We start from the raw sequence: 57,509 nt of genomic DNA on the forward strand, positions 1-57,509 counted from the left end.
CACAAGGGCACTGCTCCCTTGTGGTGGTTTTGGGCTAGACCTAGAGCGTGTGGCCGTAGGCGTTGGCGGCCTTGATGGCAGCGGCGAACTTCTTGTCGGTGAAGGGCTCCGGGTTGCCCTGCTTCCACTCGTTGGTGGCGTGTGCGTACTTGCACAGAGCAGGGATATCGGCCTCGGAAAGCCCGACCTGCTCAAGCGTCACGGGCAGGCCCATCTGCTTGTTAAAGGCGGCGTAGCGCTCAAGGTTCTCGGTGTCGCCCGTGTAGGCGAACAACACCAGCACGCCCAGGCTTACGACTTCGCCGTGCAGGTAGGTGCCCTCACGCGGAATGCTGCAGGTGGCGTTGTAGAACGCGTGCGCCACGCTCGAGTTGTAGTAGTAATCGTTCTGGTTGGTCAGGTTCGAGACATAGCCCGTGTTGACCACGATGTCGAGCGCGATCTGCTTGACGGCCTCGCTCGACAGATTCTGACGAACGTCCTCAAGACCCTGAACACCGTAGGTAAACAGCGGCTCGGAACAGGTGTGGGCAAGAGCCAGGCCAAGGCCGGCGGTGTGCTCCAGGTCGCCGGCGCTCGTGGCGTACTCGACTTCGGGCTGCTTGGACAGGGCGTCGCCCACGCCGGCCCAGAAGTACTCCGCCGGAGCCTCGGCGATGATCTTGGGATTGATGAAGATGTGCGCCGGTCGGTTGGGGTACGAATAGCCCTCGAGCGATCCATCGTCGTTGTAGACGACGGCAATGGCGGTCGCGGCGGAACAGTTAGAGCAAATCGTCGGCACCGTAAAGACAATCTTCTTGAGCTCGATTGCCGCTGTCTTGACGGTGTCGAGTGCCTTGCCGCCGCCACAGGCGATAAGCACGTCTGCCTGCTGGCAAGCGGGGGAGTTCACGACCTTGGCGATATTGGCGCGCGTACTGTTGGTGCCGTAGACGCGCGTCTCCAGAATCTCGACGTCGGTACCTTCAAGCGCCGCCTCGATGCCCGGCAGCGCCGCAGCTAGGGCTCGCTTGCCGCCAATGATGGCGACCTTGGTCGCTCCGTACTCTGCCAGTGCGGCGGGCAGCTCGGTAAAGCAATCCTCGCCGACGGTATAATCACTCATTCCAATCGTGCGCATGGCAACCTTCTTTCTTTCGATAAAGTGCTTTCAGGTATTTTGCTCCTAGAGAAGGTCCACAGCCGCGAGAAATTTCGAACGTATAAAACCAGTGTTGAGGGTTTTTCGCCGGCGCGGAACGTGCTAGCATACTCCGCATAAGCGTTGATGGGGACGAGTAGTCGGCCGTCCGCATGTTACAGAGAGCGGGGAGCGCTGAGAACCCGTGCATGCGACCGATGAAAATCACCCCGGAGCTGCGGTCCCAACGGACGCGTCGCACAGGCTCGTCTTAGTAGATATCGCCGAGATGGTCGTCGATACAGGCCAGCCGAGTAACGGATGCGAGCGCGCGAATACGCGGGCGAGGGCATCTAAGCTGGGTGGTTAAACGAAGAGCTTTTGCGGGCGTACAGTCCGTTTTGTGGCGCTTCGTCCCAGCTTGTAGGGACGGGCGCTTTTTTGGTGCCCAACGGGCGTGCGCGCCCACGACATGAAAGGGGTACCGTGGCAAACGAGTACAAGCAGACGATGAATCTGCCCAAGACCGGTTTTCCCATGCGTGCCGGTCTTTCCAAGTCCGAGCCCAAGCGACTCAAGGACTGGCAGGACAACAAGGTCTACGAGCAGGTTCTGAAGAAGAACGAGGGTCACAAGAAGTTCGTGCTGCACGACGGCCCTCCGTACGCCAACGGCCCGATCCACATCGGCCACGCCATGAACAAGATCTCCAAGGACATGATCAACCGTTACTGGATGATGCAGGGCTATGAGGTTCCCTATGTCCCCGGTTGGGACTGCCATGGCCAGCCGATCGAGCATAAGGTCGAGGAGAAGCTCGGCACCGAGAAGTTCAACCAGACCTCCACGGCTAAGATCCGCGAGCTTTGCAACAAGTTCGCTGTCGAGAACATCGAGCTGCAGAAGGCCGGCTTCCGTCGCCTGGGCGTGCTCGGCGATTGGGACAACCCCTATCTGACGCTCTATCACCAGCATGACGCCGCCGACATCGAGGTTTTCAAGGCCATGTTCGACAAGGGCATGATCTATCGCGGTCACAAGCCCGTCCACTGGTGCAAGCACTGCCATACCGCACTTGCTGAGGCCGAGATTGAGTACTCCGACGAGACGAGCCCGTCCATCTTCGTGCGCTTTGAGATGACCTCCAAGCCCGCCGGCCTCGAGAACTTCGACGGCCCGGTTGACTTTATCATCTGGACGACCACGCCGTGGACCATCCCCTCCGACCAGGCAGTTTCTCTCAAGCCCGGTGCCGCCTACGTCGCCGTTGAGCACGACGGCCGCGCCGAGGTCATGCTCGAGGACCTGGCTCCCAAGTGCTGCGAGGAGTTTGGCTGGGAGTACACCCCGGTTGTGGTCGACGGCAAGCCCTATGTGGTTCCCGCCGAGACCTTCCATCACATTCACTATAAGCAGCCGATCTTTGACGGTGTTGAGGGCGTGGCACTGTTGGCCGATTACGTCGGTGTCGATGACGGTACCGGTATCGTCCACAACTCGCCCGGTCACGGCGTCGACGACTACTTCGCCTGCCTCAAGGAGGGCATCACCGACATTTGCATGCCGGTCGATGACGACGGCAAGTTCTACACCGGCGAGGAGTTTGGCACCGGCGGCCCCTTCAGCGGCATGGATACCGACGAGGCCAACCCGCACATCATCGAGTTCCTGCGCGAGCGCGGCACCCTGGTCCTCGAGAAGAAGATCACGCACAGCTATCCGCACTGCTGGCGCTGCAAGCACCCGGTGCTCTTCCGTGCTACCGACCAGTGGTTCGTCTCGATGGACAAGACCGGTCTGCGCGAGCAGGCTGGCAAAGAGGTCCGCGAGAACGTCAAGTGGTATCCGGCTCACGCCGCCAACCGCATCGGCGCCATGGTCGAGCAGCGTCCCGACTGGTGCATCAGCCGTCAGCGCAACTGGGGCGTGCCTATCCCCAGCTACACTTGCGCCGACTGCGGCGAGAAGGTCATGAACGACGCCACGCTCGACGCCGTCATCAAGCTCTTCCACGAGAAGGGCTCCGACGCCTGGTTCACCGACGCTCCCGAGAGTTACCTGGGCGAGGCTTGCGTTTGCCCCAAGTGTGGCGGCCATCACCTCAAGGCTGATAAGGACATTCTCGACGTGTGGTGGGACTCCGGCGTGTCCTGGAAGGCCGTCTGCGAGTATCGACCCGAGCTTGAGTACCCGGCTGACGTGTATCTCGAGGGCTCCGACCAGCATCGCGGTTGGTTCCAGAGCTCGCTGCTCACCTCGGTGGGTGCCAACGGCCATGCTCCGTACAAGGCGGTCGTCTCGCAGGGCTTCACGCTCGATGGCCAGGGCCGCAAGATGTCCAAGTCGCTCGGCAACGTCATCGACCCCAACAAGGTCTGCGACGAGATGGGCGCTGACATCATCCGTCTGTGGGTTGCCTCCGTCGACACCAGCTCCGACGTCTCCATCGACCATGAGATTCTCGCTCGTACGTCCGATGCCTACCGTCGTTTCCGCAACACGCTGCGCTTCCTGCTCTCTGAGCTCGAGGGTCAGTTTGAGCCCGAGACCGACGGTGTCGCCTTTGCCGACTTGCTGCCGCTCGACAAGCTCATGGTTGCCCGCCTGACTCAGGTCCAGGCCGAGGTCGACGATGCTTACGCCAGCTACGAGTTCCCGCGCGCCTACCGTGCGCTCTACGACTTCGTGGTTACTGAGCTCTCCAACGTGTACCTCGACGCCCTGAAGGACCGTCTGTACTGCGACAAGCCCGGCTCGCTCGAGCGCCGCAGCGCCCAGACCGTGCTGGCCGAGCTCTTCTCGATGCTCATGCGCGACCTGCAGCCGATCCTGTCCTACACGGTCGACGAGGCCATGGCCTATGCGCCCGCCGGCTGCGTCGATCACCAGAAGTACGCCGCGCTACTCGATTGGTACAAGTCGCCCATCACGGTCGACGAGGCCAATGAGTTCGAGGGCGTGCTCGAGGCTTCGCTCGAGCTCCGTAGCGCCGTGACCAAGGCCCTTGAGGATGCCCGTTCTGCCGGCACCTTCACTAAGAGCCAGCAGGTCCGCGTCAAGGCGGTCGTTCCTGCCGAGATGTACGCGCTGCTGACCGGCGACAAGGCCGTCGACCTGGCTGAGTTCTACATCGTTTCCGATGTTGAGCTGACCCCGGGCGAGGAACTCTCCGTTGCCATCGAGGCAGCCGAGGGCGAGTGCTGCGACCGTTGCTGGAACTACCGCACCACCGTCGGCGAGTACAACGGCCACGCACATATTTGCAAGCGCTGCGCCGATGTTTTGTAGGTTACGGCGTTCGTAGAACGCCGTAACCTACCGACGCTGCAAACGCCCCTAAGCGGCAATCTGACGTTCAATCGTCGGTCGCGTACCAAAGTACGCTTCCCTCCTCTTTCACGTCACCTTGCTCGCTTAGGGACGTTTTCGCTGTTGGTGACGATAACGCGGCGTTTCCATTGCTGGAGCTAGAGGCTTTCTTTCGACTTGCGTTTTTAGTCGAAAGCTATTAAGCGACATTCCGTTATTCGGAATGTCGCTTTCGTTTTTAGCTGGTTATTTCGCTTGCGTTGGTGGATATGTCGTGCGTTCTGCGTATGGCAATATAAGATAGTTCTTTGTATTAAACGTAATTCGATGTTCTTGAGGGTAGGGGATTGATTTGGGTCGTGCTGGGGGTATGACGCCGCCTTTGCGTTGGCGGTTGGGTGTTGCTGGTGGTGTGGCACTGGTTGTGCTGCTCGTTGACCAGCTGACCAAGCTTGCGGTTCGTGCCGTGGGCGACGCTTTACATGTGACCGTCATCCCCGGTGTCATCGACTTTATTTTTGTCCGCAATATCGGTGCTGCCTTTAGCATGGGCGAGGGGCATGGCATCGCGTTTGCCGTGCTGGCGTTGGCGGTTATTATCGCTATCGCCGTGTACCTCGTTCGTGCATCCCAGCTCGCCCATCTTGAGGTTGTGGGCATGGCTATGGTCGCGGGCGGCGCTATCGGCAACGCGATCGATCGCCTTGTCTTTGGCTTCGTGACCGATTTTATTGCCACCACCTTCATCGACTTCCCCGTCTTTAACGTGGCCGATATCGGCATCACCTTAGGTGTCGTGCTTGCCCTCATCGGCTACATGTTCTTGAGCCCTGCGGCCCGCGAAGTCGATGCGACTGCCGAGCTCAATGCTCGTGATGAGGCCCGCGCCAAGCGCAAAGCCAAGCAGCGTGGGGAGCGTGCCCGCAAGATTCGTGAAAGGAATGAGCGTTAATGGCCGACATCCATATTCTTGTTGCCAACGATTGCTCTGGCCAGCGTCTTGACGCCTTTCTGGGTGCCAACGACGGCTGCCCCACGCGCTCTGCCTGCGCGCATCTGATCGAGGGCGGCGCCGTAATCGTGAACGGCGAGACCTGCCTATCAAAAAAATATGCTGTGCGCTCCGGTGACCGCATCTCGGTCGACCTGCCCGAGCCGCATGATCCCACTGATGTGATTCCCGAGGCCATCCCCCTCGATATCCGTTACGAGGACGACTACCTCATCGTGCTCTCCAAGCAGCGCGGCCTGGTGTGCCATCCCGCCCATGGCCACGAGAGCGGCACGCTTGCGAACGCTCTGGTCTACCACTGCGGCATTGACCATCTGGGTACCGTGCAGGGTGAGGACCGCCCCGGCATCGTGCATCGTTTAGATCGCGATACCTCGGGCCTCATGCTTGCGGCAAAAGACGACGACACGCAGCGCGCACTCCAAAATCTCATTCGCACGCGCACGCTCGATCGTCGCTATATCACGCTCGTTCACGGACATATCGCTATGGATGAGGGCACCATTAACACCGGCATTGCCCGTTCTACGCGTGACCGTGTCAAGATGGCGGTTTCGGACGATCCTTTCGCGCGCCAGGCCATTACGACCTTTAAGGTCCTCGAGCGCTTCGATTCCACGCGTTTTGACGACGGCTATACGCTCGTCGAGTGCCACCTGTTTACGGGCCGCACACATCAGATTCGCGTGCATATGCGCCATATCAACCACGCCTGCGTGGGCGATCCGCTCTACGGCAAGTGCGATGCACGCGCCGATCAGGGTCTGACCAGGCAATTCCTTCATTCCTGGCGTGTTGCATTCGACCATCCCGTGACGGGGGAGCGCATTGAGTGCCGCGACGAGCTGCCGTGGGATCTCGCCGCGGTTCTTGACGACCTGGCCCCGCGCTCGCTTGGCCGCACCGCTGCCGGCGACGAAATCGTTCCGCAGCTCGGTCTGCTCGAAGCCTAGCCAGTATTAGGTGGTTTCTTGAACTCGGTAAGCCTGCGGTAAGATATACGGTTGTTTACGTAACGCGTTCTCGGGAGCCTGCATGCTCGCCTTTTTACAAACCAACACACCCATCGTGATCTTCAACCAGATTGTTGTCACGCTGCTCACGGTCTGCTTTCTGTACCAGGTGGTCTTCTTTGTCATTGGCGCTCTTCGTGGCGAGGTCGCGCCTCCCAAGGCCAAAAAACTTCACCGCTATGCCTTCTTCATTGCTGCGCATAACGAGGAAGCCGTAATTGCCAATCTCGTACGCTCCATCAAGGACCAGGACTATCCGTCCGAGCTTATCGAGGTCTTTGTCGTTGCCGACGCCTGCACCGACAACACCGCGCAGCTCGCACGCGAGGCCGGTGCCATTGTTTACGAGCGCAATGACCTGGCCCGAAAGGGCAAGAGCTGGGTCATGGACTTTGGTTTCGATCGCATTCTCAACGAGTATCCCGACACGTTTGAGGGCTACTTTATCTTCGATGCCGATAACGTCATCTCCCGCGATTATGTCTCCAAGATGAACGATGCCTTTGACCAGGGCTTCCATGTGGTCACGAGCTATCGTAACTCCAAGAATTTTGGCAGCTCGTGGATCTCGGCAGCTAATGCTACTTGGTACCTGCGCGAGGCGCGCTTTCTCAATAACGCGCGCAACATCTGCAAGACTTCTTGCGCTGTCTCTGGTTCGGGCTACCTCATCTCCGCCAGCGTTATCGAGGGCATGCACGGTTGGCAGTTCCATACGCTGACCGAGGATATTCAGTTCACCACGTTCTGCGCCATTCACGGCATTCGCATCGGTTATGCGCCTGCGGAGTTCTTTGACGAGCAACCCGTGACGTTCAAGGCATCCTGGAAGCAGCGTATGCGCTGGACCAAGGGCTTTTACCAGGTGTTCTTTACCTACGGCAAACATCTGGTCAAGTCGACGTTCCGCTATCATCGATTTGCCGCCTACGACATGTTCATGACGATCGCCCCGGGTATGCTGCTATCGCTGATCTCGATGCTCGCTAATGCGACGTTCTTGATTGTGGGTGGCCTTTCGCATGGTTTCTTGGCTACCGAAGTCGAGATGCAGGCGTGCGCCGCTTCGCTCATTATGACCTTCGCCATGATGTATCAGACCTTCTTTATCCTGGCGCTGCTCACGACTATCTTTGAGTACAAGCACATTCACTGCGCGCAAAAGTGGCGTCTGGTGACTAACCTGTTTACCTTCCCGATCTTTATGTTCAGCTATATCCCCATCACGGTGGCCGCGTTGTTCCTGAAGGTCGACTGGGTGCCGACGCAGCACGCCGTCAACGTTACCCTTGACGAGGTCATGCAAGGCGCCAAATAACCACCACCAAAACCACCGCAAAGGTGTGGTGGTTTTTGCTTTTGCGATGCAGCTCGAGGAGGCGTCCGATGGTCTATATCCCGTTTTGGATTTGCATCTTTGCCGGCATGGCAATTGATGCCCGAGAGCGACGGTTTCCCAATGGGCTTGCCGGCGCATGTGCCGTGGCGGCGTTGGCGGGTGTTTTGCTCGACCTCGGTTTGAACACAGCGCTTGACCACGCGGGTCTTGCCGTCATTGTGTATCTTGCTCTCGTGCTGACTGAGTCCCTCTGGCGTCGTCTTCGCCAAATCCCGGGCATCGGCATGGGGGATGCCAAGGCGCTCTTCGCGCTTTGCACGCTCGACCCTATGGGTGGCATCGTTGCATTTGCCGTCGCACTCCTGGCCCTGGCCCTCTCCTGTCTCTTCACAAAATCGCGCTCCCTGCCATTGCTCCCGTTTTTAGTGCCGATTTTTGCCATAATCGAGGTCGTGGGCTGCACTTTGTAACCGATTGCGCATCCTTCTTAAGGAGCATGCCATGGCAACTATTCAAGAAACGGCCGTCATTAAGGCGCGCATGGACCGTATTCCCTCGGCGTTGTCGCCCGAACTTGTCGAGCGCATTGCCACCGATCGTGCTTCGGGCTATGTTAACCCGTATCGTTGCAACGACGATCAGGTCATTCGTCGTATTGATCGCGCTGCCGACAAAGGCACGCTTATGCGTCCGGCATTTATGCGCGATACCGAAAAGATTCTTCATCTTCCTGCGTACACGCGTTATGCAGGCAAAACGCAGGTCTTTAGCTTCCGTAGCAATGATGATCTGTCGCGCCGCGGTTTGCACGTGCAGCTTGTCTCGCGCATTGCGCGCGATATCGGTCGCGCCCTGGGGCTCAACTGCGATCTGATCGAGGCGATTGGCCTGGGCCACGACTTGGGACACACGCCCTTTGGCCATGCCGGTGAGCGATTCCTCAATGATATTTACCTCGAGCGCACGGGTCGTTACTTTTTCCATAACGTGCAGTCGGTCCGTGTGCTCGATGCGCTGTACGGCCGTAACGTGTCGCTTCAGACGCTCGATGGCGTGCTATGCCACAACGGCGAATATGAGCAGCGTGTGTTTGAGCTTTCGGACATGGGCTCCTTTGACCAGTTCGATCAGACGGTTGAGGACTGTATCGCCACGGGCTATAGCGCGATTGAGCACCTGCGTCCCATGACGCTCGAGGGCTGCGTGGTTCGCATCTCGGATATCCTTGCCTACGTTGGGCGCGATCGACAAGACGCCATTGCGGCAGGCCTTCTGTCGCCCGACGCTTTTGACGACGGTCGGGGCGGGGCCTATAACAGCTGGATCCTCACGCACGCTTCCATCGACATCGTTGAGCATAGCTACGGTAAACCGCGTATCGAGATGAGTGAGGACCTGTTTGAGGAGATCCGCCGGGCCAAGCGCGAGAACTACGAGAAGATCTACAGCAAGGGCGGTATCGAGGGCGATTCCGAGGCGGAGCTGCGTGAGGCATTCGAAAAGCTTTACGACCGTTGCCTGCAGGATATAAACGAAGGCGACGAGTCTTCGTATATCTTTAAGCACCACATTTCGCGCATTGAGCAGCAGCTTTCCTACTACGATCGCACCTATGCCTGGCAGGACGACAAGGATCAAGCCGTGGTGGATTATATCGCGAGTATGACGGACGGTTATTTCTGCGAGCTGACGAGTAAGCTGTTCCCTGGTTTAAAGTTTCCGCACCGTACCTATATTAACGAACGGTAGTTCGTATCCTTTCGGTATACTGGTTAGTTGAAAACGTTTTTGATTGATGCACGGGATGGCTATGGACGACCTTTTTTCTGCCTCGACGCGCGAGCGTTCCTTTAAAAATGCGCCGCTCGCGGTGCGCATGCGGCCCAATTCGCTCGACGAGTATGTGGGCCAGCAAAAGGCCGTCGGTAAGGGCTCGTGGTTGCGTGCCGCAATTGAGCACGACGTGCTGTCGAGTGTGATTCTGTACGGGCCGGCCGGTACGGGCAAGACGACGCTGGCACATATTATCGCCAACCATACCAAGAGTGAGTTTGTCGAAGTCAGCGCCGTGACGGGCACCGTAAAGGATCTTCGCCGCGTGATTGACGAGGCCAAGACGCGTCTGAATACGTACGACCGTCGCACCATCCTGTTTATCGACGAGATTCATCGCTTTTCGAAGTCACAACAGGATGCATTGCTGCATGCGGTTGAGAACCGTACCGTTATTATGATTGGCGCCACGACGGAGAATCCGTACTTCGAGGTCAACTCGGCATTGCTCTCGCGCGGTCGCGTGGTGGAGCTTGAGCATCTTAAAGACGAGGACATTGCCACGCTGATCGAGCGTGCACTCGAGGCTCCGCAGGGTTTGAACGGCAAGTTCTTGGTCGATGAGGATACGGTTAAGACCATCTGCACGCTGGCAGCGGGTGACGCTCGCTCGGCGCTCACGACGCTCGAACTGGCGAGCGAGATTGCCGTCACGCGTCCCGATACCGAGGGAACGCCGGCGCCGGCGGCGGGGGAGCGCTATCCCATCACCGTGGATGACGTAAAAATTGCCAACCCGCGTCGTGGCTTTTCGTACGACAAAAACGGCGACATGCACTACGACATTATCAGTGCGTTTATTAAGTCTATGCGCGGTAGCGACCCCGATGCCACGATCTATTGGCTCGCGCGCATGATTGATGCGGGTGAAGATCCCAAGTTTATCGCTCGCCGTATTATGATTCAGGCTTCTGAGGACGTTGGCAACGCCGATCCGCAGGCGCTTTTGGTGGCGCATGCCGCGTTTAAGTCTGCCGAGGTCATTGGCTATCCCGAGTGCCGTATTAACCTGGCTCAGGCTGCGCTCTATGTGTGCTTGGCTCCTAAATCCAACGCGTGTGAGGCTTCGATCGATGCGGCGCTGGCCGATATCCACTCTAGTGGGCTTCGCGAGGTGCCGAGTTATCTGCGCGATCGCCATCGCCCAGGCAGCGACGACTACGGTGTGTATAAATACCCGCACGATTATCCCGAAGGCTGGGTCGATCAGCGCTATTTGCCCGAAGGGCTGGAGCGTGGCGCGTTCTGGCAGCCTGCGGGCCGCGGCTGGGAAGAGTGGCGCGTAGAGCAAAGCGAACGCGACCGTAGCGGTAACGCGCCCAAGTAGGTCCTTGGCACCTCGCACATTCCCTTTGGGTATCTTCCCCCTTCTTTGGGGTACCATGAAAGGCGTCTGTATTTCGATTCCTTCGGGAGGCTTGTATGAGTCCCATTCAAATCGCCCTGCTGGTGCTTGCCTTTGCCGGCGTGTGGGCTATTGTTGAGCTCGCGCTTACCCTGCGCAAGACCCGCAACGTTGTCGACTCGCTCGATAAGACCGTGAACGACCTCAATAACACCATCGCCGAGGCGCAGCCGGTGGTGGCAAAACTCGACGGCGCTGTCGACGAGCTTACGCCGGCACTTGCCCAGATGGAGCCGCTGCTTAAGTCGAGTAAGACGGCAGTTGATGCCCTTACCTCCAACCTCGTAGAAGTCGAGGCGGTCGTCCGCGATATTTCCGAGGTCACCGGCAGCATGGCCGAGGCCAGCAATGCCGTGTCGAGTGTGACCGACTCCGCTGCCGGTGCCGTGCAGAAACTCTTTAACAAGGTGAAGACTCCCGCGGCCGACGCCGAGCGCAAGCTTTCCGCTGCCGAAGAAGCCGAGCAGCCGACCGAGCGTGTCCTGATTGGCGAAGCCGGGGACGATGTCGCTGCTGGTGACAATGATGCACAGAAGCCTGCTGCTAAAGCAGCCCAGTATTACACCTACACGCCCGCCGAGACCTCTGAGGAGTCCTGCGATGAGTAGCGAAGCAACCTGCCCCATCACGCTGACCGTTGCCGGCGACCCGCGTCTCGCTCGCCTTGTGCGCATGACGGCAGCCAACGTTGGTGCCCTGTGTTCCATGTCTGTCGATCGCATCGAGGACATCCGCATGGCTGCCGAGGAAGCCTTTATTTTTGGCTGCACGGCTGTTGATTCCGATGACATCTCAATCAAATTCGATGTCGATGAATCTCACGTTGGCATGACCTTTACCTTTGGCGATCAGGCCACTGTCGACGAGGATGACCAGGCTGCTGTTTATGCCGAGCTTATTTTGGCGAGCGTGTGCGACTCCTACGAAAAGACTGCGGCGCCCCTGACGCTTTCCCTCGACCTCAAGGCGGATATCTAATATGACCGAACGTTCCCGGAGCGGCAAGACCGCTTGGGACAAGGAGAAAACCCGCGAGCTGTTTCGTCGCTATAAGGAGACCGGTGATCCGGACGCCCGCGAGCAGCTCGTCATGTCCCATATGAACCTGGTAAGGTTTCTTGCCAACAAATTTAAGAATCGCGGCGAGCCGCTCGACGACCTGATGCAGGTTGGCTATCTGGGTCTGCTCAAGGCTATCGACCGCTTTGATCCCGAACGCGGACTTGAGTTCACCACGTTTGCGACGCCCACTATCTTGGGCGAGATCAAGCGTCACTTCCGTGACAAGGGCTGGAGTGTGCGCGTACCGCGTCGTCTGCAGGAGCTCTCGGCCAAGGTCAACCAGGCTACTGACAAACTTACCAACGAGCTACAGCGTTCGCCCAAGGTTGAGGAGATCGCTGAGTACCTGGACGTGACCGTCGACGAGGTCCTGGAGGCTATGGAATCGTCTTCGGCCTATACCTCGGTGCCCATTGAGGCTCCTGGTGCGTCCGATTCCGACGATGCGCCCTCGATTCTCGACCGCTACGCCGACGACGACAACGAGCTCGACTTTACCGATGACCGTCTGGTCATTGAAGAGGCCATCCGCGATTTCTCGCCGCGCGAGCGCGAAGTCATCGAGCTGCGCTTTGTAAAGGGCATGACCCAGATTGAGATCGCCAAGAAGCTGGGCATCTCGCAGGTGCAGGTCTCGCGCTTACTGCGCCGCACCCTCAAGAAGATTCAGGACAAGATCGACCCCGACGGAGTGATGATTCGTTCATGAGTGAGCACCCCCAACAAACCGATCGCGTGCTGCGCGACACCCGCGTTCTGACGCTGCGCATTTGGGCTGTTGTCGGCTGCATTGTTATTGCTGCTGTCATCTTTAACCTTATGGGCATCCTGGCACCGGTTATTGAGTTTCTTGCCGTTGGCTCCATCATTGCTTTTGTGATGTCCCCGATCACCAACTGGCTCGAGCACCATGGCGTGAATCGCGGCATCGGTTCGCTTATCGCGCTAATTGTTGTTGTTGCCGTGCTCGTCGGTGTCGTTTGCATCTTGTCGCCGATTCTCTTTGGTCAGATCATGGAAGTCCTGAGCCTCCTGCCCGAGCAGCTTCGTGTTGCGGGTGGCGACCTCAACGATATGATCTCGCATGCCAAGACGCTCAACAACACGCCGCTCAAGGAGTATTTGGACGACAACCTGTCGTCGCTGGTTGCCGTGGCATCGAAGTATGTGTCTCAGATCGCTGCCGAGCTTGGCCGCGGTGTGTTCCCGCTCATCACCAATACGGCCTCGCAGTTGTTCGTGATCTTCCTTGGTCTGGTGCTTGCGTACTGGATGGCCTGCGACTACCCTCGCATGCACCACGAGATTTGCACCATCATCGGTCAGGAGAAGGAGACCTCGTACCGCTTTATGGTCGCCATCCTTTCTCGCTCTGTCGGCGGCTACATGCGCGGTATGGTCGTGACGTCCATCTGCGGTGGTTTCCTCGCCTTTATCGGTTTTATGATCATCGGCCATCCGTATGCGGCGCTCATGGCTATCTTTACCGGCATCATGCATTTGGTTCCGGTCGTCGGTCCTTGGGTGAGCGCGGCAATCGCCACAGTGCTCGGTTTCATGTTCAGCCCCATGTTGGCGTTATGGACGCTCATCGTGACGATGGTCGCGCAAAACGTCACCGATAACGTGATTTCGCCTAAGGTTATGCAGAGCTCGGTGCAGGTGCATCCCATTATGAGCCTCACGGCGCTCGTTATTGGCTCGGCACTCATGGGCCCCATCGGCATGATTATTGCCATTCCACTGTGCGCGGCCCTCAAGGGTATCTTCGTGTACTACTTCGAGAACGAGACCGGTCGCCAGCTTGTGGCCTATGACGGCGCCGTGTTTAAGGGCACACCGTACCGCGATGCCGATGGCAACCCGGTCGCCGCCTATGACGCGCTCGGCGACGACACCTTCATCTATGAGTCCGAGCTCATCGGCAATGAGACTGCGCCCGAGGCCAAGGCCATGCCCAAGCCCGAGCTCGATAATCCCTGGATTAAACTCTCGAGCCTGCAGCCCGATGCCACGGGCTTCTTCAAGAACCCCTTCGCCAAGGACGATGACTCCAACTCGGACGACGACACCAAAACCGGCATCGACGGCTCCATGGACGATGACGACAACTAGCGGGGTAATTCGGGTTAACATTCATACGCGCTAACATGCAATTTCGCTGAAGGGCCGGCATTGTGCCGGCCCTCTTTTTTGCACATACGCGGCGGGATGGTAATATCGTTACGTTTGAACTGTTTCGATGTGAAACCGAGGAGATTCCCTCTATGAGTGCTGACTACCCGTCAATGACTACGGCCGAGATTCGCTCTAAGTTCCTCAACTTCTTTGAGGAGCGCGGTCTTAAGCTCTATCCTTCTTCGTCCCTCGTCCCCGACGATCCTTCTCTGCTGCTTGCCAACGCCGGCATGAACCAGTTTAAGGAGTACTACCAGGGCAAGAAGACCATGAAGGAGATCGGCGCGATCTCCTGCCAGAAGTGCGTCCGCACCAATGACATCGATTGCATCGGCGAGGACGGCCGTCATCTGTCGTTCTTCGAGATGCTTGGCGATTTCTCTTTTGGCGGCGTCTCCAAGGAGCAGGCTTGCGCTTGGGCCTTTGAGCTCATCACCAAGGAGTTCAAGCTGCCGCTCGACCGCCTGTACTTTACCGTCTTTACCGAGGACGACGAGACCCACGACGTGTGGCGTTCTCTGGGCGTTGCCGAGGACCACATCTCCCGCCTGGGCGAGGACGACAACTTCTGGGCCGCTGGCCCCACCGGTCCCTGCGGTCCGTGCTCCGAGATCTACTTTGACATGGGCGAGGAGGTCGGCTGCGGCAGCCCCGACTGCAAGCCTGGCTGCGACTGCGACCGCTTCCTTGAGTTCTGGAACCTCGTGTTTACCCAGTACGACCGCCAGGAGGACGGCTCCATGCCGGAGCTGCCGCACCGCAACCTCGATACGGGCATGGGCCTGGAGCGTATGGCCGCTATCATGCAGCACAAGACCGCTAACTACGACGGCGATCTGATGCAGCACCTCATCAAGCTGGGCGAGGAGATCAGCGGCAAGACCTATGACGCCGACGATTACTCCGGCGCCAGCCGTTCTCTTCGCATCATCGCCGACCACTCCCGTGCTGTCGACTTTATGATCTCGGACGGCATCCTTCCCGGTAACGAGGGTCGTGAGTACGTCCTTCGCCGCCTGCTCCGCCGCGCCGTTTTCCACGGTCGCCTGCTGGGCATCGAGGGTGCCTTCCTGACCAAGTTTATCGACGAGGTCAACGCTCAGATGGGCGAGGCCTATCCCGAATTGCTCAAGAACGTCGCGCTCGTCAAGGGTATCGTTGCCTCCGAGGAGGAGCGCTTCTCCACGACGCTCGACAACGGCCGCGTTTACCTGGACGAGGCTCTGGCCGCGCTTGCCGAGGGCGCTGTGCTTCCGGGCGATGTTGCCTTTAAGCTTCACGACACCTTTGGTTTCCCCATCGACCTGACCGTCGAGATCGCCGGCACCGCTGGCCACGACGTCGACATGGACGGCTTCACTGCCTGCATGGAGGACCAGAAGGCCCGCGCCCGCGCCAACGCCAAGGGCGATGCCTGGGGCAGCTTCAACGACGTGTGGGTCGAGCTTTCCGACAAGGTCGCTGCGACCGAGTTCGATGGCTATGACAACGACGTCATCGAGGGCGCCAAGGTTGTCGCCATCGTGCGCAACGGCGAGTCCGTCGAGTCCGCTGCCGCCGGCGAGGACGTCGAGGTCGTGCTCGACCGCACCCCGTTCTATGCCGAGATGGGTGGTCAGCAGGGCGATGCCGGCAAGCTTTCCGCCGAGGGCGTTGTTCTGACCGTTGCCGACACCAAGAACCACAACGGCCTGTATGCCCACGTCGCGCACGTTGCCGATGGCACGCTGACTGTCGGTGCCGCTGTTACCGCCGCGCTCGACGCCGAGCGCCGTGGCTTCCTGCGCCGCAATCACACCGCCACGCACCTGCTCGACGCTGCCCTTAAGCAGGTCCTGGGCGAGCACGTCTCCCAGGCCGGCTCGCTGGTGACGCCCGAGCACCTGCGCTTTGACTTTACGCACTTCGAGGCCCTTTCCTCCGAGCAGCTCAAGGCTGTAGAGGACCTGGTCAACCAGCAGATCTTCGCCTCCAAGCCGGTCGTGACCCGTGTTATGGGCATCGACGAGGCTAAGGCTGCCGGCGCTGTCGCTCTGTTTGGAGAGAAGTACGGCGATGTCGTCCGCGTCGTCTCCGTGGGCGCCGAGGACCAGCCGTTTTCTCGCGAGCTCTGCGGTGGCACGCACGCTGCCAATACCGCCGAGATCGGCCTGTTCAAGATTATTTCCGAGTCCTCTACGGGCTCGAACGTCCGCCGTATCGAGGCCGTGACCTCTAAGGGTGCTCTCGACTATATGGCCGACCGCCTGGCGCTCGTTGACGCCGCCGCCGCTGCGCTCAAGTGCCGCGTCGACGAGGTTCCCGCTCGCGTGGAGAACCTGCAGGCCGAGCTGCGCGAGACGTCCAACAAGCTCAAGAAGGCGCTGACCGGTGGCTCCTCCGACGCCATCTCCAGCGCCATCGAGGGCGCCGTCGAGCTCGATGGCTACAAGCTCGTCGTCGCCGAGCTGCAGGGCCTTGAGGCTGCCGACCTGCGCAACGTATGGGATACCGTGCACCAGAAGGTCGCCGGCCCTGTCGCCTGCGTCGTCGCGAGCGTGACCGAGAAGGGCACCCCGGCCCTGCTCGCCGCTGGTTCCGATGACGCCGTCAAGGCCGGTTTCCACGCCGGCAATGTGATCAAGCAGATCGCGGGCCTGGTCGACGGTCGCGGTGGCGGCCGTCCCAACATGGCCCAGGCCGGTGGCAAGAACGCCGCCGGTATCGCCGATGCCCTCGCGGCCGCCAAGACCGCGCTCGGCGCCTAAGAATCTAAGAAGTCACTGTGGTCGCGCTTGCGTTGGACATAGGGGAGACCAGGATTGGCATCGCCGTCTCGAGCCGTGATGGCAAGATGGCGATGCCCGTCAAGGTGCTCCCGGCCGCCGAGGTCACCGGTATGGCCAAGACGTTCCGCTACCTGGTCGAGGACTATGAGCCCGACATCCTGGTAAGCGGACGTCCCCTGACCATGGCCGGTGAGCCCGGCCCTCAGGCCGAGCGCGTTGCCGCTGTGGCGCAAAAGATTGCCGACGAGCTCGATCTTCCGCTGGAGTTTGAGGACGAGCGTCTGTCCTCGCAAGAGGCCAAGCGTATCCTGCGCGAGCAGGGACTCAACGAAAAGCAGATGAGGGGCAAGATCGACATGATTGCCGCCAGCCTGTTTTTGCAGACGTGGCTCGATCGTAAAAACGAGGAGGTCCAGCATGCCTAGTGCTTCCGATCCGCGCCAGCCGAATCGTACACGTCAGCCGGAGTCGCGCCCTGCCCAGCCTGGCCAGCGTCCGGCACAGCCGACGCAGCGCGCAGCTCAGCCTGCCGCGCGCCCGGTGCAGTCCTTCTCTCGTTCGGCCCAACCTGTTCAACGGACGGGTCAGCAGCCTTCTGCTCGTTCGGTTCAGCATCCGGCTTCTCATGCGGCTCAGCAGCCTTCTGCTCGTACGGCCCAGCCTGCAGGCGGCACCCGCTTTAAGCAGCAGGTACCTACCCAGCGAACGCAGACCCCCCAATCGCATTCGCATCACGCTCGCGGTTCGCATGGCGTTGCTCCGGCGACCCGTTCGAGCTACAACACGCATGCTCGTCGCGGTGCTCAAAAGAAGAGTTCTCCGGTTCCCATGATCATCGGCATTGTGGTGGCGGTGCTCGCGCTTGCTGCGATTGCTTTCTTTGTCGTGCCGGCCGTCAAGGGCTTCTTTGCCGGTGAGGATACGAAGGTCACGGCTGGTCAGCAGGTTACGGTGACCATTCCCGACGGTGCATCGGGCGATACGATCGCTTCGATTCTCTCCGAGAACCATATCGTCGAGAATCCAAAGGATTACTATGCGGCGGTGAAAAAGCTCAACGCCGATATGTCGCTCAAGCCTGGTACTTATTCGTTCACCACACTCATGGATGCGACCAAGGTTGTTCAGCAGCTCATGGAAGGCCCCAACGCGGGCTCCAATGCGCTGACTATCCCTGAGGGCCTAACGGTCGATCAAGTTGCCGACCGTGTGGCCCAGGCCTACGGCGGCATCTCTAAGGAAGACTTCCTCAACCAGGCCAAGGCCTCCAACTACGTGGACGACTATAGCTTCCTTAAGGGCGCCGCCAACGACTCGCTTGAGGGTTTCTTGTTCCCCAAGACCTATTCGTTGGGTGATTCGCCGACGGCCGATGACGTGATTCGCGCTATGCTCGATCAGTTTAAGACCGAGTACAAGTCGCTTGACTTTGCGAGCTGCGAAGCCAAGATCAAGGAGCGCTACGGTGTGGAGATGTCCGACTACGACATCGTCAACTTGGCCTCTATCGTTGAGCGCGAGGGCCTCAACGCCGATCAACGTGCGCACGTGGCCTCGGTCTTCTACAACCGCCTTGCCGGCAAGCTCGACGGTCTGCGCTATCTCAACAGCGATGCGACCATGATGTATGTCACCGGTGGCGAGGTTACCGCCGACGACCTGCAGAGCGATAGCCCGTATAACACCTATAAGCATGAGGGCCTGCCGCCCACGCCCATCTGCTCTCCGTCGCTCGAGGCACTCAAGGCCACGCTTGAGCCGACCGACTCCGATGACCTGTATTTCTACATTACGCAGGACGAGGAGTACTTCTCGCAAACCTACGAAGAGCATCAACAGTCTTGGAATTAGCATGAGGATTTTTAGCCCCAAACGATACGTTGCCTCGGTCGATCGCATCGACCTTGATACCCTGTGGGCCGACGGCAAACGCGCCATTCTGCTCGATCGCGATAACACCCTGGTGCCGCGCGACACCGAGCAGGTTCCCGCCGCGGTTTCCGCTTGGCTCGATGCCGCCCGCGCCAAAGGCTTTAAGCTGTGCATGGTGTCCAACAACTGGCATCGCGACCAGGTCATGAGCTCTGCACGCGAGCTGGGACTCGAGGCCATCAGCCACGCCATGAAGCCGGCGCCGTTTGCCCTCAAGGCGGGTCTTAAGCGCCTCGGCGCCACGGCCGACGAGGCGGTGCTGATCGGTGATCAGCTCTACACGGACGTGTGGAGCGGCAACTTCGCCGGCGTCGATACCATCTTGGTAAAGCCGCAGGCGACGCAGGACCTGTGGTATACGCAGATCTTCCGTATCTTTGAGCGCCGGGCCCTGCGCGACCTTCCCTGCGAGGATTAGGTCTCGCTATGTCCCAGCACACCAAACACGGCTGCGACCATATCTTCTTTATCGGCTTTTTGGGCGCGGGCAAATCGACGCTCGCGCGCAACGTCGGCACTATGTTTAAGCGGCGTTTTATCGATACCGACCGCCTGGTCGTGCGCCGTTGCGGCAAGTCGGTAACCGAGATTTTTGAGACCGAGGGCGAGGATCGTTTTCGCGAGCTCGAGACCTCGGCGCTCCGTTCGCTCCAAAGCGAGCGCAGCCTGTTGGTTTCGTGCGGGGGCGGTATCGTCGAGACGCCGGTGAATATTGAGCTGATGCACGAAATGGGTACGTGCGTGTACCTCGAGGGCGACTTCGAGGATTCGATTCGCCAGATTCGTCGGTCCGACACGCGCCCCGATTTCCGCTCGCCCGAGCATGCTGCGCGCCTGTTTGAGCATCGCCGTCCGCTGTATCGCCAGGCCGCTGACCTTACCCTTGATATTCGCAACAAGTCCTTCGAGGACGTTTCCTACCTTTGTGCCGAGATGCTTTTGGAGCGTGGACTGCTATGATTCGCCGTCAACTGATCAATTTCCAAAACCGCAGCGTCGATGTCCGCGTCGGATTGGGCGCGTTCGAGGAGCTACCGCGCATGTTTGCCTCTGCTGTGGGCAAGCCTAAGCGCGCGATGGTGGTTTGGGACGACGCCACATCCGAGCGTTTTGGTGAGGTCGTCGAGCATGCTCTGGTCGACGCCGGTTTTGCCGTGTCGCTGCTAGTCCTCGAGGTTTCGCCTGCTGGTGCCACGCTGGCCGATGCCGATGCTATCTTTGGCGCCCTGTCTGTCAACGGCATTACCTGCGACGATCTGGTTGTCGCCGTTGGCGATGTCGCAACCTGCTCGGTTGTTAGCTGGTGCGCCAACCAGTGGTGCGGTCGCACCGAGTGCGCGCTGCTGCCGACGACGTTCGACGCCATGCTCACGGTCGCGACGACCATGAAGCCGCTCGTCGCCTCGTCGGCCAATGCGCTTCCCGCTATCGCGTTTCGTCCCGAACCGGGCTTGGTCGTTTGTGACCTCGACCTTGTTCGCGAGACGGACCCCGAGGACCTCAAGCTCGGCTTTGTGGTACTTGTTGGCACCATGCTTTCGAGCAGTAAGTCCCGCTGGAATCAGTTTATTGAGACCGTCCCCGAGATTCTCTCGGGCGAGGAAGTCGCGCTCGTCAATGCTGTTCAATGGTCTCAGACTGCCCGCAAGGACGTACTGATGGCCACGAACCCGAGCGCCCGCCATGCGCTCGATTTTGGCAAGACGGGGGAGCGTACCCTGCGCGCTTGCTTGGGCGATGCCGCCTCGCAGGTCCCTGCCTACCAGCTGTTGTCCGAGGGCATGCGCTTTGAGGCGCGCCTAGCACATGATGCCTGCGACTTCGATATCGATTACGTCTTTGAGGTCGATGACTGCTTGGAGGACTTTGGTATCGAGGAACTTGCCTTCGATCTGGAGCCTGCCGCATATATCGAGGAGTTCCGTAGGCAGCAGTTCGCGCGCTCAAACCGCAGCATGCTGCCGCTGCCCGCGGCACTCGGCGCCATTCGCCTAACGAACGTTGAGGACGAGGTTCTTGAGCGCCATGCTCACGCTTACTTGGCTTCTCGCAAAGAACTTCTCTAAGATTTATTGACTTCCATCGTCTTTCGTATCATGTTGAGGGGCGGGTTTCCAATCGGTTGCGGATCGCATGCGATTCCGTCGTTCGGTTGAGACCCGTCCCGTCTATATAGAGACAACAAGAAAGGAATCTGCATGTCTGAGTTTGCTGCCGGTCCTGCCGGTCGTATCGAGCGTGTCCGTGCCCTGATGGTCGAGCGTGGCTACGACGCCATCGTGGTGCGCGACGAGGCCAACCTTCGTTGGCTTACGGGTGTGAAGGGCGTCTTCGACTACACCTTCGAGTTCCCGCACGCTGCGTTTATTACGGCCGACCAGTGCCTGTTCCATACCGACTCGCGCTACCTCAACAGCTTTGAGGAGAACACGCCCGCCGGCAGCCCTTGGGTCTACGACATGGATGAGGGCACCATCCCCGGTTGGGTCGCCGGCAAGATCGCGGCCAACAAATGCCGCGTCTGCGCTGTCGAGGACGATATGCAGATTAATTTCTACCAGGGTATTCAGCGCGGCCTGGAGGACCGCTCCGTCGCCTGTATGTTGCCGCTGATGCACGACGACATCCGCAAGATGCGCGCCATCAAGGACGCCGAGGAGATCGAGCTCATGCGCCATGCGCAGTCGATCACCGATGCCGCCTTCCAGCACATGCTCGGCTTTATTAAGCCCGGTATGACCGAGAAGCAGGTACGCAACGAGCTCGAGAACTTTATGTTCGCCAACGGTGCCGACAGCCTGGCCTTCGGTTCCATCGTCGCGAGCGGCCCCAACACCGCCAACCCGCATGCCGTCCCGAGCGACCGCGTGATCGAGAAGGGCGACTTTGTCCTGATGGACTACGGCGCGGGATACTGCGACTACCGCTCCGACATGACTCGTACCGTCGTGATGGGCGAGCCCACCCAGGAGCAGCTCGACCTGTACGCGCTCGTGCGCCGTACGCACGAGGAGTGCGTCGCCGCCATCCATCCGGGCGTCGAGGGCAACGACATCTTCAAGCTCTCCAAGAAGATCATCGGCGATGCCGGCTATGGCGATTACTATAACCATGGCCTGGGCCACGGTGTCGGTATCGATATCCACGAGCTGCCCAACTTCAACCGCAGCAAGAACACCATCGAGGTCGGCTCGGTTATCACCATGGAGCCCGGCGTCTACCTGCCCGGCGTGGGCGGCGTGCGCCTGGAGGACTATGGCGTGGTCACCGAGAACGGCTACGAGCCCTTCACCAAGACCCCGCACGACCTGCACGTTATCGACTGCTAGTCTACTTCGGTAGATAGTTTGGGGCGGGGCGTCCGGATCGATTCGGACGCCCCGCGTTCTCTTTTTATGCGCTCGCCGCAGGCGCCGTCTGCAAGTGTATAATTTCTATCGTATGTAATTTGGACGCTTGTGCGTTCTGCCCATAACAAGAAAGGTCGCTATGCCTACCATTTCTACCGCCGACTTCAAGAACGGCCTCGGTCTCCGCATCAAGGACAAGGTCTACACCATCGTCGAGTTCCAGCATGTCAAGCCGGGCAAGGGCGGCGCGTTTGTGCGCTACAAGACCCGCGACATCAAGAGCGGCCGCGTCGTCGAGAACACCTGCAACGCCGGCACCAAGTTCGAGAGCGTCATGCTCACCACCCGTGAGTTCCAGTACCTCTACAACGATGGCACCGACTACATCTTCATGGACAACGAGTCCTATGAGCAGGTTCCCGTTCCCGAGGACATGGTGGGCGAGAACTCCAAGTGGCTGCGCGAGAACGACATCTGCCAGCTGCTCTTCGCCGACGATGAGCTCATGGGCGTGACCCCGCCGATGTTCATCGAGACCACTATCGTCCAAACTGACCCGGGCTTTAAGGGCGACACCGTCCAGGGTTCCACCAAGCCGGCCACGATCGACACCGGCGCTGTTATCCAGGTCCCCATGTACCTCAATGAGGGCGAGGTCATCAAGGTTGACACCCGCGACGGCAAGTTCGTCTCCCGCGTCTAGCAACCAACTCTTCTAGGAGGATTCATGCCCCAGGAAATCAAGATTGACGGCATCGGCATTTCGCCCGATGTTCTGACCGCCATCGTCTCGCGCGCCGTGTCCGATGTCGAGGGCATCGCCTCCGTTGGCGTCAAGGACCTTGCCACCAACCTTGTCTCCATGATGCTCTCGTCCAAGGCCCCGGCTTCCGAGCCGGCGGTCGAGGCCGAGGTCGTCGGCGACAAGCTCGCACTTACCGTGCGTGTCGTGGTGTTCTTTGGCTATCCGTTCAAGAAACTCGCCGAGGCCGTTCGCGCCGCCGTGGTCGCCGCCATCGATGCCCAGGTGGGCGTTGAGGTCGAGCGCGTTGACGTTTGCATCGACGGCCTCGTTTTCCCCAAGGAGTAACCTTTGAGCCTTAAGGTTTATCGCGGGCGTACGCTTGCCCGCAGTCAGGCGCTGCAGCTGCTGTTCCAGGCCGAGGCCACGGACAGCCCGCTCGAGCGCGTCCTCGAGGGTGATTTCCTGATTTCGAAGGGTCCCCTCGACCCCTATGCGCTGGAGCTGTGCCGCGGTGCCTACGAGCATATCGACCGCATCGACTGCGCTCTGCGTTCCGTTGCCAAGAACTGGGATCTTATGCGCATGCCCGGCGCCGACCGCAATCTGCTGCGTATCGCCGTTTACGAGATGCGTTTCCTCACCGACGAGGAGGTCTCGGACGCCATCGTGATCAACGAGGCCGTCGAGCTTGCTAAGGCCTATGGCACCGACCAGTCCGCGTCGTTCGTCAACGGCGTGCTGGGCAAGATCGCTCGCAGCGAGGAGCTGCCGGGCGAGGACCTGTACCAAGAACTGCTGGCCGAAGATCGCGCTCGCGAGGAGGCACAGGCTGCCGAGGCTGCCGCAAAGGTTGCAGCTGCTCAGGCCGAGGCTGGCGTGCTGGCCGAGGGCGCGGACGCTGCTGAGGCCGTCGAGGCCGACTCCGTCGAGGAGTAGTCATGCCAGAGGGTTCTGTCCGCAACTTTGACGAGATCTCGGACCGTTTGGATCAGATCATCGCTACCGTTCGCTCCAAGGATACCTCCTTGGAGCGTTCGCTCGATCTGTTTGACGAGGCGATTGAGCTGGGCTCCCGTGCGGTCGACATGGTCGACAAGTTTGAGCTGACGCCGCGTGAGGCCGACAAGCTCGAGCAGGAATACGATGAGGATGCGGCAAACGAATCCCAGGATAGCTAGGCCGCATCTCCGGATACGAATGGTTGATGGCATTCATGAAACGCGTGCGTCTTGATGACGAACTGATTTCACAGGGCATCTGCGCCGATCGCGCGGATGCCCTTCGCACTCTTATGGCTGGCTTGGTCTCGAGTGGCGGCGAGCGCTTGACTTCGCCGGGCCTTAAGGTGACCCCGGGCCTGCCGTTGCACGTGAAGGGGCGCATTCCCTATGTTGGCCGCGGCGGTCTTAAGCTCGAAGGCGCGCTTGATACGTTTGGTATCAATCCGACGGGCCTTGCCTGTCTGGATGTGGGCTGCTCTACCGGCGGCTTTACCGATTGCCTGCTCAAGCGCGGAGCTGCGACCGTTGTCTCGGTGGACGTTGGTCGCGCCCAGTTCGATTGGTCGTTACGTCAGGACGATCGCGTGACGCTGCATGAGCGCACAAACGTGACGCAGCTGCCTGAGCTTGGCTATGCCGGCGCCATCGACCTGGCTGTGTGTGATGTCTCGTTTACCAGCATCGCGAACATTATCGATGCGGTGCTGGCGTGCCTGGCGCCTACGGGTGCATTCTGCACACTCGTAAAGCCGCAGTTTGAGGCTCCGGCGGCGTTGGTGGGCGAGGGCGGCATTGTGACCGATCCCGCCGTGCGATGCGATACACTCGTGGCGGCGGTTGAGCTCTTTGCTGCCAAGGGCCTGTTCCCGGTCGATGTGTGCGTGTCACCCATTCATGGTGCCAAGGGCAACGTTGAGTTTTTCCTGTACGGCACGAGATTTGACCCCGGCGACCGCACGCAAGACGAGCTGCAATCCCAGGTATCGGTTTTGAGCGAGAAAGCTGCAACGCTATGAAGGTCTTTCTGGTTCCCAATTACTACAAGCAAGAGGCGGTCGAGAGCGGCCTGATGCTCGAGCTTTGGCTGACGCGCCAGGGCTATGAGGTCGCATGGGCTGCCGACCAGCGATCGAAGATTCAAAGCACGCCTGATATTGACGGCTCCGATCTGGTCATTACGCTCGGCGGCGACGGCACGCTGCTGCGCGCTGCCCGCATCCTCAACCATCGCGAGATTCCTATCCTCGGTCTTTCCTATGGTCACCTGGGCTTTTTAACTGCTGCGAGCCCCGAGGAGCGCGACATTCTGCAGGTCGTGAGCGACGCCCTTTCCGGCGAGCTGCACGTGAGCCGTCGCGCCACCATCGCTGCGGATATCGTGTCCGTGCGCGAAGACGGTACGAAGGATGTCGTGCGCACCTTCGCCCTCAACGACATGGCGCTTACCCGCGGTCCGCTGTCCGATATGGTCGAGTTCGACATCACGGTGTCGGGCCACCATATCGATCGACTGCGTGGCGACGGCGTGGTCGTGTCCACGGCGACTGGTTCTACGGGTTACGCACTCAGTGCCGGTGGCCCCATCGTGAGCCCCGACTATACGGGCATGGTCTGCGTACCCATTGCGCCGCACACCATTCAGGCCCGTGCCTTCTTGACTTCGCCGAGTGATGTCGTCGAAATCTTTATGTCCGATGATCGTCCGAGCGTTCCGGCGATCGCTATCGATGGACAGTTTATTACCTGCGACGGCACGGTCGAGAGCGTGGCCGTGCGCCGAGGCCCCGGCGATGTGCTGCTGCTCGATTACGGCCCCGAGAGCTTCTATAACTCGGTGAGCCGCGTATTCTACGGAGTCCGTCATGATCGATGAGCTGCAGGTTTCTAACATTGCACTCATTCGCGAGGCGACGCTGGTGCCGAGTGCCGGCCTGACTGTCCTGACTGGCGAGACCGGCGCCGGCAAGACCGCGCTGCTCTCGGCCCTCAAGCTTATTTTGGGCGAGCGCGCGGATTCGTCGACGGTGCGCGAGGGCGAGACGCTGGCGAGCGTCGAGGCACGCCTGTTTGACGGCCCGCACGACACGGAGGGCTTCACGGTCCAGCGCAGCCTTTCTGCCGAGGGCCGCAGCCGCGTGAAGATTGACGGCCGCATCGCCAGTGTGCGCGAGCTTTCGGAGTGCGTTGGCGTGATGATGGATCTGTGCGGCCAGCACGAGCACCAGCGCTTGCTCGATCCGGCGCATCACGTTGCGATGGTCGATGCGTGGGCGGGGCGCTCTGCGCTCGAGGCGCTGGATGTGTACCGCGCCTGCTTTAAGGCATCGCGCGCTGCCGCCAAGGAGGTTCGGCGTGTCGAAGAGGCCTCGCGTGCGCAGGGGAGTCGTGTCGAGGAGGCGCGCTTCGCCCTGGAGCGCATTGCCGAGGTCGACCCCAGGCCGGGTGAGTATGAGGAACTCGAACAACTGCTGCCGCGCTCCGAACATGCCGAGGTACTGGTTGCCACGGCTAATGATGCCCATGCATCGCTTGCTGCCGAAGGGGGAGCGCTCGATGCCGTGAACAGCGCCGTGGCAGAGCTTTCCCGAATGGCTACCGTCGATCGCAAACTGGGCGATATTGCCGATGCGCTTTCGGATGCCTGTATCTCCCTTGAGGATTGCGCGAACGAGCTTCGTGCCTATCGTGATGGCGTCGCCTTCGACCCGCGCGAGCTCGCTCGCATGCGTGAGCGGTATTCCGACCTCAAGGGCCTGTTGCGTCAGTGGGGTCCCACCATGGACGATGTTTTTGCCATGCGCGAACGCTCACAAGAGTTGCTGTCTCTGGTCGATGATGGCGATGAACAGATCAAAAAGGCGCGTGAGGCACTCGGGAGCGCCGAGCGCGAGTTGTTTGCCGCCGCCAAGGCACTTAAGCGCGCGCGGAATACCGCAGCCCCGCGCTTTTGCCACGAGGTCGGCCGTCAGATGGCGCGCCTGGAGATGGGTGGCGCCGAGCTCGTCTGGGAGTCGCGCGATCTTCCGCGTGCTGAGTGGACGCCCGTTGGTCCTTCGAGCTACGAGCTGCTATACCGCAGCGGTGCCGGTTTGACGCCGCGTCCCCTGCGTCGAATTGCGTCGGGCGGCGAGCTCAGCCGCGTCATGCTGGCAAGCAAGGTTGTCCTCGGTAACGCGGACGGTGTCGATACGCTGGTGTTTGACGAGGTCGATGCTGGTGTCGGTGGCTCCACGGCGCGTGCTCTCGCGGGCGTGCTGGCAGATCTCGCCGCTACGCATCAGGTGATTGTCGTAACCCACTTGGCGCAGGTCGCCGTCATGGCCGACAAACATTATGTTGTCAGTAAGGAACCGGGCGATGTTCCCCAGACGCATTTGGACGAGGTGACCGGCGAAGCGCGTACCGCCGAGATCGCCCGCATGTTGAGCGGCGATCAATCGGAGGCAAGCTTGGCCCACGCAAAGCAGATGCTCAAAGAAGCTCGAGGTTAGGTCGTATTAGCGGTGTTGATGGGACAAAATAGACTGAAATTTTTGTCCCACTACGCGTTTTACTCAACGACCTTATCCGGCTGGATGAGCTCCTCGTAGTAGCTGATATGTTCGCGAGCGTCTTCAATCTCGGGCAGCAGGAAGTTGTAGATGACTTCGATGATCATCGTGGCACTGATCTTAGAGAACGCAAAGTCGCCTGTCGTCAGCAGCGCTTCGTGGTTGACGGTATTAAAAGTGTAGTCTGCCAGACGCGCGAGCGGGGATTTGCTGTCGCTGCTTATGACGACTACGGTTGCGCCGCAGTTGCGAGCCGCTTTTGCCATACGATTCAATCGGCGCGATTTGCCGGAGTTTGAGATTAGCACGATGACGTCACCCGGTCGTAACGTGAGCGCAAAGCCGATTGATGTCTCGCTAATGGTGCTCGCCATGCAACGCAGGCCCAGCTGCGAAAACTTAAACGTCGCATCGAGCGCGACCGCGTTCGTATTGCCCACAGCTGCAAACTCAATAACCCCTGCATGCTTAAGGGCATGCACAACAGCCGCCAGCGTATCGTGGTCGATCCCGTCGATGGTCGCATTAAGCTCGCTCACCTTGGCAGCCAGGATGTTCTTGAGGCTCTGCTCCATATTATCGAGCGAGACCTCGTCAGTCAGGCCCTCGTTGCGCTGGCTTTCCAAATCCCTCGCCAACGAAAACTGAAAGCTGCGGAAGCTGCCAAAGCCAAGCTTGCGGCAGAAGCGCGAAACGGTCGCCTCGGACGTGGCGGCGGCGCGCGAGAGCTGAGCGGCCGTGAGGCGCGGCGCCTCGGACTGGTGCTCCAATATATAGTCGACAATGCGCTGCTCGGACTCGCTGTATCCCTGATGGGTGCTTATGAGGGAAAGTGCGCTCTTGCTACTATCGGTCATGGATGGCTCCTGGTTGGCATGAAAATCAAATTTGATTTGCAATGCCATAGTATACGGGCATTTCCAATTACAAGATACACCTTGCCGTTTCAAGTGTTGATGGTAAACTTTCACCTACCGTTTACGGTTATGAAAGAACCTTTCACCGGAGAATTGCACCTTGTCTCTTCTCACGCGGACGGTAGGTTGGTATCTTTCAGTTGTGGAAAAACGCGCATCGAAGCGCGTGTAGGGGAGCGCCCGCGGGCGCTGTACTCAAGAAGGAGGGACACATGGCTAAGTTTGACATCATCGCCGCCACCGGTTGCCCGACCGGCATTGCGCACACCTTCATGGCTAAGGAGGCGCTGGAGAAGGCAGCTGCCGAGCGCGGTCTGACCATTAAGGTTGAGACTCATGGCCAGGTCGGTGTCGAGAACGAGCTCACCAAGAGTGAGATCGCTGGTGCCAAGGCCGTCGTCGTCGCAGCCGACAAGGATGTCCAGGCTGAGCGTTTCGCCGGCAAGCCCATGGTTTCCGTTGGTGTTTCCAAGGCCCTGTCCGTTGAGGCCGCCGGTAAGCTGATTGACCGCGCGCTCGCCGCCAAGGGTGACGACACGGTTGCAGCTGCTGCCGACATCGAGGATGAGGTCGAGGAGAAGGAGTCCATCGGCCACGTCATCTATAAGCACCTCATGAACGGCGTCAGCCATATGCTGGTCTTCGTCGTTGCCGGTGGTGTTCTGACCGCCGTTTCGTTCCTGTGGGGCATTACGTCCTTCGATTCGACGGCGTCTGACTACAACAGCTTTGCTGCGATGCTCAAGATCATCGGCGGCATCGCCATGAACCTTATGGTTCCGGTGCTTTCTGCCTACATCGCCGAATCCATCGGCAAGCGCCCGGCGCTCGTCCCCGGCTTTGTTGCCGGTATGATCGCCATCCAGGGCCTGCCTGTTAACGCCGAGACCGGTATGATCGACGCCGGTGGCGCCGGCGTGGGCTTTGGCTTCCTGGGCGGCATCGTCGGCGGCTTCCTCGCCGGCTATGTCATCCTGCTGCTCGAGAAGGTCTTTGCCGGTCTGCCCAAGAACCTGGACGGCCTCAAGGCCATCTTCCTGTACCCGCTGTTCTCGACGGCTATCGTCGGCCTGGTCATGCTCGGCATTTCCGGCCCCATGGCTGCCATCAACACCGCCATGATGGACTTCCTCAAGGGCCTGTCCGCCTCTGGCGCCGTTGTCCTGGGTCTTGCCATTGGTTGCATGTGCGCCTTTGACATGGGCGGCCCGGTCAACAAGGCTGCTTACGTCACCGGTACCGCTATGCTCACCGAGGCACTGGCTGCTGGTGTTGGCACCGATACCTACAACTTCGGCACCAACTTCATGGCTGCCGTCTCCGCCGCCTGCATCGTTCCGCCGCTGATCACCACCTTTGCCGTCGTTGTCGGCAAGAAGTACTTCAGCCAGGAGGATCACGACGCCGGTGTCGTCAACCTCATCCTTGGTTGCACCCACATCACCGAGGGCGCCATTCCGTTCATGACCAAGAACATCTGGCCCGTTATGCCCATCATGATGCTCGGCTCCTCTATCGCTTCGATCCTGACTATTATGTTCAACGTTCACGATCCGGCGCCTCACGGTGGCTTCCTGGTCCTGCCCGTTGTCGAGAACGGTCCGCTTTGGGTCCTCGCGATCCTCATCGGCGCTGTGGTCGGTGGCATCCTGTTCGTGGCCTTCAAGAAGTACGACTTCGAGAAGAACCAGAAGGCCGCTCCTGCAGCCAAGCCGGTTGAGGCTCCCAAGGCCGCTGCCGTCGAGGCCCCCAAGGCCGAGGCTGCCGACTTCGTGAAGGTCGAGAATGTCTTTGTCGCCGAGGACTTCGCTTCTCGTGACGAGGCTCTGAGCTTCGTTTCCAACCAGGCCGTCAAGGCCGGTATCGCAAGCGACGCCGACGCCGTGATGAACGCCTTCCTGGCCCGCGAGGCCGAGGGCACCACGGGCATGATGGAGGGCTTCGCCATCCCGCATGCCAAGTCCGACGCCATTACCGAGGCTGCCGTCATCGTCGTCAAGGACGAGTCCGGCGTGACCGGTTGGGACACCATGGACGGCGCTCCCGTCAACGTGGCTATCGCCCTGCTCATCCCCGGTGCCCAGGCCGGCACTACGCACCTCAAGATCCTGTCCAAGGTCGCCGAGGCGCTCATGGACGAGGACTTCCGTGCCACCGTCAAGGGTTCCACCGACGCCGCCGAGATCGCCAAGACGATCAACGCCCGCCTGGTCTAATCCCGCAACACGCGAATACCATCGCCCCCTGTAACAAAGGCGGAGTCCCTTTCCAGGGCCTCCGCCTTTTTCATGCCCCTTCTTCTAACTTGCGGTAAAATAAGGACTGTTTAAACGTTTCAACCGCAAAATCAGTCCCTATTTCACCGCAACCTATAAAAGGGTATAGAGGGGGCTACCTATCAAGTCTTTGTCGCGAACAGTTCATCAGCCAGAATTCCGTTCGCACGATATTACTTTGGATCGACCGAGTTTCCGCAGCTCGCCCGCCCGGCGGGGCGATTAAGTTTGTCGCGAGTTCCGCACGCAAAGGAAAGCACTTAATGTGCTTTCCGTCTTGCGCAGGACTGTAGAGCAGCAAACTTAATCGCCCCGCCGGGCGGGCGAGCGCAGGGATACGACATCTGTCCAACAATTCGTGTGAAACACAATGAAAAACCGTTTGATGTGAGTTAATATAAACAACGTCGTGAATCTGACTCCTGCCACATGCATGACAGGGGTTAAACACAAAAAGGAGTCAACTATGGTTTCTGAGAAGGCTACCCTCGTTAATCCTCAGGGTCTGCACATGCGTCCGGCTGGTCTGTTCGCCTCCACCATGGGCAAGTACGCCTGTGACGTGACGGTCGTTACCCCCGAGAAGGAGGTCAACGGCAAGTCCCCGATGGCCCTCATGGCTGCTGGTATCCCCTGCGGCACTGAGGTCGAGGTCAAGTGCGACGGCGCTGACGAGGCCGAGGCTCTGGCTGCTGCCATCGAGCTCATCAAGAGCGGTCTTGGCGAGTAGAACTCAAACGGGTCGCATGTTGAACAACTAAGTTCATATTTGGGGGCGCAGTGACCTGTTGTAAGGTAGCTGCGCTCTTTTGTCATGGATATGGCAAAACGCTTTATCACATGACACGGAGAGAGGAATGGGAATGTATCAGGGAGTCAACGCTTCCGAGGGCATCGGTATCGGCACCGTCATGGTCGCCGTCGATCCCGACTTGACGTTTGAGCCGCACGAGGTTGCTGATTCGGCAGCAGAGAAGGAGCGCTATCAGTCCGCTCTTTCGGTCTTCTGCGAGAAGACCCAGGCTCAGGCCGACCATATGAAGGAGACGGTGGGCGAGGCCGAGGCCGAGATCATGAGCGGACACATTGTCCTGGCTCAGGACCCGGGCATGACTGACGCCATCAACGCCGCCATTGACGGCGGTACCTGCGCCGAGCAGGCGCTCATGGACACCTCGACCATGTTCGAGAACATGTTCCTGTCCATGGACGACGAGATGTTCCGTCTGCGCGCGGCCGACATCGCCGACATCCGCACCGGTATTCTGGCCGAGCTGCTGGGCAAGGAGGTCGTCGACCTCTCCGTCCTGCCTGAGAACACCGTCGTTGTCGTGCACGACCTCACGCCGTCCATGACCGCCACGATCGATAAGGCCCACGTTGCCGGTATCGTCACCGAGACCGGTGGCCGCACGTCGCACTCCGCGATCATTGCGCGCGCCCTTGAGATCCCGGCTGTCCTTTCGGTTTCCAACAGCTGCACCGCGCTGCGCAACGGTATGACCGTTGTCGTCGACGGCGGCAAGGGTATCGTTGAGGCCGATCCCGACGAGGAGACGCTCGCCGCCTACACCGCCAAGGCCGAGGCCTTCGCTGCCGAGAAGGCAGCCCTCGAGGCCTTCCGTGGCAAGCCGTCCGTGACTGCCGATGGCATCAAGAAGATCATCGCCTGCAACATCGGTAACCCCGATGACGTGCCCAACGCGCTCGATCACGACGCCGAGGCCATCGGTCTGTTCCGCTCCGAGTTCCTGTTCATGGACTCTGCTGAGCTTCCTTCCGAGGAGGAGCAGTTCAACGCCTACCGTAAGGTCGCCAGCGCGCTCAAGGGTGCTCCGGTCATCATCCGCACACTCGATGTGGGTGGCGACAAGGAGATCCCGTATCTGCATATGGTCAAGGAAGACAACCCCTTCATGGGCTTCCGCGCCGTGCGTTACTGCCTGGCCAATCCCGACCAGTACAAGGTCCAGCTCCGCGCTCTGCTGCGCGCTAGCGCCTTCGGTGACGTCAAGATCATGATCCCGCTCGTCACCTGCGTCGAGGAGGTCTTGGCTGTCAAGGAGCTCGTCGAGCAGTGTAAGGCCGAGCTGACCGAAGAGGGTCGCAAGTTCAACGAGAACATCGAGGTCGGCATCATGGTCGAGACGCCCGCCGCTTCGTTGCTCGCAGACCGTCTGGCCGAGGTTGCCGACTTCTTCTCCATCGGCACCAACGACCTGATCGGCTACACCATGTGCGCCGACCGTGGTAACGACACCATCTCCAACCTGTACCAGGTTTACTATCCCGCCGTGCTCCGCTCGCTCAAGAACATCATCGAGAGCGGCGTGAAGGCCGGCATCATGGTCGGTATGTGCGGCGAGGCCGCTGCCGATCCGCTGCTCGAGCCGCTGCTGATCAGCTGGGGCCTGGAGGAGTTCTCGATGAGCGCTCCGTCGATCCTGCGCGCCCGCAAGACCATCAGCCAGTGGACCAAGGCCGAGTGCGACGAGCTCGCCGAAAAGGCGCTCGCCTGCAACACTGCCGCCGAGGTCAAGGCACTGCTCGAGTCCGCAGCTCGTTAATTTGGTATCAGAGGTAACCGCGTGGTTGGAATGGGCCGGCCACGCGGCCCTCACATATACAGGGGGTACTGTAAATGTTCTACACGCTAACTGCTAACCCGGCTGTCGACATGACGGTTTCGAGTTCTCCGCTCGAGCCCGACGAGAACGTCCGCACCGGCTCGGCCAGCTACACGGCTAACGGCAAGGGCCTCGACGTGTCCTTCGCCTTTAAGAAGATGGGCGTCGACACCGTCGCGCTCGGCTTCTTCGCTGGCTTCACGGGCAAGTTCATCGTCGAGGAGGTCATGAACCTGGGTTGCCTCTGCCGCCCGGTCTGGACCGACGGTATCACGCGCATTAACACCTACGTCAACGATGGCCAGCACGAGTACGGCATCCTGAACCCGGGTGCTCCGATCACGCCGCAGCACCAGGAGGAGCTCTACAACATCCTGGACACCGCGGGCGATCTCGAGTGCCTGATCGTTTCCGGCTCCGTGCCTCCCAAAGCTACGCCTGACTTCCTGGCTCAGGTCATGGAGCACGCTCAGGCTCGTGGCGCCGACGTCGTCCTGGACCTGTCCTCCGATAAGCTCAAGGAGCTCGCTCACAAGAAGCCGCTGCTCATCAAGCCGAACCATCACGAGATGAAGGCCATCTTCGGCGTGCCGGTCGACACCGACGACGAGGTTCGCGTTGCCATGAAGATGGCTCACGACGCTGGCGTTCAGAACGTGCTGCTCACCCGTGGTAGCCGCGGCGACGCTTACTTCTCCAACGGCGAGGACATCTGGTACGCCAAGCGTGAGTTCAACATCAAGCTGGTTTCTTCCGTCTGCGCCGGCGACTGCACCCTCGCTGCGTTCCTGCACAAGTGGTACAGGGATCGCGACAACGTCGAGGAGGCCATGAAGCTCGCTATGGCCACCGGCGCCAACGTTGCCGAGTCCGTCGGCATCGGCGACTTCGGTCACGTCGACGAGTACAGCAAGCGCGTTGCTGTCCGCAAGCTCGATCGTCAGTAATCGAAACGCGACATATTCGTGCGCATGCGGCGCCCCGGTTTCGGCTGGGGCGCCTTTTTTGTTCCGTCATTGGAGAGAGATGTTCTGCCGTACTTCATCGCTTCCACACCGTTCACCGAGTTGTCCTAGCCTTTTACCGATGGGTGGAATATACTTTCATCAACACGTTGCTTCGTGAAAGGAACATTCATGATTTACACGCTCACTGCAAATCCCGCCATTGACTACAACATCGCCTGCGACGGCCTTGCTGCCAACACCGTCACGCGTACCCGTAACGCCGTCTACACGCCCAACGGCAAGGGTCTCAACGTCTCGTTCACCCTCGATCACTACGGTGTCGACACCACGATTCTGGGCTTTTTCGCCGGTTTCTCGGGTGAGTTCATCGTCAAGGGCGCCGAGGCCCTGGGCGTGCCCGTCAAGCCCGTGTGGACCGACGGCATCACGCGCGTCAACGTGTTCCTCAATGCCGGACCCGACACCGAGTACAACATGGTCAACGCCGGTGCCGCCATCAACGAGGCCAACGAGCAGGAGATGTTTGAGCTCATCGATTCACTCGATGACATGACCTGCCTGGTCATCAGCGGCTCGCTGCCTCCCAACACTTCCGAGGGCTTCCTGGCCGAGGTCCTGCGCCGTGTCAAGGCCAAGGGGGCCGAGTTCGTCCTCGACATCTCGAGCCATCAGCTGGCAGACCTCATTGCCATGGAGCCGCTGCTGATCAAGCCCAATGACGACGAGCTGCTCGACATCTTTGGCATTAAGGTGAGCGGTGGCGACGATGAGTCCGTCAAGGGCGCTATGGCCGAGCTGCACGCCAAGGGCGCCAAGAACGTGCTGCTGACCCTCGGTGGCGCCGGTGCGTACTTCTCCAACGGCGAGCACATCTGGTTTGCCAATCGCACCTTCGACGTCAAGCTGCTGTCGACGGTGTGCGCCGGCGATTCCTCGCTCGCTGCCTTCCTGTCCGTATGGCACGACGCTCCCGAGCGAGTCGAGGACGCCCTGCGCCTTTCGATGGCTACCGGCGCCAATGTGGTCGAGTGCCCCGGTCTGGGCGATTTTGCCAAGGTGGACGAATATAAGAAGCACATCGAGGTTCGCCAGGTCTGCTAGCAGCATCGATACGTCGTTGCCGAACACCCGCTTTGGATTACCAAGGCGGGTGTTTTTTTGCGCGCTGAACGTATGTGGCGTCTGCTGTCACGTTTTATCTAATCGATGACGCGATTGCGTGTGCGCGCTTTCTCGTTTCTTGTTAGACTTCTTGAGAACCATCGATTAACGCTCACAAGTGCAGGAGGCCATAGGCATGTGCAATGTTTCGCTCAACGGTACGCAACCGTCCGATGCGTCCCTGCGCGTCCTGCGCGCGCTTGAGGCGGCTGGTCTTGAGGCTTGGTACGTGGGCGGTTGGGTGCGCGACGCCCTGATGGGGTGCCCCAGCCACGATGTTGATATGTGCTGTAGCGGCCTGTGGCAGGAGTCCAAAGCGGCGCTCGAGGCCGCCGGCATCGCGGTTGTGGAGTCGGGCATTAAATTTGGCGGAATCACGGCTATTTCCGATGGCGAGCGTATCGAGGTCACCACGTACCGTCTGGATGGTTTTTACACCGATGGTCGCCATCCTCAGAGTGTGGAGCGTGCCGCCTCGCTCGAGGACGATCTGGCGCGCCGCGACTTTACCGTCAATGCCATGGCCTGGCATCCCGAGTGCGGGCTTGTCGACCGCTACGACGGCCAGGGTGACTTGGAGCGCAAGCTGATTCGCGCTGTCGGCGATCCCAAGCGTCGCTTTAACGAGGACGCCCTGCGCATGCTGCGTGCGGTGCGCTTTGCCTGCCGCCTGGACTTTATGATTGAGCCCGAGACCAAGCGTGCGCTTGCCGAGTGCGCGCCGCTGCTCGATGCCGTGGCGCGCGAGCGTGTGGGCATTGAGCTTGAGGGCATCCTTTCGACCGGCCACGGGGGAGATGCCATGCTGCGCTACCCCGAGCTCATCTGCGCCGCCGTGCCCGAGTTGGCAGCGGGTCGCGGGTTTGATCAACGAAGTGTCTATCATGCGTTTAACGTCTACGAGCATATCGCTCGTGTTCTGACGGTGGCAGGGGAGCTGGCGCTGTGCGACGGCGTCGCGCCCTCGTCGAGTCTTATGTGGGCGGCGTTTTTGCACGATGTGTCCAAACCCGAGTGCTTCACGGTCGATCACGCCGGCAGCGGACACTTCTACGGTCATCCCGAGCTCGGTGCCAAGAAGGCGCGCGTCATTATGGATCGCCTGGCGCTCTCGCACGACTTGGTGCGCGACGTGTGCCTGCTCATCAAATACCATGACATGCCGCTGCGCCCCGAGCGCTCCTGTCTGCTCAATATGATGCGCGCGCTTTCGGGTGAGGGCGTCGACACGGCCCGCCTGATTGACGAGCTCATGGACCTTAAGCGTGCCGACACACTTGGCAAGGCCCCGTCGTGCTTCTATTACGTTGAGACGATTGAGGAGATGCGCGCGATGGCGCACGAGCTGCTGAGGGCGGGGGAGCCCTATACGCTCAAGATGCTCGCCATCAACGGCGGCGACCTGATCCGTGCTGGAGTCAAGCCCGGGCCGGAACTGGGGCAGCTTCTCAACTCCGCCCTCGACGCCGTGATCGAAGACAACATTCCCAACGAGCGCGAAGCTCTTTTGGTCCATCTCAACTTGAATTAGCTACCTAGTTTACCTGCGTGTTCCATAACCTGCCGACAATTTTTCGGCAATTTGGAATTTCTTCTTGCGCTGACGTTTTTTGTCCCGTAATATATCTCCTCGCAGCACGGCAGTGCAGATGTCATGTGGCCCGTTCGTCTAGCGGTTTAGGACGCCGCCCTCTCAAGGCGGAGATCACCAGTTCGAATCTGGTACGGGCTACCACTTCTTTTCTGCTGAGGCTTATGGCCCGTTCGTCTAGCGGTTTAGGACGCCGCCCTCTCAAGGCGGAGATCACCAGTTCGAATCTGGTACGGGCTACCACGCATCTGATACCCGGACTTCCTATGGAAGGCCGGGTTTTTTATTTTCAAACAACCGTCTGCAATTCCCGTTTGAACCAGAGCTTTGCGTTCTGTCTATGGTCCTTGCGGGTACAATATCCAAGATATTTTGACTGTTAGAAGGAGTCTCATGACGGAGTCCTCTCAGCATACGTCTAAGCCCCAGGTCGAGGTTGAGGCCTCGGGCGGAGATGACAATAAGAGCGCACGCCGCGGCGCCATCTTTATCGGCGTCGTGCTGGTGGGTTATATCGTCTATCTGGTGGTAACCGGGCAGATGGGGCAGTTCTGGGCCGCTATGTCGAGCGTCCAGGCGTCATGGCTCGTTGTCGCGTGTCTCTGCATGTTCATGTATCTGTTCTTTGGCATTGTGGCCTATGCGATCGCTGTCTGGCTCGACCCCAATTCACCCGTCGGCATTCGCGACCTCATTTCGGTCGAGGCGAGCGGCATCTTCTTTGGCAACCTCACACCTATGATGATGGGCTCGACTCCTGCTCAGATCTACCGCCTGACCAAGGCGGGCCAAAATGTCGGCGAGGCCGGAGCCACGCAATTCACGCGCTTTATCGTGTATCAGTTTGGCCTCGTTGCCTGGGGCGCTATCCTACTGCTTGCTCGCATGCCGTTTTTTGCCGAGCGCTATGGCGACATGACGCTGCTGTGCGTCTTTAGCTTTGGTGGGCACTGCTGCATCTTGCTTGGCATCTTCGCCGTCGCGCTCATGCCTAAGACCGTCACGCGCGTCGCCCACTGCATCATCAATTGGCTTGAGCGCATTGGTGTCTCGGCCACTAAGATCGAGGGATGGCGCACGTTTGTCGATGGCGAGATCTACTCCTTCTCCGAGAAGTTCAAGCTTTCAGCCGGACATTTTTCTTCCATGCTGCTCACCGTGTTTATCACCATGCTGCAGCTCGCGTTTTTCTATCTGGTGCCGTATTTCCTGATGCTTGCCTTTGGCCACCACGAGGTCGACTTTTTCTCGGTCATGGCCGCGAGCGCCTTTGTCCAGCTGCTGAGCTCTGCGGTTCCCTTGCCCGGTGGAACTGGTGGTGCTGAGGGCGGCTTTGCATTGTTCTTGGGTCATTTCTTTGGGTCGGCTTCGACCGCCGGCTATCTGCTGTGGCGCCTCATTACGTTTATTGCGCCGACCATTTTGGCTGCGCCCCTGCTGGGACTTAAGAGCGCCCACAACGAGAGCATCCATGCGCGCTGGGATCGTGTGATGCGCAAGCTCGGCCGCACGTCTCAGACGCCCTCTGCGCCCACTAAGCCGCACCCCACGAATGCTGTTACCGTTGATCCCAAGAAGCGCGCTCAGAAGGCTTCTGGGACCGCTAAGCCGGCTCATAAAGCCTATGTGCGCCAGACAGGCGATGGTATTCGCGTATCTCCGTCGGCACTTAATAAGAAGAAGCATCCCAAGTCGCAGTAGGGCAGTCGTGCGTTCTTCATGATGCGGGGCATATTTGTGCTGTATGGGGGATAATCCTCTTACGTAGATTATCTCTCATCTGTTGATGAATGCTCGCATATCGAAGGGACACGCCCATGGCAACCAGCAAACCGCGTCTTGACCGCCGCATCGTTCGCAGCCGTAATGCCATCCTTTCGGCTTTCGAGCGCCTGCTCATGGAAAAGCCGCTGGCAGACATTACGGTGAGTGCCATCGCGCGCGAGGCCAATGTCGACCGCAAGACCTTTTACGTACACTTTGGTACGGTTGACGGCCTGCTCGATGCCATTGCCGTCGATGTGGTGGAGATGATTGTCGACTCGGTCGAGAAAACGCTTGCTTCTATGGACGGTGACACCAACGAGCGCGCTCTTGGCGCGGCGGCGACCTTCTTTAAAACCGTTAATGAGGCACTGTGCAACAACTTAGTGCTCAATCGTCAGCTGATCGAGAATATTCCGCTCGATGATTTCATGGCTCGTCTTCGTGCGCCGCTCGAACATGAGATTGCCGAGCGCGATCTGCTGCCCCAAGGTCTCAAGGACGAGATGTTCGACTATTATCTGGCGTTTTTGCTGTCGGGTATTATCGGTATCTATCGCACGTGGGCACTGTCTGACGGCTCGGTTCCTATCGAGCGTGTCTCTGAGGTCGCCAACGACCTAACTCTCAATGGTCTGTCGAGTCTGGAATCTCGCTTGGATTAGGCCTAGTTGGGCTCGTCGGCGTGGAAATGCCTGTTCACGAGGTTCTCTGGCGCCTTGTAGACCTCGTCGGCGTAGGAGCTGTAGCCTGAGGATCTTTAAAAGAAAGTCCAGTTTATCCTTCCCACTCCAATTTGGAATCTTCCGATGCGCCTTCGCGCGCTCGCATGACCTCGATACCATGTGAGCGTGCGAAGTCGACGAGCTCTGCGTTGCGGGCGTTTAGGGTGCCGAAGGCGGCGGGGCACACGATAAGGCGCGCGCAGTGGACGAGGAGCTCTTTGGCGCGGGCTATGGTTTTATCCCCAATCGGCTCGAAGGCACGCTCGGCCACGCATTCCGTCGCCAGGTCGCGCGCGAGCTCGCAGTCGATGTCCCCTTCGTGCAGAATGCCCGCGTAGAATGCCTTGCCCTGCCGGATGAGCTGGCGAAACACAGCTGACCCCGTACCTGCGCCGGCGATGACGAACGTGTGCGCATCGCCGTGTGGGCGCCCAATTTCCACGCTGCCGAAGCGCTCGTTGAAGGTGCCATGTTGAAGGCCGTAGAGCTCGCCAATCGTCTCGCGCGTGAATATGTCCTCGGGTGCGCCGGCGCGGAAGACCCGGCCGTCCTTCACGCAAATCACCTTGTCGGCGCTTTTCTGCGCGAGCTCGAGTTCGTGGATGGACATGATGACAGCCACATTCCGCGATTTCGCAAGGTGGCGAAGTATTCGCAGCAGGTCGATCTGGTAGCGGATATCGAGATACGACGTGGGCTCGTCGAGCACGAGCACACGCGGATCCTGCGCGATGGCGCGTGCGAGCATGACGCGCTGGCGTTGCCCGTCGCTTATCTGCATGAAGTCGCGCTCGGCGAGCTCTTCCACATGTGCGGTTTTCATGGCCTCATCGACCCGACTATGGTCGTCGGGCGAGAGTGTGCCCATTCGCCCGGTGTAGGGATGCCTTCCCGCCTCCACGATATCGCGGCAGGTGAGGAGCTCGGTCCGGGGGCGATCTGTCAGCATAACGGCAAGGTTCCTTGCGAACTCCGCCGTCTTCCATCGGGAAATCTCCCGCCCGTCGAGCTCGACCGCGCCGGCAAGCGGTGCCAGATGGCGTGTGATGGTTTTCAAGATGGTCGACTTGCCCGAGCCGTTCGGCCCGATGAGTGCCACGACGTCGCCCGCGCGAACCTCCAGATCGACGCCTTCGACTACGACCTTCTTGTCGTAGCCCGCCGACAGGTCGCTTATGCGGAAAAGCGGCGCTCCATCAGCCTGCGTTTCGACCGGGGTTTCGAGGTTCGACTCCGCTCGAAGGAGGCGTTCCGCGCGCAGTTCCGCACGAGCCGAAAGTGCCTTCTGGCGCTTTCGTGCGAGCTCAGGACTGGCCAAGCATGGAATGTTCCTTCCGAGCGTTTTGGGCCGCGGCACGAATTCCCCCATCTACCTCACCCGTTTCTTCAACATGAGCGCGATAACCACCGGCGCGCCGAAGATGGCGGTGACGGCGCTGATGGAAAGCTCGACGGGAGAGAACAGCGTGCGCGCGATCAAATCGCAGCCCGCGCAGAAGATGGCGCCTCCCAAGAAGCACGCAGGAATCACGCGGATGGGCTTCGACGACTTCAGCGCCGACTTCACGAGATGCGGAACCGCGATGCCTACGAACGACACCGGACCAGCGAACGCGGTCACGCAGGCGGAGAGAATGCTCGCTAGAAGGACGAGCACCACGCGGAAGCGTGCGACGTTCACGCCGACGCTTTTCGCGTAGGCTTCTCCCAGCTGGAAGGCGGAAAGGGGCTTCGATATCGCGAATACGCATGCGCTCACGGTGATCACCACGACCGCGATGACCGCGATGTCGTCCCAGCTCGAACCCGAGAAGCTGCCCAAAGACCAGTTGTGCAGGTTCACGATGGACTGGTCGTCGGCGAAGGCGATGAGGAAGTTCGTCCCCGCCGAGCAGATGTATCCCACCATGACGCCCGCTACGATGAGCATGGCCATGGAACTTATGCGCCGTGCGATGAGGAGTACGAAGCCGATGGTGATAAGCGAGCCCAGAAACGCTGCGGCCACCATGGCCGGCGAGGACATGGCCTGGTTCGCGCCCAGAAGTACGATCATCGTAAGCGCGACGACGAACTTTGCGCCTGAGGAGACGCCCAAGATGAACGGGTCGGCGATGGGGTTGTTGAAAAACGTCTGCAGCAGGAACCCGGAGAGCGAAAGTGCCCCGCCGAGAAGCACGGCTGAAAGCACGCGCGGCAGGCGAATCTCCCAGATGACCTGGCTTTCCATGGAATTGGCCGCGCCGCCCGAAAGGATGCCGGGGATGTGGTCTGCGGGCACGAGCACGCTCCCGATGCACAGGTTGGTCCCGACGAGCACGATGAGGGCAACAGCGAGCAGCGCCGTCACGACGCGACACCGCGCGGCGCGCCCCGATTCGTCGTATGCCATGGAAAGTCGGCTTCTCATGGTGCTAGCCGAGCTTCCTCAGATAATGGAAGTCGCTCGCGTCATCGCCGGCGAACGCCCCGTGCAGCTCGTCGATAATGTCGGCGGTAGAAGTCATCTGCTGGTACATGTCGGCGCTTGTGACCCAGACGTTGCCGTTCTTCACGGCTTTGAACTGCGACAATAGCGCGTTTTTGCCTACGAAGTCGTTCAAGGTGGCAACCGATTCGTCGATGGTGCCGTTGTAGACGATGATGTCGGCATCCTTCGCCGTCGCGTAGAAGCGCTCCATTTCGAGCGTTACTGACGAACCTGACGTCGACGCCGTCTGCGCGTCATCGAGCGCGTAGCTGCCGCCTGCAAGCTCGATCATCTGCGCCACGTAGTCGCCTGCCCGCCGCGTGACGGCGGCCCCGTTCGAGTTAATGTAGAAATACGCCACGGTTTTACCTGAAGACGCGAGCCCCGACGTTTGCTCGACGCGGGCCTTCTGCTCGTTGAACAGGCGTGCGGCCTCGTCTTCCTTGTCGAACAGGACGCCGAAAAGCTTAATCCACTCGACGCGCCCGAGTGCTTCGGGCTCGCTCGACGACTGTTCGGTGAGCACGACGAGCCCGAGCTTCTGCAGCTTTTCCTTCACATCGGGCGTGTGGTTGATCATGGTGTTCTCGATGGCGAGCGTGCAGCCCGAGGCCGATATTCGCTCGTAGTCGGGCGCGCTGTACTTGCCGCCGTAGGCGATCGCTCCACTTTCGAGCGCGCTTTTGAAGCCCGCGACCGAGCAATCGTCGGCCTTCGTGCCCGACATTAAGATATTGTCGTTCGCATCGAGCGCGTCGACCAGGCACATCGTTGCCGACGACACGAGGTACACCTTGTCGGCGGGGCGCCTTATGACCGCGATGTCGGGGCTCAACCCATCAGGTACCTTCGCATCCTGCGGCACCACGAGGAAGCGCTCCCCGTTCGAAATGCAGATAAGCCGCAGGCCGCCTTCGTACTCGTCGACAGTGAAGTGCTTGGCGTATTCAAGCTGAAGCGCCCCCGTCGGCTCCCAGCCGCAGCCCAAATCGGCGTTGTGGAAGTCGGCCGCGGCGCTTGAAGCCGTTCCCGCAGGGGAGCCGCCGCTTGCATCGTTGCCCGATTTCTCCTTCATGGTGGATGAGTCGAAGTGGAGCGTGTAGTCGATGGTGTGCGGCGTCGACATGGCGACGGTCTCGGCCGACACGGCGATGTCCTCGTCGAGTGTGACGGGTATCTCGAACGTGGAGTTGCCGCCGTCGTTTACGGGCGCGTAGTCCACGCCGTCGGCGGTCATCTTGTCGTAGTTCGAACTCGACCAGGTGATGGTCGCGGTGTAGGTGTCGCCATCCTTCACAATTGTGGTTGGTGAGGCGATGCTTGCGCGCCCTGACCCGCCGGAAAGCGAGACGCTCACCGTGTATTCCTGAGAGCCCGCCGTGGCACCGGTCGCGTTCGGGCTCGCACTGCACCCCGCGAAGGGAAGCGCGAGCAGGGCGACGAGAACGCAGGCGATTACGCGCGCCGCGATGCTGCGGCACTTCCTGTTTTCCCCCTTGGGAAGAATCGACCGCATGGCGTTACTTCAGTGCGTCGGCGCGCAGATCGACGCCGGCGGATTCGAACACGAGCGTGCGGTCGTACCACCGCTCCCTTTTAATGCTCCACGCGGCGCAGGCGGTGTCCTCGTCGAGCGCTTCAACGGGCACGTCGTAGGTGTACTTGCCTTCCGCGTTTTCCACATAGGGGATGAAGTCGGCCTCGCTCGCGGCGGCAGCCTCGTCGCCCGTGCCCATGAAGAGCTTGCCGTAGCCCGTGCCGGAAAGTGTCATCACGCAGTGCATGGAGCCGTTTTCCACGATGAGCTGGGCGTCCACAATCCTGAACATGTTCGAGCTGGAATCTACGGTGATTGGATAGGTGCCGTCAGCCACCTTGTCGGCGGTAATGGGGGCAGCGCTTGCGCCCTCGGGCGCATCGGCCGCCTGTTCGGTCTTTTCCTGGGAATCGGCATCGCTTGCCATTGCGCTGTCGATTGAATTTCCGCCGCAGCCGGCGAGCGAGAACGCGAAAAGCGCCGCCGACAGGGCGAAGACGAGGGTTTTCTTCAACATGGAGGGGTTCCTTTCAATCGCTTCGACCGCCCGCGCCGTGCGGTGGGCGGGCGGGATGCGAATGCAACGGGCATGCGTCGTCAGTCGGGGAAAGGCGCATGCCCGTTGCACGGGGACGCGACCGGCGCCCCCGTGCGCGGCGAGTTTACAGCTTGGCGATGGCGTCGTCCACGTGCGAGACGTAGATGTCGTCGACCGCGACGTTCTGTCCCAGACCCTGGAGTAGGCACGTCACTTCGAAGCCGGCGGCCACGAACTTCGAAGCCCAGCTGTCGGGGTCGGTCTCGTCTGCCATGTCGTTGTTCGCGTGGTCGCCCGCGACCACCATGAACGGCGCGAGCACGGCCTTCTTGTAGCCTGCGTCGCTCGCGGCGGCGATAACATCCTCGCAGGTCGGTTCAGCCTCGACGGTGCCGACGAAGAACTGCGTCAAGCCCTCGTTCTTGAACACTTCCTGCATCTTGGCATAGTCGGCGTTGGAATCGGCTTCGGTGCCGTGGCCCATGAGGCACAGCGCCGTCTTGCCGTCGTCGAAGGACGCCATGTTCTCCTTAATGGCTGCGGCCACCTTCTTATAGTCATCGTCGGAGGTGAGCAGCGGGTCGCCGAGCGAGATTTTGTCGAACTTGTCGGCGTACTTGTCGAGCTCGTCTTTCACGTCGGTGTATTCCAGGCCACCCATGAGATGCGTCGGCTGCACGACGATTTCCTTCACGCCGTCTTTCACGCAGCGGTCGAGCGCCTCGGTCATGTTGTCGATCGTGATGCCGTCGCGCTTCTTCAGCTTGTCGATGATGATCTGCGCGGTGAAGGCGCGGCGGATGTCGTAGTCCTGCCAGTACTTCTCGCGAATAGCGTCTTCGATGGCGCCGATGGTGATGTGGCGCGAGTCGTTGTAGCTCGTGCCGAAGCTCGTGACGAGGATGACCGGCTTCACGGCCTTCTCCTTTTCGCTCGATTTCTCGGAACTTGCGGAGGTGCTGGAGCAGCCCGCGAGCGCGACTCCGGCGAGCGCGACGGCTCCGGTTGCTGCGGCGCCCATGAAGCCGCGGCGTGACATCTGGTCGGACATGGTTTTTCCTTTCCTCGGTTTGCCGGTCCCCCGGCGACAGTTGCTTGTCGGCACAAGCGAAAGAAAAGCGCACCCCTCGGGGTTCACAAGGAGCTAACGCCACGGCGATGCCGTGAGGAAAAGGCGAAGCAGTCTGGCTTGGGGCGCGAGGCGGTTCGCCCGCGCGTCCTATACAGTAATGTCCCTTGCCCAGGATTCCCACCTGGTTCCCTCCGCAAGCCAGCGCGGGCTGTGCGGGCGCCGCGCCGGTCATTTCCTTTTATCCGATTGTCATATGCTCGTTGCCGAAACTTTTACTATGATAGTGGGCACTTGTGAACGTGTCAAAGCCAGGGCGGGCGGCATTGCGCCTCCTGCCTGCGTATTTGCGCCGATTGCCGCCGCAGGCGCCGTGTTTTGTCCGCTGCGCGAATGGCGGCGTAAACGGTTGCGATGAGAAACGGGAAGGGAAGGCTCGGATGATTCATATCGTTGGCGCAGGCTCGGGCGCCGCCGACCTTATCACGCTGCGCGGGGCGCGCCTTCTGCGCGCGGCCGACGTGGTCGTTTGGGCGGGGAGCCTTGTGAACCCCGAGCTGCTCGCCGAGTGCAAGGAATCCTGCGTCGTCTACGACAGCGCGCACATGACCTTGGAGGAAGTGCTCGACGTGATGTGCGCGGCGGATGCACGGGGCGAGGAAGTGGTGCGCCTGCACACGGGCGATCCGTGCCTGTACGGCGCCATCCAGGAGCAGATGGACGCGCTCGACGCGAGCGGCGTGGACTACGAGGTGGTGCCCGGCGTGTCGAGCTTTTGCGGTGCCGCGGCGGCGCTTCGCCAGGAATACACGCTGCCGGGAATCAGCCAGTCGGTCGTGATCACGCGGCTTTCCGGGCGCACCCCCATGCCCGCGGGCGAGGGCATGCGCACCATGGCGGAAAGCGGCTCGACTATGGTCATCTTCTTGAGCTCGGGTATGCTCGCCGAGCTTTCCGCCGAGCTTTTGGCCGCGGGCCGCAGCTCCGACGAGCCGGCGGCGCTCGTGTACAAGGCGACCTGGCCTGAGGAGCGCGTGGTGCGCTGCACAGTGGGCACGCTCGCCGATGCGGGTGCGCGAGAGGGCATCGACCGCACGGCGCTCGTGGTGGTGGGCCGCGTGCTCGGAGCTCGCGGCGGGCTTGCGCACGACGGCGCGCAAGCGGAGCCGTACGAGCGCAGCAAGCTTTACGACCCTTCGTTTGCCACGGGGTATCGGAAGGCGAGCAGCTAGCGTGGCCTTCGAGCACTACATATATACCGGGACGACCTGCCTGCGCTGCGGCTATACCACGGGGAGCTGCGCCACGCTCGCGGCGAAGGCGGCCTGCGAGATGCTCTTATCACGAAAGCCCGTCGGCCACGTGTCGATCGTCACCCCCGGCGGGCTGCCCGTCGAGACGGACGTGGTCGATGCATGCATCGGCGAGGGGTGCGCCCAGTGCGCCGTGCAAAAGGACGCAGGCGACGATGCCGATGTGACCGACGGCGTGCTCGTGTACGCGCGCGTGGAACATGCGGGGTCGGGCACGGGCGCTGCGGGCAGCAAGGGCGTGCCCACGCGCGAATCGGAAGTTTCCGTCGATGGCGGCGTGGGCGTGGGGCGCGTGACGTTGCCCGGGCTCGAGCAGCCGGTGGGGGCGGCCGCCATCAACGCGACGCCGCGCGCGATGATCACTTCGGCGGTGCGCGAGGTGTGCGCCGCGCACGGCTTTTCTGGAAATATTGCTGTGACGATTTCGGTACCCGAGGGTGTTGCCCTTGCCGAAAAGACCTTCAACCCGCACCTGGGGATAGAGGGCGGCATCTCCATCCTGGGCACGACGGGCATCGTCGAGCCGCGCAGCCTCGCTGCCTTGCGCGACAGCATCGAGCTCGAGATCCGGCAGCATGCGGCTATGGGGCGGCGCGGAGTCGTACTCACGCCCGGCAACTACGGCGAGCAGTTCATCTCGGGGCATTTTCACCTAAACGGAGCGCCGGTGGTCTTCATCTCCAACTTTGTGGGCGATGCGATTGATTGCTGCGTTCGCGAGGGATTTACCAATGTTCTTCTTGTGGGACACATCGGCAAGCTGGTGAAGGTCGCTGGCGGCATCATGGACACCCATTCGCGTACCGCCGACTGCCGCGCGGAGATTCTGGCCGCCCACGCGGCCTTGGCCGGCGCGGGCGCGAAGACCGTGCGCGAGATCATGTCGTCGGTCACGACCACGGCGGCGCTCGAGGTAATCGAGGCCGCCGGCGTGGGGGACGCTGCGCGCGCCTCGCTCGCTGCGGCAATCGAGGACAGGTTGCGCCGCCGCGCGGCGGGCGCATGCGACATCGCCGCGGTCGTGTTCGACGCGGAGCGCCGTGAGCTTTTCCGCACGTCGGGCGCCGATGCAGTTATCGGGGAATTGGGGGCGACGTATGAGTAAAGGCGTGCTGTATGGGGTGGGCCGCGCAATCGGCTGGCCAGGGACGAAGGTGGCTATGAAGGCGCGCCGCTCGCTTGCGGACACGAAGCGTATCCTTCGCGAGGAGGGCACCTTCGACGGTGCCGAGCTCGTAGAGGACTGTGGGCTTCCGGGCGAGCGCGTGTACCGCTCGCTCGACGATGTGCCCGATCGGGGCAGCTACTTCTCGACGATGGTGGTGCGCTAGATGAGGGTTTCCTGCATAGCGTTCACTGAGAGGGGGTATGCGTTGGCGGAGCGCACCGCACGCGCGCTTTCCGATTGCGCGCAGACAGGTGAAGATGACCCTGGCTGGGACGTTTCCGTTTCGCGCGGGTTCGGCGAGGGGAAGGCCGACCTGCGCGCATGGACGGCGCTCACGTGGGAAGCGTCGGACGCGCTTCTGTTCGTGGGCGCGGCGGGCATCGCCGTGCGGGCGATCGCGCCGCATGTCGCCTCGAAGGTAAACGATCCCGCGGTTGTGGCGATCGACGAGGCGGGGCGCTTTGCCGTCCCGCTTTTGTCGGGGCATTTGGGCGGTGCGAACGAGCTTGCGCAAACTGTGGCACGCGCGGCAGGGGCCATCCCCGTCATCACCACGGCGACCGACGTCCGCGGCGTGTGGGCGGTGGATACGTGGGCGCGCTGTGCGGGGCTCCCCGTTTCGAATCCCGAGGCCATCAAGCGAGTGTCGGCGCGGCTGCTTTCTGGCGGGCGCGTGGCGCTCTATTCCGACATGCCGATTTCGGGACAACCGCCTGAGGGAGTTGACATTGCGTCCGACCGCGCTCGGGCCGATATCGTCGTGTCGCCGTTTGCTGGCGCGAATGAAGGTGCGTCCGTTCGCGTGGCGGAGACAACGGGCAAGGTCGTGCCCGCCGGTGAGACGGGGAAGCCGGCGGGCGTGCGGGCGCAGGCGCCTGCGCCCGAGCCGCTTCGCCTTGTCGTGCCCTGCATCGTTGCGGGCATTGGGTGCCGTCGCGGTGCGTGCGCCGAAGCGATCGAGGAGGCGTTTCTTCTCGCGTGCGGGCAGGCGGGTATCTCGCCTTCGGCCGTGCGCAAGGCGGCGACGATTGACGTGAAGGCGCACGAGGAGGGTCTGCTCGCCTTCTGCCGCGCGCGCAACATTCCGCTTGCGACGTATTCCGCAGATGAGTTGTCGCAAGTCGAAGGCAGCGTTTCGCCATCTGATTTCGTGCGCGCGACGGTGGGGGTTGACAACGTGTGCGAGCGCGCGGCGCTCGCGGACGGGGGCAAACTTATCTTCCCGAAGCTCGCTCATGGCGGCGTGACCGTCGCGTTTTCCAAGGTAACTATCGAACTTTCGTTTAAGGAGCGGTGATGGGAAAGCTCTTCGTGGTGGGGATCGGCCCGGGCGGCCCCGACGGCATGACGATTGCGGCCCGGCGCGCGCTCGAGGCGGCCGACATCGTTGTGGGGTACACGAAATACGTGGAGCTCGCGCTCGCCGCCGTGCCCGACGCGGCGCATCTCGCGACGCCGATGATGCACGAGGTCGAACGGTGCCGCCTGGCGCTTTCGCGCGCGCAGAGCGGAGAAGCCGTGGCGCTCGTGTGCAGCGGTGACGCGGGCGTGTACGGCATGGCGAGCCCCGTGCTGGAGCTTGCGGAGGACTACCCCGATGTAGACGTGGAAGTTATCGCCGGGGCCACCGCGGCTCAGAGCGGGTCGGCGGTGCTCGGCGCCCCGCTTGCCCACGACTTCGCGGTCGTGTCGCTCTCCGACCTGCTCACGCCGTGGGAGGTCATCGAGCGCAGGCTCGCCGCCGTGGCGAGCGCCGACTTCTGCATCTGTTTGTACAACCCGCGCAGCAGAAAGCGCGCCGACAGGCTCTCACGCGCGGCGAAGATTATGCTCGAATGGAAGGCCCCCGACACGCTCTGCGGCTGGGTACGCAACATCGGGCGCGAGGGGCAGCAGTCGGGCATGTGCAGGCTCTCCGAGCTGGGGGAGATCGACGCCGACATGTTCACCACCGTGTTCGTCGGCAACGCGGACACGAAGCTCGTAGGCGGCCGTATGGTCACGCCGCGCGGGTATCGGGAGATTCCATGCGAAAGGTAACGATCATCGGGGCGGGGCCCGGAAACCCCGACTTGCTCTCGCGCGCGGCGCTCGACGCGATCGACATCGCCGATGTGGTCATCGGCGCTCATCGCGCGCTTGCCGGCATCGACGTGCCGCCCGACGTGGTGAGATGCGAGCTCGTGAAGACGGCGGACATCGTCGCCGCGCTCACCGATGCGGCGTCGTGGCAGCGCGCCGTGGTCGTGATGACGGGCGATGTGGGGCTGTTCAGCGGCGCGCGCCGCCTGGTGGAGGCGCTCTCCGGCAACGCGCAGGTGGACGTGCGCGTCATTCCCGGCATAAGCTCAGCGTCGTATCTCGCCGCGCGCCTCGCGCGTCCATGGCAGGATTGGCGCTTTGCGAGCGCTCACGGCGTGGCGTGCGACATCGTGGCCGAGGGCGAGCGCGCAGGTGAGCTCTTCCTCGTCACGTCGGGCGGGGAAGACCCCTCGCGGCTTTCCGGCGAGCTTGTGCAGGCGGGCTTCGGGGACGCGCGCGTGACGGTGGCCGAGCGCCTGTCGTACCCCGACGAGCGCATCATCTGTGCGACCGCAAGTGAAATCGCAGGTCAGACGTTCGACGACTTGAACGTGATGCTTATCGATTTCGCAGGCGGCGCCGGGTCGCCTGCGGGCTCTAGCGCAGCCTCCGAGGCGCCGGCCGGCGCGTCTGCGCCCGCGGCGACTTCTTCCGTGGTGGACTCTGCGGGCGCATCCCGCGCCGCGAGCTCCCGCTGGCCGTACGCTTCCTCGGGCATTCCCGACGAGCTCTTCATCCGCGGTGACGTTCCCATGACCAAGCAGGAGGTGCGAGCCGTCGCGCTCGCGAAGCTGCGCCTTACCGCGACCGACACCGTGTGGGACGTCGGCGCCGGCACGGGGAGCGTGTCGATCGAGGCGGCGCTCGTCGCGCGAGCGGGGTCGGTATGGGCGGTCGAGCGCAACGCGACCGGCGTGCGGCTCATCCGAGAGAACGCGGATGCATTCGGGTGCGGCAACGTGTATGCGGTCCCCGGCGTCGCTCCCGAAGCGCTCGCGAAACTGCCCGTCCCCGACGCCGTGTTCGTCGGCGGGAGCGCGGGCGAGCTTCCCTCCATCGTGGAGGCGGCGCTCGAGAAGAATTCGCAGGTTCGCCTGTGTGTGCCATGCGTCACCATTGAGACACTCACTGAGGCGTGCGCGCTCCTCTCGGGTTCGCGCTTTAAGGGGTTCGAGGCGTGCCAGGTGTCGGCCGCCCGTGCCGAGGCTGTAGGCTCGCATCATCTTATGAAGGCGCAAAACCCCGTGTTCCTCGTCAGCGCGCGTGGTGCAGGTGGGGAAGGCGGTGCCCGGTGAGCACGTCCATCCCGCGCTTCATGGTCGCTGCGCCCTCGAGCGGGAGCGGCAAGACGGTCGTAACGTGTGCGCTCCTGCGCGCGCTCGCGCGCCGCGGCCTTGCATGCGCGGCCTTCAAATGCGGCCCCGACTACATTGACCCGCTCTTTCATCGCCGCGTCGTGGGTGCGCGCTCGGGCAACTTAGACGGTTTCTTCACCGACGCCCCGACGCTGCGCGCCCTGCTCGCACGCGGCGCCGCGGGCGCGGATGTCGCGGTGCTCGAGGGGGTCATGGGCTTCTACGACGGCATGGCGCCCGGCGTGGCCTACGCGAGCAGCTACCAGGTTGCGCGCGACACGGAAACGCCGGTCGTTTTAGTGGTGAACGGGCGCGGGGCGTCTTTATCGCTCGCCGCCGTAATCCGCGGCATCGCCGAGTTCCTGCCTTGTGCGAACGTGCGCGGCGTCGTGCTGAACAAGACGAGCGCCGCTGCCTGCGCCTACGCGAAGCCTGCGATCGAGAAGCACACGGGCGTCGCGGTTTTGGGTAATATCCCCGCCGACGAGGCGTTCTCGCTCGAAAGCCGGCATCTGGGGCTTGTGACCGCCGACGAAGTCAAGCAGCTCTCCGCGCGCATCGACAAGATGGCCGAGCTGGTGGAAAAGAGCGTCGACGTCGACCGCTTGCTCGAAATAGCGGCGACGGCACCCGATATCCGCGAGGAACCATACCGGTTGGAGCCGATCGCGGGAGCGCGGCCCATCGTCGCCGTCGCGCGTGACGAGGCGTTCTCGTTCTACTACGAGGAGAACCTGCGCGCGCTCGAGGACCTGGGTTGCGAGCTGGCCTTTTTCAGCCCTCTGTGTGATAGCGAGTTGCCCCGGGGGACAAGCGCCCTCTATCTGGGGGGCGGCTACCCGGAGCTCCATGCGCGGCAGCTCTCCGAGAACGCGCCGATGCGCGAGGCGGTGCGGCGCGCGGTGGAATCCGGCATGCCGACGGTCGCCGAATGCGGTGGGTTTCTGTATCTGCAGCGCGAAATCGCCGATAGCGAGGGGCGGCGCTGGCCTGTTGCGGGCGCCCTTGAGGGCGCAAGCGAGAACGGGGGAAGGCTGTCCCATTTCGGGTACGTGGAGCTCACTTCTCAACGCGACGGGCTCTACGGGCCGCGCGGCACACGCATCCGCGCGCACGAGTTCCACTACTGGCAGTCCACCTGCCCGGGCGGCGACTTCTGGGCGCAGAAGCCCCGGCGCGACAAGGGCTGGCCGTGCATGACGACCACCCCGTCCCTGGTTGCGGGCTTCCCGCATGTGTACTATCCTGCGAACCCCGACGTTGTGCGCGCGTTTGCATCTGCCGCAGCGTCGTTCGCAGAGAGGAGACGGCATGGCTGAAGCAACCGAAACCGCGCTTGCCTGCATCCGCGAGGAAGTCGAGCGCGCGTTCTCGTCGGCGCCGGGCGCCGTGCTCGAAGCCGCGCTCTCCCGGATCGCGCCCGCAGACGAGTGCGCCCGCGCCGCCGCGTACGCCGCGTGGGACTCCATCGCGCACCCCTTGGGGGGATTGGGCGACTTTGAAGACGCCGTCGCGTGTATCGCCGCAGCTCAGGGGAGCGCCGAGGTGGCCGAGTTTCCCCGTGCGCTCGCGGTATTCTTCTCCGACAATGGGGTCGTTGCCGAAGGCGTGTCGCAAAGCGGACAAGACGTGACGCGAGCCGTCGCGCGCAACATGTGCGAGGGGGCCACGAGTGCCTGCCGCATGGCGGCGTTCGCGGGTGCCGAGGTCGTGCCCGTCGACGTGGGTATGGCCCGGGGCATAGAAGACGCGCGCATGGTGCTCGCGAACGTGCGGCGGGGGAGCGGTAATATCGCGCACGGTTCCGCTATGTCTCGCGATGGGGCCGTGCGCGCGATCGAAGTCGGAATCGCCGTCGCGTGCGGGCTTGCCCGCGCCGGCGTGCGCCTTCTCGCCGCGGGCGAGATGGGCATCGGCAACACGACCACCTCGGCGGCGGTGGCCGCAGTGCTCCTCCGGGCGGACGCACGGAGCCTCGTCGGGCGCGGCGCGGGGCTCTCGGACGCCTCGTTCGCGCGCAAGCGCGACGTGGTCGAGCGCGCTATCGACGCGAACTCTCCCGATCCCGCCGACCCGATCGACGTGCTCTCGAAGGTGGGCGGCTTCGACATCGCGGCGATGTGCGGCTTCTACCTGGGGGCCGCGGCCTCGAAGGCGCCGGCGCTCCTCGACGGGGTCATATCCTGCACGGCGGCCCTGTGCGCGGCGCGCCTTTGCCCTAACGCCTTGGGCTACCTCGTGGGCACCCACGCATCAAGCGAACCCGCAAGCCAGGAGCTCCTTCGCGAGATCGGCATTAAGGCACCCCTCGACGCAGGCATGCACTTGGGCGAGGGCGCGGGCGCCATGGCGTATCTGCCCCTTCTGGATTCGGCGCTGCGCGTGTACCGGGATGGGAAGACGTTCACGGCGACTGGCATGGCTGCTTACGAGCATTTCGAGGCCGGGAAATGACGGTGACGCTCGTCATCGGCGCCGCCGCGAGCGGCAAGAGCGCCTACGCCGAGTCCCTGTGCCTCGGGCACGATGGCCCTCGCGTGTACCTGGCAACGATGGAGCCCTTCGGGGAAGAGGGCGCCCGCCGCATCGCGCGCCATCGGGCGCTGCGCGAGGGCAAGGGGTTTTCCACCCTCGAGCGCACGCGTGACGTGGGCGCCGCAGTGTCCGGGCTTCCGCGCGGCTGCACGCTTCTTTTGGAGGACGTGGGCAACCTGGTTGCAAACGAGCTTTTCGCGGAAGGCGGCTTGTCCCCACGTGACCCCGACGCTGCGGCGCGCGAGGTGCTCGGAGGCATCGAACGGCTCGCTCAGGCCGCTGCGTATACGGTGGTGGTCACCGTCGACGTGTTCGCCGATGGGATGCGCTACGATGAGGGGACCGAGGCATGGAGGCGCGCGCTCGCGCGCGTGAACGCGGGCGTGGCGGCGCTGGCCGACCGCGCAGTCGAAGTGGTATGCGGGATTCCCGTGTGGATGAAAGGCGAAGGACCTACAAGGTGAAGATAGCAGAGGCAATCGGCGCGGCGTTCGGAACGTTCTCGCGCATCCCCGTCCCGAAATCGGCCTGGACCGATTTCGGATCAACCCATGCGCTTGCCGCGTTTCCCCTGGTGGGCCTTGCGGAAGGCTTCCTCATGACGGCGTGGGGGCACGTGGCGAACCTGCTCGGCGTGCCCGCGACCATCGTCGCGGCTGTGCTCGTGGCGCTGCCTGTGGCGGTGACGGGAGGCATTCACCTAGACGGGCTCTGCGACACCTCCGATGCGCTTGCAAGTTGGACCCCGCGCGAGCGAAAGCTCGAGATCATGCACGACCCGCGGGCAGGCGCCTTCGGGGTCATCGGTGTTGTCATGTACCTTATTCTGCAGTTTTCCCTGTTCACCGCGCTGCCGCTTACGGCGGGGGCGTTCCTCGCGCTTCTGTGCTCGCTCGTGTTCTCCCGCGCGCTTTCGGGGCTCGCCGTAGAATGCTGGCCTGCCGCGCGGGCGGACGGCATGGCCGCGGGACTCTCGCCTGCTAAGAAGCGCGCGGCGATCGTCGTGCCGCTTTGCGCTTTCGCTGCGGCTTCGGCTGCAGGGATGGTCGCGTGCGCTCGGGCCGTCGGCGCCCTTATGGCGGTGGCGGGGCTTTTGGCGCTCGCGTGGTACCGTCATGTTGCCCTGTCCCGCTTCGGCGGGGTGACGGGGGATTTGGCCGGATGGTTTCTGCAATGGGCCGAGCTCGCGATGCTTGCCATGCTGGTGGCGGGGGGTATGCTCCTATGATGCTCGTGGTAGGTGGCGCGCATTCGGGGAAGAGGACCTTCGCGCGCGAAAAGCTCGGGTTCGCGGCGGACGATTTCGTCGACGCGGCGCAGCTTGCGGAGGGCGGCGTGCCCGCGGCTTTTGCCGGCCGCGTCGCGTACCGTGCTGAGGAACTCGTACGCGCGCTCGACGCTGACCGGGCGCTCGAGCGGCTGATCGGCTTCGACGCAGTGATTCTGTCCTTGGTGGGCTCGGGGGTCGTCCCCATGCGTGCGGAAGACGCCCAATGGCGCGAGCGTGCGGGGCGCCTGGGATGCGCGCTCGCTGCGCGCGCCGACGTCGTCGTGCGCATGACGTGCGGGATTCCCCAGGTCATCAAAGGAAACCTTGCCGATGCGCCTCGAGGGACGCAGGGCGCAGGCGCGCCTTTGGAAGTCATCTTCGTGCGCCATGGTGCCACGGCGGGCACGGAAGACCATCGCTACAGCGGGGCGGGCACCGACGAGCCCCTGTCGAGCGCGGGCGAGCGCGCTTTGCGCGACCTCGCGTGCGATCGTGACGTGTTCCGTGTTATCACGAGCGGCATGGCCCGCACCGACCAGACGGCACGCATTCTCTTCCCGAACGCGGAGCTTATGGCGTGCCCCGGTCTGCGCGAGATGGATTTCGGCGACTTCGAGGGGCGAAGCGCCGCCGAGCTTAAAGAGGATGCGCGTTACCGCGTCTGGGTAGACTCCTGGTGTGAGACGCGCTGCCCGCATGGCGAGGGCAAGAGCGATTTCACCCGCCGCGTCGTCGCGGCGTTTCGGGAGGCGTGCGATTCGGAGCGCGCCCAGGGGAGTGGGCGCGCCGTCTTCGTCGTTCACGCGGGTACCGTGAAAGCGCTGCTCTCCGAGCTAGCTGTCCCGAAAATGGGATACTTCGACGTGCATACCGAGCCGGGCGGCGCATGGGCCGCCACCTGGGATGGGCGCTGCCTTCGCGACGTTCGCCCCGCTTCGGGGGGCGATGCCCGGTGATGACGATTCTTGCCGTCGCCGCCGGGTTCGCGGCCGACCTTGCCTTCGGCGACCCGCGCTGGCTTCCCCATCCCGTCGTCGCCATGGGGCACGCGATCACATGGGCCGAAGGCCGCCTGCGGGGCGCATTCCCGCAAACGTCCGCGGGCACGCGTGCCGCAGGGCTTGTGCTCGCCGTGGCGCTTCCGCTTGCGTGTGGGCTTTTGACCTGGGGTATCCTACATCTTTGCGGCATGGTTCACTCCGGCTTGCGCTTCGTGGCCGAGGCATGGGCGAGCTATCAGATTCTCGCGACATGCGAGCTGCGCCGCCAGAGCCTGGCCGTGGCCCGCGCGTTCTCGAAGGGCGGCCTTGTCGCGGCGCGCGAAGCCGTCGGGCTCATCGTGGGACGCGACACGTCTGTTCTCGACGAGCAGGGCGTCGCGCGCGCCGCCGTGGAAACGGTGGCGGAGAACGCGAGCGACGGCGTCATCGCGCCGCTTTTCTACCTTATGATCGGGGGTGCGCCCTTGGGCATGGCGTACAAGGCGGTGAACACGCTCGACAGCATGGTGGGCTACAAAAACGAGCGCTACATCGACTTCGGCTGCGCCTCGGCGCGCCTCGACGATGCGGTGAACTGGATTCCCTCGCGCTTATCGGCCCTGCTCATGATCGCCGTGTGCCCGATCGTTGGGCTTGACGCGTGCGGGGCGGCGCGCATCTGGCGCCGCGACAGGCGTCGCCATGCGAGCCCCAACTCGGCGCAGACCGAGTCAGCGTGTGCGGGCGCGCTCGGGCTGCGCCTGGCAGGACCCGCGGTGTATTTCGGCAAGCTCGTTGAGAAACCGACGATAGGCGACGCATCCCGCGAAATCGAGTGGGGCGACATCGCCCGGGCGACAAGGCTCATGCTCGCCGCGTCCGTATGCGCGCTCGTCGTCTTCGGCGCCGCGCGCGCGGCGGTCGTGCTCGCCGTGGGGGCGATGTCATGAGGGAAGACCACGCTGCGTCCCGGGCTGCCGGGGGAATCCTGCGCGCCCGTACGCATGGGGGCAGTGCGCAATCGCTTGGCATCGCTTGCGAAGGGGGCGCCTCCGACTTCATCGATTTCTCGGTGAACGTGAATCCGGCAGGCCCCTCGCCGCGCGCTGTCGCCGCAGCCTGCAAGGCGCTTTCTCGAATCGACGCCTACCCCGATAGGGAAAGCCTCGCCCTTGTTCGCGCCCTAGCGCGCGCCCAGGGCATTCCCGAAGATACTATCGTCTGCGGCGCGGGCGCGTCCGATATCATCTGGCGGCTCGCCGCGGCGGTGCGCCCGAAACGCCTCGTCGTGTGCGCGCCGACGTTCTCTGAATATGCGGAGGCGGCATCGTACTACGGCGCATGCGTGCAGGAGTTCCCGCTCTCCGATGCGGACGACTTCGACGTGCCCGCCTCCTTCGCCCACGCGATCGAGGGGCCGGGAGACGTGGCGTACCTCTGCAATCCGAACAACCCGACGGGGCGCCTCGTCGACCCCCGCGTGATCGATGCCGCGGCTTGCCGCTGCGAGCAGACGGGCGCGCTGCTCGTCGTGGATGAGTG

53 protein-coding genes and 2 tRNA genes (1 of these 55 cut by a window edge) are annotated in these 57,509 nt (G+C 61.7%); 48 read left to right on the forward strand and 7 right to left on the reverse strand.

The features are described from left to right. Positions 1-40: 40 nt before the first annotated feature. Positions 41-1,123 (reverse strand): iron-containing alcohol dehydrogenase family protein, encoded by a 1,083-nt coding sequence (locus DWY51_RS01425; protein ID WP_117769605.1) that lies wholly within the window; start codon positions 1,121-1,123, stop codon positions 41-43. A 510-nt stretch (positions 1,124-1,633) separates the two neighbouring features. Between DWY51_RS01425 and ileS the strand changes: the two genes are divergently transcribed. The 25 genes from ileS to DWY51_RS01550 all read left to right on the forward strand — a co-directional run bounded on the left by ileS (position 1,634) and on the right by DWY51_RS01550 (position 27,561). Further along, on the forward strand, positions 1,634-4,411 hold the full coding sequence (ileS, locus tag DWY51_RS01430) for an isoleucine--tRNA ligase (protein ID WP_369831643.1): 2,778 nt from the start codon (positions 1,634-1,636) through the stop codon (positions 4,409-4,411). A 433-nt stretch (positions 4,412-4,844) separates the two neighbouring features. Then, positions 4,845-5,384, forward strand: coding sequence for a signal peptidase II (gene lspA / locus DWY51_RS01435; RefSeq protein ID WP_233504582.1), 540 nt, complete (start codon positions 4,845-4,847; stop codon positions 5,382-5,384). After that, a complete protein-coding gene (locus tag DWY51_RS01440; protein WP_117769608.1) occupies positions 5,384-6,397 on the forward strand; it encodes an RluA family pseudouridine synthase in 1,014 nt (337 codons plus the stop codon). Before lspA ends, DWY51_RS01440 begins: the two co-directional genes overlap by 1 nt. 82 nt (positions 6,398-6,479) lie before the next feature. Then, positions 6,480-7,775, forward strand: coding sequence for a glycosyltransferase family 2 protein (locus DWY51_RS01445; protein WP_022094595.1), 1,296 nt, complete (start codon positions 6,480-6,482; stop codon positions 7,773-7,775). Positions 7,776-7,843: 68 nt separating this feature from the next. Beyond that, entirely contained in the window at positions 7,844-8,266 is a 423-nt protein-coding gene (locus DWY51_RS01450) for a prepilin peptidase (RefSeq protein WP_117769609.1), read from the forward strand. Positions 8,267-8,297: 31 nt separating this feature from the next. Further along, on the forward strand, positions 8,298-9,545 hold the full coding sequence (locus tag DWY51_RS01455) for a deoxyguanosinetriphosphate triphosphohydrolase family protein (protein WP_117769610.1): 1,248 nt from the start codon (positions 8,298-8,300) through the stop codon (positions 9,543-9,545). Positions 9,546-9,606: 61 nt separating this feature from the next. Then, positions 9,607-10,956: a replication-associated recombination protein A gene (locus DWY51_RS01460; RefSeq protein ID WP_199411340.1), complete on the forward strand. Its 1,350-nt coding sequence runs from the start codon at positions 9,607-9,609 to the stop codon at positions 10,954-10,956. Positions 10,957-11,051: 95 nt separating this feature from the next. Next, complete coding sequence (locus DWY51_RS01465; RefSeq protein ID WP_117769612.1) at positions 11,052-11,642, forward strand: hypothetical protein; 591 nt, start codon at positions 11,052-11,054, stop codon at positions 11,640-11,642. Further along, on the forward strand, positions 11,635-12,012 hold the full coding sequence (locus DWY51_RS01470) for a hypothetical protein (protein ID WP_022094590.1): 378 nt from the start codon (positions 11,635-11,637) through the stop codon (positions 12,010-12,012). The genes DWY51_RS01465 and DWY51_RS01470 overlap by 8 nt, the downstream gene beginning before the upstream one ends. Before the next feature lies 1 nt (position 12,013). Then, a complete protein-coding gene (locus tag DWY51_RS01475) occupies positions 12,014-12,805 on the forward strand; it encodes an RNA polymerase sigma factor SigF (protein ID WP_022094589.1) in 792 nt (263 codons plus the stop codon). Continuing rightward, a complete protein-coding gene (locus tag DWY51_RS01480; protein WP_117769613.1) occupies positions 12,802-14,211 on the forward strand; it encodes an AI-2E family transporter in 1,410 nt (469 codons plus the stop codon). The genes DWY51_RS01475 and DWY51_RS01480 overlap by 4 nt, the downstream gene beginning before the upstream one ends. Positions 14,212-14,363: 152 nt before the next feature. Then, the gene (gene alaS, locus DWY51_RS01485) at positions 14,364-17,021 is read left to right on the forward strand and encodes an alanine--tRNA ligase (protein WP_117769614.1); all 2,658 of its coding nucleotides are present in this window, start codon (positions 14,364-14,366) and stop codon (positions 17,019-17,021) included. Between the two features lie 17 nt (positions 17,022-17,038). After that, on the forward strand, positions 17,039-17,467 hold the full coding sequence (gene ruvX, locus DWY51_RS01490; protein WP_022094586.1) for a Holliday junction resolvase RuvX: 429 nt from the start codon (positions 17,039-17,041) through the stop codon (positions 17,465-17,467). After that, entirely contained in the window at positions 17,460-18,893 is a 1,434-nt protein-coding gene (gene mltG / locus DWY51_RS01495; protein ID WP_233504583.1) for an endolytic transglycosylase MltG, read from the forward strand. Before ruvX ends, mltG begins: the two co-directional genes overlap by 8 nt. Before the next feature lies 1 nt (position 18,894). Next, a complete protein-coding gene (locus DWY51_RS01500; protein WP_117769616.1) occupies positions 18,895-19,392 on the forward strand; it encodes a YqeG family HAD IIIA-type phosphatase in 498 nt (165 codons plus the stop codon). Positions 19,393-19,400: 8 nt separating this feature from the next. Next, complete coding sequence (locus tag DWY51_RS01505) at positions 19,401-19,934, forward strand: shikimate kinase (RefSeq protein WP_006233986.1); 534 nt, start codon at positions 19,401-19,403, stop codon at positions 19,932-19,934. Then, positions 19,931-21,040, forward strand: a complete 1,110-nt coding sequence (locus DWY51_RS01510; RefSeq protein WP_117769617.1) for a hypothetical protein — start codon at positions 19,931-19,933, stop codon at positions 21,038-21,040. Before DWY51_RS01505 ends, DWY51_RS01510 begins: the two co-directional genes overlap by 4 nt. Before the next feature lie 132 nt (positions 21,041-21,172). Then, positions 21,173-22,303: a Xaa-Pro peptidase family protein gene (locus tag DWY51_RS01515; RefSeq protein WP_117769618.1), complete on the forward strand. Its 1,131-nt coding sequence runs from the start codon at positions 21,173-21,175 to the stop codon at positions 22,301-22,303. Between the two features lie 160 nt (positions 22,304-22,463). Further along, positions 22,464-23,027 carry an elongation factor P gene (efp, locus tag DWY51_RS01520; RefSeq protein ID WP_006233983.1) on the forward strand — a complete coding sequence of 188 codons (564 nt, stop codon included), beginning with the start codon at positions 22,464-22,466 and terminating at the stop codon, positions 23,025-23,027. A gap of 24 nt (positions 23,028-23,051) precedes the next feature. Then, positions 23,052-23,414, forward strand: coding sequence for an Asp23/Gls24 family envelope stress response protein (locus DWY51_RS01525; RefSeq protein WP_006233982.1), 363 nt, complete (start codon positions 23,052-23,054; stop codon positions 23,412-23,414). Positions 23,415-23,417: 3 nt separating this feature from the next. Beyond that, positions 23,418-24,005 carry a transcription antitermination factor NusB gene (gene nusB / locus DWY51_RS01530; protein WP_117769619.1) on the forward strand — a complete coding sequence of 196 codons (588 nt, stop codon included), beginning with the start codon at positions 23,418-23,420 and terminating at the stop codon, positions 24,003-24,005. A 2-nt stretch (positions 24,006-24,007) separates the two neighbouring features. Continuing rightward, positions 24,008-24,247: an exodeoxyribonuclease VII small subunit gene (locus tag DWY51_RS01535; protein WP_006233978.1), complete on the forward strand. Its 240-nt coding sequence runs from the start codon at positions 24,008-24,010 to the stop codon at positions 24,245-24,247. Between the two features lie 35 nt (positions 24,248-24,282). Then, positions 24,283-25,086: a TlyA family RNA methyltransferase gene (locus DWY51_RS01540; RefSeq protein ID WP_233504596.1), complete on the forward strand. Its 804-nt coding sequence runs from the start codon at positions 24,283-24,285 to the stop codon at positions 25,084-25,086. Beyond that, on the forward strand, positions 25,083-25,943 hold the full coding sequence (locus tag DWY51_RS01545) for an NAD(+)/NADH kinase (RefSeq protein WP_035138200.1): 861 nt from the start codon (positions 25,083-25,085) through the stop codon (positions 25,941-25,943). Before DWY51_RS01540 ends, DWY51_RS01545 begins: the two co-directional genes overlap by 4 nt. Further along, complete coding sequence (locus DWY51_RS01550; RefSeq protein WP_117769621.1) at positions 25,933-27,561, forward strand: DNA repair protein RecN; 1,629 nt, start codon at positions 25,933-25,935, stop codon at positions 27,559-27,561. Before DWY51_RS01545 ends, DWY51_RS01550 begins: the two co-directional genes overlap by 11 nt. 59 nt (positions 27,562-27,620) lie before the next feature. Here DWY51_RS01550 and DWY51_RS01555 read toward each other — a convergent pair whose 3' ends face one another. Then, a complete protein-coding gene (locus DWY51_RS01555) occupies positions 27,621-28,478 on the reverse strand; it encodes a MurR/RpiR family transcriptional regulator (RefSeq protein ID WP_226790721.1) in 858 nt (285 codons plus the stop codon). A gap of 272 nt (positions 28,479-28,750) precedes the next feature. On the opposite strand from DWY51_RS01555, the gene DWY51_RS01560 reads away from it, so the two are divergent. The 10 genes from DWY51_RS01560 to DWY51_RS01605 all read left to right on the forward strand — a co-directional run bounded on the left by DWY51_RS01560 (position 28,751) and on the right by DWY51_RS01605 (position 39,590). Further along, complete coding sequence (locus DWY51_RS01560) at positions 28,751-30,754, forward strand: fructose-specific PTS transporter subunit EIIC (RefSeq protein WP_117769623.1); 2,004 nt, start codon at positions 28,751-28,753, stop codon at positions 30,752-30,754. A 526-nt stretch (positions 30,755-31,280) separates the two neighbouring features. Continuing rightward, entirely contained in the window at positions 31,281-31,544 is a 264-nt protein-coding gene (locus tag DWY51_RS01565; protein ID WP_022094575.1) for an HPr family phosphocarrier protein, read from the forward strand. Between the two features lie 133 nt (positions 31,545-31,677). Then, the gene (gene ptsP, locus DWY51_RS01570; RefSeq protein ID WP_035138206.1) at positions 31,678-33,381 is read left to right on the forward strand and encodes a phosphoenolpyruvate--protein phosphotransferase; all 1,704 of its coding nucleotides are present in this window, start codon (positions 31,678-31,680) and stop codon (positions 33,379-33,381) included. A gap of 74 nt (positions 33,382-33,455) precedes the next feature. Further along, on the forward strand, positions 33,456-34,388 hold the full coding sequence (locus DWY51_RS01575; protein WP_006233969.1) for a 1-phosphofructokinase family hexose kinase: 933 nt from the start codon (positions 33,456-33,458) through the stop codon (positions 34,386-34,388). Positions 34,389-34,577: 189 nt separating this feature from the next. After that, positions 34,578-35,510, forward strand: coding sequence for a 1-phosphofructokinase family hexose kinase (locus tag DWY51_RS01580; protein ID WP_022094572.1), 933 nt, complete (start codon positions 34,578-34,580; stop codon positions 35,508-35,510). 196 nt (positions 35,511-35,706) lie between these two features. Then, positions 35,707-37,101, forward strand: a complete 1,395-nt coding sequence (locus DWY51_RS01585) for a CCA tRNA nucleotidyltransferase (RefSeq protein WP_117769624.1) — start codon at positions 35,707-35,709, stop codon at positions 37,099-37,101. A gap of 127 nt (positions 37,102-37,228) precedes the next feature. Beyond that, positions 37,229-37,305, forward strand: a tRNA-Glu gene (locus DWY51_RS01590). A 22-nt stretch (positions 37,306-37,327) separates the two neighbouring features. Then, a tRNA-Glu gene (locus DWY51_RS01595) sits at positions 37,328-37,404 on the forward strand. A gap of 150 nt (positions 37,405-37,554) precedes the next feature. Then, entirely contained in the window at positions 37,555-38,862 is a 1,308-nt protein-coding gene (locus DWY51_RS01600; RefSeq protein ID WP_117769625.1) for a lysylphosphatidylglycerol synthase transmembrane domain-containing protein, read from the forward strand. A 116-nt stretch (positions 38,863-38,978) separates the two neighbouring features. Continuing rightward, entirely contained in the window at positions 38,979-39,590 is a 612-nt protein-coding gene (locus DWY51_RS01605) for a TetR/AcrR family transcriptional regulator (protein WP_157757975.1), read from the forward strand. Positions 39,591-39,702: 112 nt separating this feature from the next. Here DWY51_RS01605 and DWY51_RS01610 read toward each other — a convergent pair whose 3' ends face one another. The 5 genes from DWY51_RS01610 to DWY51_RS01630 form a co-directional block, all read right to left on the reverse strand. Next, positions 39,703-40,968: an ABC transporter ATP-binding protein gene (locus DWY51_RS01610; RefSeq protein WP_233504584.1), complete on the reverse strand. Its 1,266-nt coding sequence runs from the start codon at positions 40,966-40,968 to the stop codon at positions 39,703-39,705. A gap of 51 nt (positions 40,969-41,019) precedes the next feature. Then, entirely contained in the window at positions 41,020-42,042 is a 1,023-nt protein-coding gene (locus tag DWY51_RS01615) for an iron ABC transporter permease (RefSeq protein ID WP_117769627.1), read from the reverse strand. 22 nt (positions 42,043-42,064) lie between these two features. After that, entirely contained in the window at positions 42,065-43,636 is a 1,572-nt protein-coding gene (locus DWY51_RS01620) for an ABC transporter substrate-binding protein (RefSeq protein ID WP_147332602.1), read from the reverse strand. Positions 43,637-43,640: 4 nt separating this feature from the next. Beyond that, positions 43,641-44,174 (reverse strand): hypothetical protein, encoded by a 534-nt coding sequence (locus DWY51_RS01625; protein ID WP_117769629.1) that lies wholly within the window; start codon positions 44,172-44,174, stop codon positions 43,641-43,643. A gap of 145 nt (positions 44,175-44,319) precedes the next feature. After that, positions 44,320-45,246 (reverse strand): sirohydrochlorin cobaltochelatase, encoded by a 927-nt coding sequence (locus tag DWY51_RS01630; RefSeq protein WP_117769630.1) that lies wholly within the window; start codon positions 45,244-45,246, stop codon positions 44,320-44,322. A 458-nt stretch (positions 45,247-45,704) separates the two neighbouring features. Between DWY51_RS01630 and cobM the strand changes: the two genes are divergently transcribed. The 13 genes in view from cobM to DWY51_RS01695 are tightly spaced (at most 1 nt apart) and all read left to right on the forward strand, a layout consistent with a single transcriptional unit that may run on beyond the window. After that, the gene (gene cobM / locus DWY51_RS01635) at positions 45,705-46,496 is read left to right on the forward strand and encodes a precorrin-4 C(11)-methyltransferase (protein ID WP_117769631.1); all 792 of its coding nucleotides are present in this window, start codon (positions 45,705-45,707) and stop codon (positions 46,494-46,496) included. A gap of 1 nt (position 46,497) precedes the next feature. Further along, the gene (gene cbiD / locus DWY51_RS01640; protein ID WP_233504585.1) at positions 46,498-47,682 is read left to right on the forward strand and encodes a cobalt-precorrin-5B (C(1))-methyltransferase CbiD; all 1,185 of its coding nucleotides are present in this window, start codon (positions 46,498-46,500) and stop codon (positions 47,680-47,682) included. Next, complete coding sequence (locus tag DWY51_RS01645; RefSeq protein WP_199576891.1) at positions 47,675-47,908, forward strand: hypothetical protein; 234 nt, start codon at positions 47,675-47,677, stop codon at positions 47,906-47,908. Before cbiD ends, DWY51_RS01645 begins: the two co-directional genes overlap by 8 nt. Further along, entirely contained in the window at positions 47,909-49,042 is a 1,134-nt protein-coding gene (locus DWY51_RS01650; RefSeq protein ID WP_117769632.1) for a cobalt-precorrin 5A hydrolase, read from the forward strand. It abuts the gene before it with no gap. Further along, the gene (cobJ, locus tag DWY51_RS01655) at positions 49,042-49,785 is read left to right on the forward strand and encodes a precorrin-3B C(17)-methyltransferase (protein ID WP_117769633.1); all 744 of its coding nucleotides are present in this window, start codon (positions 49,042-49,044) and stop codon (positions 49,783-49,785) included. The genes DWY51_RS01650 and cobJ overlap by 1 nt, the downstream gene beginning before the upstream one ends. Further along, positions 49,773-51,122, forward strand: a complete 1,350-nt coding sequence (gene cbiE / locus DWY51_RS01660) for a precorrin-6y C5,15-methyltransferase (decarboxylating) subunit CbiE (protein ID WP_117769634.1) — start codon at positions 49,773-49,775, stop codon at positions 51,120-51,122. Before cobJ ends, cbiE begins: the two co-directional genes overlap by 13 nt. Further along, positions 51,119-52,501: a cobyrinate a,c-diamide synthase gene (locus DWY51_RS01665; protein WP_233504586.1), complete on the forward strand. Its 1,383-nt coding sequence runs from the start codon at positions 51,119-51,121 to the stop codon at positions 52,499-52,501. Before cbiE ends, DWY51_RS01665 begins: the two co-directional genes overlap by 4 nt. Continuing rightward, positions 52,494-53,636: a nicotinate-nucleotide--dimethylbenzimidazole phosphoribosyltransferase gene (locus DWY51_RS01670; protein ID WP_084591835.1), complete on the forward strand. Its 1,143-nt coding sequence runs from the start codon at positions 52,494-52,496 to the stop codon at positions 53,634-53,636. The genes DWY51_RS01665 and DWY51_RS01670 overlap by 8 nt, the downstream gene beginning before the upstream one ends. Then, a complete protein-coding gene (locus tag DWY51_RS01675; protein ID WP_035138231.1) occupies positions 53,633-54,181 on the forward strand; it encodes a bifunctional adenosylcobinamide kinase/adenosylcobinamide-phosphate guanylyltransferase in 549 nt (182 codons plus the stop codon). The genes DWY51_RS01670 and DWY51_RS01675 overlap by 4 nt, the downstream gene beginning before the upstream one ends. Next, entirely contained in the window at positions 54,178-54,945 is a 768-nt protein-coding gene (locus tag DWY51_RS01680; RefSeq protein WP_035138233.1) for an adenosylcobinamide-GDP ribazoletransferase, read from the forward strand. The genes DWY51_RS01675 and DWY51_RS01680 overlap by 4 nt, the downstream gene beginning before the upstream one ends. Beyond that, the gene (locus DWY51_RS01685; RefSeq protein WP_117769635.1) at positions 54,942-55,943 is read left to right on the forward strand and encodes a histidine phosphatase family protein; all 1,002 of its coding nucleotides are present in this window, start codon (positions 54,942-54,944) and stop codon (positions 55,941-55,943) included. The genes DWY51_RS01680 and DWY51_RS01685 overlap by 4 nt, the downstream gene beginning before the upstream one ends. Next, on the forward strand, positions 55,943-56,917 hold the full coding sequence (gene cbiB / locus DWY51_RS01690; RefSeq protein ID WP_117769636.1) for an adenosylcobinamide-phosphate synthase CbiB: 975 nt from the start codon (positions 55,943-55,945) through the stop codon (positions 56,915-56,917). The genes DWY51_RS01685 and cbiB overlap by 1 nt, the downstream gene beginning before the upstream one ends. Continuing rightward, positions 56,914-57,509, forward strand: partial view of a histidinol-phosphate transaminase gene (locus DWY51_RS01695; RefSeq protein WP_158556885.1) — the 5' end (the start) only. 628 nt of this gene lie beyond the right edge of the window; the window shows 596 of its 1,224 coding nt (coding positions 1-596); it begins with the start codon at positions 56,914-56,916; its stop codon lies off the right edge, out of view. Before cbiB ends, DWY51_RS01695 begins: the two co-directional genes overlap by 4 nt.

The organism is Collinsella sp. AF25-2LB (assembly GCF_003458415.1).
Lineage (GTDB): Bacteria > Actinomycetota > Coriobacteriia > Coriobacteriales > Coriobacteriaceae > Collinsella.

Excerpts from the sequence above, each read along its gene's own strand:
- DWY51_RS01425 (WP_117769605.1), bottom strand. The coding sequence starts at position 1,123 with ATGCGCACGATTGGAATGAGTGATTATACCGTCGGCGAGGATTGCTTT.
- ileS (WP_369831643.1), top strand. The coding sequence starts at position 1,634 with ATGAATCTGCCCAAGACCGGTTTTCCCATGCGTGCCGGTCTTTCCAAG.
- DWY51_RS01440 (WP_117769608.1), top strand. The coding sequence starts at position 5,384 with ATGGCCGACATCCATATTCTTGTTGCCAACGATTGCTCTGGCCAGCGT.
- DWY51_RS01445 (WP_022094595.1), top strand. The coding sequence starts at position 6,480 with ATGCTCGCCTTTTTACAAACCAACACACCCATCGTGATCTTCAACCAG.
- DWY51_RS01450 (WP_117769609.1), top strand. The coding sequence starts at position 7,844 with ATGGTCTATATCCCGTTTTGGATTTGCATCTTTGCCGGCATGGCAATT.
- DWY51_RS01455 (WP_117769610.1), top strand. The coding sequence starts at position 8,298 with ATGGCAACTATTCAAGAAACGGCCGTCATTAAGGCGCGCATGGACCGT.
- DWY51_RS01460 (WP_199411340.1), top strand. The coding sequence starts at position 9,607 with ATGGACGACCTTTTTTCTGCCTCGACGCGCGAGCGTTCCTTTAAAAAT.
- DWY51_RS01465 (WP_117769612.1), top strand. The coding sequence starts at position 11,052 with ATGAGTCCCATTCAAATCGCCCTGCTGGTGCTTGCCTTTGCCGGCGTG.
- DWY51_RS01470 (WP_022094590.1), top strand. The coding sequence starts at position 11,635 with ATGAGTAGCGAAGCAACCTGCCCCATCACGCTGACCGTTGCCGGCGAC.
- DWY51_RS01475 (WP_022094589.1), top strand. The coding sequence starts at position 12,014 with ATGACCGAACGTTCCCGGAGCGGCAAGACCGCTTGGGACAAGGAGAAA.
- DWY51_RS01480 (WP_117769613.1), top strand. The coding sequence starts at position 12,802 with ATGAGTGAGCACCCCCAACAAACCGATCGCGTGCTGCGCGACACCCGC.
- alaS (WP_117769614.1), top strand. The coding sequence starts at position 14,364 with ATGAGTGCTGACTACCCGTCAATGACTACGGCCGAGATTCGCTCTAAG.
- mltG (WP_233504583.1), top strand. The coding sequence starts at position 17,460 with ATGCCTAGTGCTTCCGATCCGCGCCAGCCGAATCGTACACGTCAGCCG.
- DWY51_RS01500 (WP_117769616.1), top strand. The coding sequence starts at position 18,895 with ATGAGGATTTTTAGCCCCAAACGATACGTTGCCTCGGTCGATCGCATC.
- DWY51_RS01505 (WP_006233986.1), top strand. The coding sequence starts at position 19,401 with ATGTCCCAGCACACCAAACACGGCTGCGACCATATCTTCTTTATCGGC.
- DWY51_RS01510 (WP_117769617.1), top strand. The coding sequence starts at position 19,931 with ATGATTCGCCGTCAACTGATCAATTTCCAAAACCGCAGCGTCGATGTC.
- DWY51_RS01515 (WP_117769618.1), top strand. The coding sequence starts at position 21,173 with ATGTCTGAGTTTGCTGCCGGTCCTGCCGGTCGTATCGAGCGTGTCCGT.
- efp (WP_006233983.1), top strand. The coding sequence starts at position 22,464 with ATGCCTACCATTTCTACCGCCGACTTCAAGAACGGCCTCGGTCTCCGC.
- DWY51_RS01525 (WP_006233982.1), top strand. The coding sequence starts at position 23,052 with ATGCCCCAGGAAATCAAGATTGACGGCATCGGCATTTCGCCCGATGTT.
- DWY51_RS01535 (WP_006233978.1), top strand. The coding sequence starts at position 24,008 with ATGCCAGAGGGTTCTGTCCGCAACTTTGACGAGATCTCGGACCGTTTG.
- DWY51_RS01540 (WP_233504596.1), top strand. The coding sequence starts at position 24,283 with ATGAAACGCGTGCGTCTTGATGACGAACTGATTTCACAGGGCATCTGC.
- DWY51_RS01545 (WP_035138200.1), top strand. The coding sequence starts at position 25,083 with ATGAAGGTCTTTCTGGTTCCCAATTACTACAAGCAAGAGGCGGTCGAG.
- DWY51_RS01550 (WP_117769621.1), top strand. The coding sequence starts at position 25,933 with ATGATCGATGAGCTGCAGGTTTCTAACATTGCACTCATTCGCGAGGCG.
- DWY51_RS01555 (WP_226790721.1), bottom strand. The coding sequence starts at position 28,478 with ATGACCGATAGTAGCAAGAGCGCACTTTCCCTCATAAGCACCCATCAG.
- DWY51_RS01560 (WP_117769623.1), top strand. The coding sequence starts at position 28,751 with ATGGCTAAGTTTGACATCATCGCCGCCACCGGTTGCCCGACCGGCATT.
- DWY51_RS01565 (WP_022094575.1), top strand. The coding sequence starts at position 31,281 with ATGGTTTCTGAGAAGGCTACCCTCGTTAATCCTCAGGGTCTGCACATG.
- ptsP (WP_035138206.1), top strand. The coding sequence starts at position 31,678 with ATGTATCAGGGAGTCAACGCTTCCGAGGGCATCGGTATCGGCACCGTC.
- DWY51_RS01575 (WP_006233969.1), top strand. The coding sequence starts at position 33,456 with ATGTTCTACACGCTAACTGCTAACCCGGCTGTCGACATGACGGTTTCG.
- DWY51_RS01580 (WP_022094572.1), top strand. The coding sequence starts at position 34,578 with ATGATTTACACGCTCACTGCAAATCCCGCCATTGACTACAACATCGCC.
- DWY51_RS01585 (WP_117769624.1), top strand. The coding sequence starts at position 35,707 with ATGTGCAATGTTTCGCTCAACGGTACGCAACCGTCCGATGCGTCCCTG.
- DWY51_RS01600 (WP_117769625.1), top strand. The coding sequence starts at position 37,555 with ATGACGGAGTCCTCTCAGCATACGTCTAAGCCCCAGGTCGAGGTTGAG.
- DWY51_RS01605 (WP_157757975.1), top strand. The coding sequence starts at position 38,979 with ATGGCAACCAGCAAACCGCGTCTTGACCGCCGCATCGTTCGCAGCCGT.
- DWY51_RS01615 (WP_117769627.1), bottom strand. The coding sequence starts at position 42,042 with ATGGCATACGACGAATCGGGGCGCGCCGCGCGGTGTCGCGTCGTGACG.
- DWY51_RS01620 (WP_147332602.1), bottom strand. The coding sequence starts at position 43,636 with ATGCGGTCGATTCTTCCCAAGGGGGAAAACAGGAAGTGCCGCAGCATC.
- DWY51_RS01625 (WP_117769629.1), bottom strand. The coding sequence starts at position 44,174 with ATGTTGAAGAAAACCCTCGTCTTCGCCCTGTCGGCGGCGCTTTTCGCG.
- DWY51_RS01630 (WP_117769630.1), bottom strand. The coding sequence starts at position 45,246 with ATGTCCGACCAGATGTCACGCCGCGGCTTCATGGGCGCCGCAGCAACC.
- cobM (WP_117769631.1), top strand. The coding sequence starts at position 45,705 with ATGATTCATATCGTTGGCGCAGGCTCGGGCGCCGCCGACCTTATCACG.
- DWY51_RS01645 (WP_199576891.1), top strand. The coding sequence starts at position 47,675 with ATGAGTAAAGGCGTGCTGTATGGGGTGGGCCGCGCAATCGGCTGGCCA.
- DWY51_RS01650 (WP_117769632.1), top strand. The coding sequence starts at position 47,909 with ATGAGGGTTTCCTGCATAGCGTTCACTGAGAGGGGGTATGCGTTGGCG.
- cobJ (WP_117769633.1), top strand. The coding sequence starts at position 49,042 with ATGGGAAAGCTCTTCGTGGTGGGGATCGGCCCGGGCGGCCCCGACGGC.
- cbiE (WP_117769634.1), top strand. The coding sequence starts at position 49,773 with ATGCGAAAGGTAACGATCATCGGGGCGGGGCCCGGAAACCCCGACTTG.
- DWY51_RS01670 (WP_084591835.1), top strand. The coding sequence starts at position 52,494 with ATGGCTGAAGCAACCGAAACCGCGCTTGCCTGCATCCGCGAGGAAGTC.
- DWY51_RS01675 (WP_035138231.1), top strand. The coding sequence starts at position 53,633 with ATGACGGTGACGCTCGTCATCGGCGCCGCCGCGAGCGGCAAGAGCGCC.
- DWY51_RS01685 (WP_117769635.1), top strand. The coding sequence starts at position 54,942 with ATGATGCTCGTGGTAGGTGGCGCGCATTCGGGGAAGAGGACCTTCGCG.
- cbiB (WP_117769636.1), top strand. The coding sequence starts at position 55,943 with ATGACGATTCTTGCCGTCGCCGCCGGGTTCGCGGCCGACCTTGCCTTC.